The following is a 57,671-nucleotide window of genomic DNA, read 5'->3' on the forward strand; positions in this document are numbered from 1 at the left end:
AACAGGGCCGCACCAAGGCCGGCAAGGTCGTGGTCTCGATGGTGCCCGACAACGACTGAGAACCGTCCGGCCGCAGACCCTCCGTCCGGCACGGTCACCGGAGGAGAGACGACGCCGTCGGCGATCCAGTGGCGACTACGGTCACTGAGAGCCGCCGCTGTGGGCGTCTCGGTGCCTCCCAATGCCGTACGGCTTGCGACACAACGCGCCACACAGCTCCACGACGCCCGAGCCGTGGTCAAGCCCTCGCACCCGTAACGTGTCAGGAGTGTGATCACGGCGGACGGACCGCCCCGCATGCGTGGGCAGACATGCTCAGGACGGCAGCGTCCCTCCGCCGAGCCACGCACGTTGCCAGTTCGGTGTGCGGTCCTTGTCGACCAGAGCCGCACGGACGCCCTCCAGGAAGTCCGGCGTGCGGATGGTCGTGCGCGTGAGGGCGAGTTCGGCGCCGAGGCACTCGCGCAACGTCTGCTGCCTGCCCCGGGCCAGCAGGGCGTGAGTGATCTCCAGGCTCTGCGGCGAGGCGGACTCCAGGGCGGCCAGCGCGGCTGCCGCCCAGGGAGTGTCGAGGTGGCGCAGGCGTTTCTCGATCTCGCCGAGGGCCAGCGCGCCGAACGCCCAGTCCACGTCCCCGCGTACCTCCGCCAGCCCGCTGCCCGCCACCGGGGACCGGCCGGCGAGGCGGTTCAGGACCACGTCCACCGGGTCGCCGGGGTTGTCGGCCAGCGCCTCCCCGACCGCCTCGAGCCCGTCCGCGGGGACGAAGTGCGTGGCCAGCCCCGTGTACAGGGCGTCGGCCGCGTCGAGCCGGTGCCCGGTCAGTCCCAGGTACATGCCGATCGCGCCGGGCAGCCTCGGCAGGAAGTAGCTGGCCCCGACGTCCGGGAAGAACCCGATCCCGGTCTCCGGCATCGCCAGCACCGCGCGCTCGGTGACGACGCGGAAGCTGCCGTGGACGGACAGACCGAGGCCGCCGCCCATGCACAGGCCGTCGATGAGCGACACGACCGGCACGGGATACTCGGCGATCCGGGCGTTGAGCCGGTACTCGGAGGCGAAGAACCGCTCACTGGCCTCCGCATCCCCGGCGAGGCTGTGCTCGCGGATCGTGCGGATGTCTCCACCGGCACAGAACGCCTTCGTGCTGGTACTGGCGAGCACCACAGCGGACAGCGGTGTGTCCTCCCACGCGGCGAGCACACGGTCGATGGCGGCGACCATGCCTGTCGTCAGGGCGTTGAGCGCCTTGGGCCGGTTCAGCAGGATGCGGCCGACGCCCCGGTGGACGTCGGCGAGAATCTCGACCGCAGTGGTATCAGTCATCGGTCGTCGTCTCGTCTCCGCATCTCGTCTCCGCATCTCGTCTGCGCGCGGACCTGGCCTGTCGTGGCCATCACGTTCCTCACTCGCCGGTCAGGCGTAGATCTGCCCGTAGAGATCCTGGATCTCGTCCACGGTGGGTACGACGGGGTTGTTGGCGGGGGATCCGGACGCGAGCGCCTGCTCGGCCATGAGGGGCAACAGGCGGAACCACTCGTCCTTGTCGATGCCCTGGGCCTGGGGCGTGGGCACCTCAAGATCCTGGCACAGGGCTCGGAGCGCCCCCACGAGCTTATCGGCGGCCAAGGCGTCACTGTCGCCGTCGGTGGCGGCTCCGAGGGCACGGGCGCAGTCGGCGTACCGGCTCTCGGCGGCGGGCACGGAGAACGCTGTCACCGCGGGGAAGAGCATCGCGTTCGACAGACCATGGGCAACGTGGAAGTGAGCGCCGATCGGACGGCTCATGCCGTGCACGAGCGCCACGCTGGAGTTGGAGAAGGCGATACCGGCCTGGGTCGCGGCGAGCATCATCGCCTCGCGCGCCTCGATGTCTCCCCCGTCGGCGAAGACGCGGCGGAGGTGGTGGCCGATGGTCCGGATCGCGTTCAGCGCGAGGCCGTCGGAGAACGGATTGGCCCTGCGGCTCACGTACGCCTCGACGGCATGGGTGAGCGCGTCGACACCGGTGTCGGCGGTCAGCCGGGGCGGCATCGATAGGGTCAGTTCAAAGTCGACGACGGCGGCGACCGGCAGGAACGCCGGCCCCGAACAGAGCATCTTCTCGTCCGTGGCGCTGTCGGTGATGATGGTGAACTGGGTGGCCTCCGAGCCGCTGCCCGCGGTCGTCGGGACCGCGATCATCGGAAGCGCCGGGCCGAGGCTGGTGTGCGGGGCCTTGTAGTCCCGCATCCGGCCGCCCTGGACGCCCAGCAGGCCGAGGGCCTTGGCGGTGTCCATCGGGCTGCCGCCGCCGAATCCGATCACCGAGTCCGCCCCGTGTTCCCGCAGCACGGCCAGGCCCGCCTCGAGCGAGTCGGTCGTCGGATCCGGGACAGTACCGGCGAACAGGCACGGCTGCAGTCCCGCGTCCCTCAGCGCCGACATCAGGCGTTCCGCCGCACCGGTCCCGGCGAGGAACGCGTCCGTCACCAGCAAGGGGCGGTGCAGGCCCAACCCCGCGACGACGTCACCCAGCTCGCCGACGGCGCCGCCGCCGACGCGCAGGATCCGCGGGAGGGAAATGCTGGCAACCATGGCGGCCCTTTCAGCAAGAACAGCGGAGCATGTCGCGCCCACTGCCCCGACTGTGCGGCCCCGCAGCGTGTGCAAACAACCACCAATGGCGCACACCCACTGTGCGCAAATGCAGATACGGTCGAACCGTGAAGCCCCACTCCCCGGACGAGAACCCCGCCCTGCAGCCGGCCGGCTCCCACCGCTCCGTCGATCCGCGCAGACTCCGCGCGGACGATCTGCGCCACCTGCTCGCGCTGTCCCGTACCGGACGCCTGGTAACAGCCGCCGACGCACTCGGCGTGGACCACACCACCGTGTCACGCCGTATCGCCTCATTGGAGAAGAGCATCGGCCTGCGCCTCATCGAGCGCAGCCCTGAGGGATGGACGCTCACGGACATCGGACGAGCCGTCTCGGAGAACGCCCGCGCGATCGAGGAGGCCATCGACCGCGTCGCCAACACCGTGGCGGGCCAGGACTCGCCGTCCCTGCACGGCACGGTGCGCGTCAGCGCGCCCGACGGCTTCGGCACCCTCTTCGCCACACCCGCCCTCGTACGGGTACGCCGCCGGCACCCCCGCCTCCAGGTCGAACTCATCACCGCGACACGGCAGCTCGCCCTGCGCCCGTCCGGTTTCGATCTCGCTCTCGTCATCGGAGTTCCCTCCAGCAGCCACCTGGTGACCGAGCACCTCACCGACTACACACTGGGGCTCTACGCCTGCGACGACTACCTCACCAAGTACGGCCGGCCGGAGACACCGGCCGAGCTGCGCGAGCACCCGCTCATCTTCTACATCGAGTCGATGCTGCAGGTCGGCGACCTCGACATCGAACGCCACCTTCCCGGAATGACCCCCGCCTTCTCCTCGACGAACGTCTTCGCCCAACTCGAAGCCACCCAGCAGGGAGCCGGCATCGGCATCCTGCCGGCCTTCCTGACCCAGCGGACGCAACTGCGCCGACTGCTCCCCGACGAGATCGACATCCGGCTCCCCATCACCCTGGCCGTCCGCCGCGAGGCCGTGACACACCCCGCCGTACGCGCCGTATGGACCGCCCTACGGCAAGAGGTCGCCGAACGGGCCGCCGAACTACTTCCGGGGTGAACGCCACGACCGCGGCGACTCCCCCGACCGCTGGCCCGTGCTGTGACCAGGCTTGTTAGTTGGCACCGCTGTACGTTCCTGACCTGCGGCGATGCCAACAACAGTCAGCGGCATCCATGACGGCGCAAGCATTTTAGTTGGCACATTGGTACACCCCAGGTCAGGGGCTCTACGTCGGGAACTCACGGAGCGGTGGCCCTAGAACACGACCATGCCAGGGGCAGTGCCTGGCTCGGTAGTACGCGATGGGCGACCACGCAAGACGGCCAGGTCTTGGGCGGTACCTGACAGTCCAGGAGTGGTCACCAGGCGGCAAGTGGGCTTCTCGCCCAGAGTGTGCCATCGGTTGAAACAGATGGGCGATTCCACCATCGTCAGCGAGCTGATTGATGGTGGTGTAAGCGCCGTAACAGCAGCGGCCAGCCGGCGAAGTTCTGCCCGAAGTCGACTACCTACACGCCGGGTTGGGGCTGGGTGACGCCGACCGGGCGGAGCCTGTCGGCGACCTAGAGCGGTTCGGCCACCCGCCAGACCAGTTCGGTGGTCAGGTTGGGCGGTGGGGCGATTCCGGCGTCGACCCAGCCCATGGCCGTGCCGTCGCGCCGCTTCGCCGACGCGCCGAGGTCCGCGCCGGGAGCGGTCCACGCGGGCTGCCTGGGCGGCCTCGCGGAAGGCGCCGAGCATGGCGAAGGCGGCTCCGATCGCGGGCAGACCCTTGCCGAGCGGATGTTGGGACCGAGGTCGACCCGCCACAGCCGCTCACCTTCCATGGTGTAGCCGTCGAGGATCGTCGGTCCGGTCACACCGGAGACTGCGCGTTGTCCTTGGCGTTCGTCGGGTACCACTCGACGACGAAGTCCAGGTCGCCGTCCCCGTCGAGGTCGCCGACCGAGGTGTCGTTGGCCGTGTACGAATAGTCGCCGCCGGGCGGGGCCTCCCTCGATCGGCACGTCCGTGCAGCCGTCTGCCATCGGGCGGGCGTCCTGAGGCTCCTGCTCTTCGCCGTCCACCACGGCGTCCACGGAATACTCGGCGCCGGCCGCGGCACCCTCGTCGAGGAAGTTCGTGGTGTCGGTGACGTCGGCGTCCTCGGCCAGCCAGCGCCAGCTCACCAGGTTGCCGTCGCCGGACCGGACGCTGACCGCCCCGCGGTCCAGGTTCTCCAGCAGCGGTGCGGCGGCCGTGCTGCCGGAGGACTCCGGCTCCGCGGCGCCGGAGAGGGCGACCAGCACTTGCGGTCAGTGCACCTGCGGCGAACGTACTGGGCACCACCTTGCCCCGCGTTAAGCGGCGGCGTCTGCGATGCCGCAGCGGTAGGGGGTGTGCGGGTGACATGCGTCCTCCGGGTTGTCGACGGTGGTAGTTGGCCGGTAGTGGCCACCGCGCTCCGCACAGGTTGCCGTCCGGAAAAAATCTCCGCGAATGTCACCGGACCGTGCGGCAGACCCGGCGCGGCCGCGTCACGCCGTGCGGTCGAGGTGAGCGACCTCGACACGCCGGGCGAGGGGTGCACCCATGCGCAGCCGTTCGGCTTCGGCCACGACGGCGGCTCCCAGGCGCCGCAGTTCATTGCCCTGGGATCCGGCGATGTGCGGGGTCAGGATGACGTTGGGCAGATCGAAGAGCGGGGAGTACACCGGCTGCGGCTCGGGGTCGGTCACGTCGAGCACGGCCCTGATACGACCGGTGGCGAGCTCGCGTACCAGTGCCTCGGTGTCCACGAGGCTGCCGCGGGCGGTATTGATCAGCGCCGACCCGTCCGGCAGCAGCGCCAGCCGGCCCGCGTCGATCATGTGCCGCGTCTCGGGCGTGGCCGGGGCGTGTACCGAAACGATCGAGCTGTCCGCGAGCAGGTCTTCCAGCCCCGACTTCCGTACCCCGAGGCTCCGCGCGGCTGCCGCGTCGACATACGGGTCGTAGAGAACGACGTCGAAGTCGAACGGCCGCAGCAGTTCGATCACGCGTCGCCCGACGGCGGAAGCGCCGATGAGCCCGACGCGGCGCCCCATGTTGCCGATGTCCGAGCGGGCCAGGTCCGGGAGCCGGTGCCAGGCCGCACGGCGGTCCTCCTGCGCCGCGAAGACGCCCTTGCCCAGCAGCAGGATCATGCCGAGGGTGTACTCGGCCACCGGCAGCGCGTTCTGCGCGGCGGCCGACGATACGGTGAGCCCGCGCGCTCTGCCCTCGGGCGGAAGCAGCCGCTTCACCGTCCCGCCGGTGCGCAGGACGGTGTGCAGCCGCGGCAGGGCGTCGAGCGCGTGGCAGTCAAGGGGCGGGCATCCCCAGCCCGTCACCAGCACCTCCACTCGGGCCAGTCGGGAGCGCAGCGCGGGATCGCCGAAATCGGTGACTACGCCCGCGGGGTCGATGTCGAGCAGCTCCCGCAGCCGGGCCAGCAGGTCCGGCGGGAAGAGCTGGGGCAGATTCGGTGCATCCATGGCGAACATGGCCGTGGGACGCCGGCTCATCGGGTGAACCCTTCTAGTCCGGGCCTGAGGCTTCACCCACGTTGGGGCAGACCGAGTCGCGGACGACGATGTGCGTGCCCAGCAGGACGTGCTCGGAGGCCCCGGGTGTCTCGCTCTTCAGCGCGAGCCGCACGGCGGTGCGCCCCAGCTCCTCGTGCGGGATGTAAACGGTGGTGAGGTCGATGTCGGCGGCCGGGGGGAGGTCGTCGAATCCGACCATCGACACATCCTCCGGAATGCGCAGCCCGCGCTCTCGCAGCGCCTCGCGCGCGCCCGCGGCGATCAGGTCGTTGCTGGCGAAGACGGCGGTGAAGTCCCGCGGCCCTGCGTCGAGTCGCTCGCGCATCATGCGGTAGCCCTCGCGCCGCACCATTCTCACGCCGTCGACCTCCAGCCCGGGATCATGCGGTACGCCGTGCGCGGCCAGGGCGGCACGGTAACCGGCGACCCGGCTCTCCGGCGTCGTGTACCCGGACCGCCGGCCGAGGAACAGGATGCGCTTGTGGCCCGCCGAGAGCAGGTGGCTGGTAGCGGCGAACGCGCCCCCGGTGTTGTCGTACTCGACCACGATGGCCGGTACGTCGGGGCCCAGCGGCGGGCGGCCGCACAGCACCAGCTGCGAGCCGGCCGCGGCCAGTGCGCGGGCATAGCCGGCCATGCGCTCGCGGTAGGCCTCGTCGGGGTTGATGTTCCCCACGAGAATGACCGCTTCGGCGTGCTCTTCGCGCATCAACTGGATCGCGGCCAGCTCGCGTTCGAGATCTCCGCCGGTGGTGCCGACAATGCAGAGCCGGCCCGCACGCGCGGCCTCCTCGTGTACCCCCTGCGCCACATGTGCGTAGTGCGGGGAGATGACGGAATTGACCACGATGGCCACGCTCTTGGGCCGCACACCCGCGAGTTTCCGGGCGTGGGCGTTGGCCACGTAGTCGAGTTCGCGTACGGCCCGCATGACCTTGCTGCGCGTGGCAGGGGCGTTGGGGTACGTACCGGAGAGGATGCGCGAGACGGTGGCGACAGAGACGCCGGCATGTCTGGCCACGTCCTTGATCGTCGCAGGGCGGGGCTTTCCGTCGCCGGAAGCGATCCGACGCGGCATCCGACCTCCCTGCATCCCGTTTTATTGTCCTCGGCATGTTAACCGTTTGAACTCGATGATGAGCCGATCGATGTGACACGTCAAGCACGAAGGAGGCGGGAACACACCGCTCTTGACATGCCCTCCTCACAGTGCTTCCATCGCGCCCTGTGTAAACGGTTCAACATGCGCTCATGCTCCGCACGTATACGAGCATGAGGAGCTCCCATGGAGCACAGGCACAGACGTCGGAGCGGGTTACGCCGGGCAGGTTCCACCGCGGTGGCAGCGGCCGGGGCGATGATCCTCGTCGTCGGCCTCTCGCAGCTGGGCACCGCCTCCCCCGGCACCGGTACGGCTCAGGGCACGACCGCGGCGGCCGCGCGTCCGATGGAGAACCTGGGGCGCGGCGTCGTGGCCGTGCACTCCGGCGGACACGACGGTGCGGGTACGGGAGGCGGCCGACGGCACGCTGGTGCCCGACCCCGGCACCAGCGCGCTGCTGACGGTCCACGGACCGCACGGCCCGGTCCGCGTGCTGGTGCTCTCCGCCGAGCAGGGGCGGCAAGTCAGCCGCGTCCATATCTGGGGATGCGACCGGCTGGTGCTCTGCGACGACCTGGTGCTCGCCGACGGCGAGGAACTGCGCGTGCACACGGCCGCCGCCCCGGACATCGCCCTCCTCCCTGCGCCGCCCGGGCTGACCGGCACCACCGCAGGACCCGGCGTCCGGGACGGCGCGTTCACCCGCTGGCTCCTGAGCCCGCCCGCGTCTGTGCCCCCGCCCGCGCCCGCCGTCACGTGCGTGCGGTCCGAGGCCGTCGCCGCCCCGGCCCGTACCGGCGGCTCCCACGGCCGGGCCTCCGCACCGCTGGACGCCGACTTCGAACGGGCCAGTGTCCATCACATCGCCGTCCTGCCCGAGGTCTTCGACGAGAGCGAGGAGGCGGGTGAGGTCCTGCTGCGCATCCAGTACACCGGCGACGTGGCCCGGGCCTACATCGGCGGCAAGCTCATCGCCGACCACTTCTGGTACGGCCCGGTCTGGGAGATCGGGCTGCGGCGCTTCGCCGCCGAGGCCGTCCGGCACGGGATCGAGCTCCGGATCCTCCCGGCGGCCCGCGAGAGCCGCATCTATGTGGACCCCACAGCGCGCGACGGCCTGGACGCCGCCCGCGCCCGGACGTCCGTGGACGCCGTGTCGCTCCTGCCGCTGCGGCGGCTCACACTGCGCGCACCGCGGGGATCCGGCCATGACTGACCGCACCCCGGTCAGCCGCAGCGCCCTGCTGTGCGGCGGCACCGGACTCGGCCTCGGCCTTGCTCGCCGCACCCGCCCTCGCCGCGTGCGGCACCCCGCACTCCCAGCCTTTGGACGTACGACCCGCGGCCACCGACATCGTGACCCGCATGATGGCCCAGGCGTTGGCCGACGGCGACACTCCGGACCTGGCGGGCATCGTCATCGACCAGTTCCCCCGCGACGGTCCCAGGCGTTCGCCGAGCACCTGTTCACCGACCCGACCGAGACCGTGCGGCCTTTCCCCACAGCCACTACGCCGCCGCGGCCGAGCCGTGGTCAATCCGGTGGTTGCACACCATCGGTGATGAGCTCCCCGACCTCCTTGCCGCCATAGGCCTCAGGTTGCCGCGCCGAGGGCCCTGATCGCCGACCCGGTGCGTGCTTCGCGTTCGTAGAGGGCATCTGTGATGACCTGGCGCACGACAAGACGGCCGCGAGTCTCACCGCAGCCGCCGACACAGCGTGGCACCTGCTCACGCTTCTCCGCCCGGTTCCGCGCGATGAGCTGCTCTGCCGCTCCTCCCGTCACTTCACCGCCGGCAACGGGATCACATCGGTCGCCGCCACGGCGCTGCTGTACGGGGCCGGCCAACAGGCGCAAGCAATCGAAGGTTTAACCGTTTGTATTGACACTATTCGGGCGTGGGGCTAGCTTCCGAGTCCCAAATGTTAAATCGTTTCAACACGCCCTTCGAGTGGAGTGCTCGTGCCCCAGCTTCCCCGCCGCACCCAGCTGATCGGCGCCGCTCCGGCCGGCGCCGTGAGCCAGTTCCCCAGGCCGCCGGCAGGCCAACACATCAGCCGGCGCCGCTTCCTCACCAGTTCGGCGCTTGCGGCCGGTGGCGCGTTATCAGTGCCGCTGCTCGGAGCCTGCAACGCCAACACGGAGTCCGGCGACGGCAAGACCGTCCTGACCGTCATGTACAAGAACAACGAGCTGACGAAGGAGCAGATCGCCGACTTCGAGGCCAAGAACCCCGACATAAAGATCAGCTTCATTGAGCACGACGAGACGCGGCTCAACGCGATGCTCGCCTCGAACAAACCGCCGGACTTCGTGCGCGGGCCGGCCGTCGGCAGTGCGCGGGCCAACGCGCAGGGGTTGGCCACCGAGCTGGACCCGTACCTGGACAAGAGCAGCGTGTTGAACAAGGAAGACCTGCTGCCTGTCAACGACAGCTTCCGGTGGGACGGCAAGCGGATCGGTCGTGGCCCGTACTACGGCCTCGTCAAGGACTGGAGCCAGGACGCGACGCTCTGGTACAACCGGGCGCTGTTCGAAGAGGCCAAGATCAAGCCGCTGAGCACGACCGAGCCGATCTCCTACGAGGAGCTGCTGGAGATCGGGAAGAAGCTGACCAAGAGAAGCGGCGGCAAGACCCGGGTCTACGGCCTCGGCGTGGAATGGGCATGGAACCTGTACGCGCCGATCTCGATGATGATTCTCCAGCAGGGCGGCGAGGTCTACAGCGCGGACCTGGCCGAGACCGACATGACCACGCCGGAGGCCCTGCGAGCGCTGCGGTGGTACGTCGACTTCGCCAAGGCCGGCGTCGGTCCCACCTCCCTCGACCCGGCGCCGGACGGCGCCGATCTGTCGCTGTTCCTCGCCAAGCGGATGGCGATCACCCAAGACGGTTACTGGTTCGGCGGCAATTTCATCGAAGAGTCCGACGAGATCAAGAACAACATCGCGATGGCGCCTGCACCGGTGATGGGCGACAACCGGATCAGCCCGACGTACGTGGGATGGGGCGCCTACATCCCCGCGAAAGCCAAGCACAAGGCCGAGGCCTGGAAACTCATGGAGTACTTCATGGCCGGGAAGCCGTCGAAGGAGCGGGCCAAGAGCGGCTGGGGCATTCCGGCCTTGGAGTCGCAGCTGGAGCTGATGCCGGAGGAACTGCCGTACCAGAAGCAGGCTTATCAGACGCAGCAGGCTGAGTTGAAGCACGCCGGGCAACTGCCCGACTCCCCCTACATCGGCGGCGCCACCGCATGGGACCCGGTACTCGGCAAGCACCTTGAGCGGGCCATCAAGAACGAGGTCACCGTCGAGACCGCAGCCAAGGCGATCACCGATGAGATCAACAAGTTGTTGAAGCAGGGCAAGGAGCAGATCGGCTAGTGGCGGCCATGGCAACGAAAAGCGCGCGGCGCAGCAGGAAACGCTGGCAGCGGTACTCCAGCCGGACCTTCTACCTGTTCGTCTCGCCGTGGCTGCTGGGCTTCGCGCTGCTCACGGCGCTACCGCTCGGCTACGCGTTAGCGATCAGCTTTACCAACTTCGACGGTCGCAGTCCGCGTTGGCGCTGGGTGGGCTGGCGCAACTACGCCGAGATATTTGGCGACGCGGATGCCCTCGCCAGCCTGTTCCGCACCCTCGCGTTCACTGCGATCGCGGTGCCGCTCATGGTGGTCGGCGGGCTCGGCCTGGCGGTGCTGCTCAACCAGCGGCTGAAGGCGGTCGGCCTGTTCCGGGCGATCTTCTTCCTGCCATCGGTCGTCCCGGTGGTCGCCACAGCCATCATGTGGAAGCTGATCTTCAACCGGGACGTCGGCATCCTCAACGAGATTCTCGATCTGATCAGCATCCCTCCGATCGCCTGGCTGGTCGACCCGAACGCGTTCTACGCGCTGGTCATCCTTATCCTGTGGGGACTCGGCGGCGGGATGGTGATCATGCTTGCCGCCCTGCAGGGCGTACCGGCTGAACTGGAAGAGGCGGCGGTCACCGACGGCGCCAACCGCTGGCAGGTGTTCCGGCACGTCACCGTTCCGATGATCTCGCCGGTCATCTTCTTCCAGGTGGTGACCGGCATCATCTTCACCTTTCAGATCGTCATTCAGCCGCTGCTGCTCGCGCAGACGGGCCAGGTCGGCCAGGTGACTCACGTGCCGAAGAGCACCCACCTGTTCATGGTGCAGGTCTACGAGGAGTTCTTCGCCAACAATCGCTACGGCTACGGCTCCGCGATGCTGTGGGTGTTCTTCCTGGTCATCCTGGTCGTCACGCTCATCGTGCTGCGCTCCAGCCGGCTGTGGGTGCATTACGAGGTCGACAGTGAGGCTGAACGATGACGCAGACCACCGCTGCCACGCCGCCCGCCGTCAGCACACCGCCGGCTACCCGGCGCCGGCGCCCACGCCGCCGGGGCAACGCGGCGCGCACCTACCTGATCCTGATGGCGCTCGCGGTACTTTTCGTTGGTCCGTTCGTCTGGCTTCTGCTTGCCGCGTTGAAGACCAAGGCGGAATGGGTGACGATCCCGGCGAAGATCCTGCCGGAGGAACCGCAGTGGGGGAATTTCACGCAGGCCCTCACCGAGATCAACTTCCCGGCGTACCTGGGGAACTCGGCGTTCCTGTCGTTCATGTTCGCGACTCTTGTGACGTTGTCCAGCGCGGCGGTCGGGTTTGGCTTCGCCCGCCTGCGTGGGCGCGGCAAACGCCCGCTGTTCGTGGTGGTGCTGTCCACCATGATGCTGCCGCAGATCCTCACCCTGATCCCGACGTACGTGCTGTTCGCCAGGGTGGGACTGGTCAACACGTACTGGCCATGGGTGATGTGGGGCCTCGCGGCGTCGCCATTCCTGGTGTTCTTGTTCCGCCAGTTCTTCGCCGCCATCCCCGCCGAACTGGAGGAGGCGGCGATCATCGACGGGTGCGGGTACGGCCGGATCTTCGTGCAGATCTTCCTGCCGCTGTCCCGGCCCGTGCTGTTGACTTCGTTTCTGCTCTCGTTCACCTGGACCTGGGGCGATTGGATCGCTCCGGCCCTGTTCCTCGATCCCGACCAGACCACACTGTCGGTCGCTATCGCCTCGTTCTACCTCGACCCTCATGGCAACCCCGACGCCACGGTGCAGGCGGCCGCCGCCACCCTGTACGTCGTACCCGTCCTGGTGATCTTCCTGTTCGCTCAGCGCTACTTCATCCGCGGCGTCGTCAGTTCGGGCTTGAAGGGATAAACCTCGATACGCCTGGTTCTGGCGGTCGCGGATGGCGCGACCGTCTGATCCACCGCATCCGCCGTGAACGCGACCGCGGCCCATGCCACGGCCGCCGCAAAGGCTTCACCGAGTCCGAAGACGCCCGCCTGCTGGACACTGCCCACCCGACCTCACGCCGCCATACCCCCGCTAATGAAGATCCCTATATCGGGTCGACGCCGTCAATGGTCGGCACGACCGGTCGGATGCTGCCATCGGCATTGAAGTACAGGCGGTCGATCATGGTTTCGCGGTGGGTGCCGTCGCCGTTCGGGATGGCGAAGCGGTGGTAGGCGATGTACCACTGGTCGGTGCCGGGGACCTGGACGACCGAGTGGTGACCGGTGGCCTTGATGCCTTGGCTCAGGTCCTTCTGGAGGATCGTCCCGACGCGGTTGCTCCAGGGCCCGGTCGGTGAGGAGCCGGTGGCGTAGGCGACCCGGTAGTCCTCTGAGCGGGTGTCGTTCTCCGACCACATGAAGTAGTACGTGTTGCCGCGCCTGGCGACGAAGCTGCCCTCGTTGTAGTTCGCTGGCCGGTAGGTGCGCACCTGCGAGGAGTTGAACGAGACCATGTCGCTGTTCAGCGGCACCTGGTGCGAGGAGCCCTGGCCCCAGTACAGGTACGACCTGCCGTCGGCGTCGGTGAATACGGCCGGGTCGATCATCTGGCCCGCATAGGAGCCGGCCGGCACGAGCGGCTTGCCGAGGGCGTCGCGGAACGGGCCGGTGGGTGAGTCGGCCACCGCCACACCCAGGTGCTTGCGGGTGTCGCCGCTGGCGCGACCGGCCGAGAAGTAGAAGTAGTACTTGCCGTTCTTCTCGGCGATGCCCGGGGCCCAGGCCGAGTTGTCCGCCCATGCGATGTCGCTGTCGACGTCCAGGATCACGCCGTGGTCGGTCCAGTTGACCAGGTCCTTGGAGGAGAAGGCCCGGAACTGGGTGCCCGACCAGCCGGCGAAGCCGTCGGTGGTCGCGTAGAGGTAGTACGTGTCGCCGAACCGCACGATGTTGGGGTCGGCGAACAGCCCCGGGATCGCGGGGTTCGACACCGTGTTCAGCTCCCACTGCTGGTTGGTCCCGGTGCCGCAGGTCTGCTGCCGGAGGCGGGTGCCGTTGGCGGTCGAGGCGCCCGGGACCTCGAGGCATTTGCCGGAATGCCGCGCCATCAGCCGGGTGTGGTCGGCGCCGGTGTTCTCGACCTTCCACTGCTGGTTGGTCCTGGAGGAGCACGACCACTGGATGACCGCCGCGTTGTCGGCGGCAGAGGCACCCGAGACGTCCAGGCACTTGCCGGAGTGGCGGGCGGCGAGCTGCACATACCCGTTACCGAGGTCGCGGATGCGCCACAGCTGATTCAGCCCGTCATTGCACGTGTACTGGCCGACCTCGGCGCCGTCGTCCGTCGAGGCGCTGACGACGTCGGCGCACTTGCCCGAATGCCGGGCGATCAGCTCGACCGAGGTCCCGTCGGTCAGATGGTGGGCGGCCGCCGCCGGGGAGACGGTGGTGAGGGCCAACCCGAGGCCGAGTATGCCGGTGAGCGCCGTTCTGCCTGCCGTTCGCATGACAACTCCTGAAGGTGTGATCGGAGGAATGCGGGTGCTGTCAGCCCGGGGCGAGTTCGACGTAGTCGAGGTTGGGCAGACCGCCGGCGCCGGTGGGGTTGAAGCGGATGATGTTGCTGCCCTCGCCGACGTTGACGGTCAGCGTCTTCGAAATCCACCTGGACCATGCGCCCGTGCCCTCGAACGACACCTGCTGGACTCGCGTGCCGTTGACGATGAGATCCGCGGGCCGGGCCGTCGTGGTGCCATTGGCGAACCTGACCGCGATGGTGGCGGTGCCCGCGCTGGCCGCGTTCACGGTGAACTGTGCATAGGCGCCGGCGGCGTTGTCACCGTTGCAGAATCCGGTGCCCGAATAGCCGGGCCAGTCGGCGTCGATGGTGCCGCTGCACACCGCCGGCGCCGACTCCGCCTCGTACCGCGAGGCGGAGTCGCTGCCCCGCACGACGTAGGTGACGGCCGACCGCGCCGGCACGGTTGCGGTGAAAGCACCGTCCGTCACGGCAAGCGCGGGCTGAGCCGTCATGCTGTTGCCGCCGTTCGTGAGGTACGGCGTCGCCATGCCGCCGCCGATACCGGTGTTCCGCAAGGAGAACGTGACCTCGTTGGCGCTCGTTGCCGCGTTGAGGGCGACCATGACCACGGTGCCGTCCGTGTTGCGGAAGGAGGATATGCGCAGATTCCTGTCCGATGTCGATGCTGAGATTCGGGTCGCGCCCGGACGAATGAACCGGCTGTAGTTGGCCATCGCCCATAGCCGCTTGGACACGCGGTAGGCATCGCCATCGAGCTGGATGAAGCCGCGGGTGGCCCCGGTGGATGCGCCATACCAGTACACGTAGGCGTTGACGTTGCCACCGGTCAGCGCCGTGTGAATCTCATTGGCCACCCGGTATCCGTCGTAGCCGCTGCCGTCGTCCCAGGCTTCGTTCCACGTGGTGCCGTCCGGTGACCACTCGGACATCCACGTTGGTTTCGATGTGGGCAGGGGTGTGCTCGGGTAGCTGCCGTACGAGTGACCCGTGTGCAGGTCGACCAGCCCGCGTGCTGTGCTGTCGGCCTCGATCGCATGGGTATAGGTTTTCTGCCCGTCCCAGCCGACCACATCGCAGCACGCCATCTTCAGCCCATTGGCGTCCGCGATCGGCCCGATGACCCTGCTGAACTCCACCGCTTGCGCCGGCGTCAGCCGCATCGACGAATAATCGGTGGTCCAGTTCGGCTCGTTGGTGAAACCCAGATCGGTGATGGCGATCCCTTCCTGGGCGTAGAACTTGGCGAACTGCACCAGATAATTCGCGTAGGCGCGCCGCCAGTCGCCGCCGGCGCACGAAGCGCCCGACAGCCCGCACAGCGTGCCGCCGTTGGTGTCGCTGCCGTTGGTCTTCATGTAACCCGGCGCACTCCACGCGTCGGCGTAGAACCGGTTGACCCCGTAAGCCTTCGCCTGTTGCGCCAGCCAGACCTGGCCATCGTCGTTGCCGTTCCACACATAACGCGGTGTCGCGTTCGGACCACCGGGATTCACCGGCTGGATGGAGCCGGGGCCGGAGGCGATCCCCAGCCGCAGGATCGACAGCCCCGCACCGGTGGAACGCGACAACAGCAGGTCCAGGACCTCCTGTTGCTTCTGGGCCGACAGTCCCTGCGATCCGCGCATGATTGCCGAACGGCCGAAGAATTCGGAGAAGCCAAAGCCATCGATCTTCTGGTATTCGGTCGAGCCGTTCACGGTCACCGTTGCGGCCGCCGGAGCCGGGGGTTCGATCGCGGCAGTGCCGGCGACAGCCGTTATCATCGCGGCCATCACGGCGAGCAGTCGACTTCTCATGGCAACCTCAGCAGGTCGAGTTCGTTTGGGTGAGCAGGCCGAGCCGCCACGGCAGCAGGCTGTACGGGTCGCCGGCATTCGGGTCTTTGCCCTGATACAGGTACCGCATCCCGCACGGGCTGATGGGCAGTGTCTGGTCGATGCCGTTGCGGATCATCTCGCCATGGCTGATGTCACGCGTCCACGTCGTGCCGCTGAATGTCACGTTCGCCGCGCCGGCGAACGGACTGGCCTCTGTCACGGCCAGCGCCGTCCACGGTCCGGTGATGGCCGGTGACGTCCACGAGCGGAAGTAGCGCTTGCCGCCGGAGCCGATCGCCTCGACTATGAGCAGATATTGCGAGCTCGCTGAGCGGTATACGTTGGCCGCTTCCCACAGCGGATATCGAGCGCTGTCCTGCATGGCGATGACGGTGTTACCCAAGCCGTTGGGGAAGTTTGACAGTGAGGTCTCCGACCGGTACAGGTGGCCGTTGGCGTCGGAGGAGAACAGGTAACATTTCGCGCTGTCGCAGATCACCCAGAAGTCGACCCAGTAACCGTTGCCGATGTTGTCCCTGATGATCTGCGGCATTCCGTCGGCGTAGAAAGGCTTCGGCGCGCTCCACGACCGCGGGTTGCTGATGTCGGACGTCGTCGAGTACGCCGCGTTCGATCCGGTCTGGAAGACGAGATACCACTTTTGCTGCGGCGCGAAGTAGAATACCTGGGGCGCCGCTTTGTAGCCGCCGCCGATCGCGGTCTGATCGAGGTAGTGCTGCGTGGCAGAATTCGCCTGCGACCAGTCGGTGAAGTTCAGATACACCATGCTGTATGCGCCACTTTGGTTGGTGGTCGTGGCGAAGACGTGATAGCGGCCGTTGTGGTACACGACCGACGGATCCTTGAGTGCGCGGATGTTGTGCGTCGCATCGGATTTCGGCGAGATGAGTATCCCGCTGGAGCTCCACTGGAAACTGCCCGGAAGCCCGCCCCCGAGATTGAAGTCCAGATAGTCGATGTTGGGCAGCCCGGTGGCGGCAGCCGACCTGATCCGGATGATGTGGTCTCCGGCGCTCACCGGCACCGTGAGCGTTTTCGTCGTCCAGGACGACCAAGAACCGGTGGGTTCGAACGAGACACTTTGGACGGTCGCGCCGTCGACCAGAACGTCTGCCGGGCGCGCGGTTGTTCCACCGTTGGCGAAGCGTATGCCGAGCGTGGCTGTGCCCGCCGTCGCCACGCTCACGGCAAATTGTGCGTGCGCCCCGACGGCATTGTCCGTGTTGCAGAAGCCGCTGCCGGAGAACCCGGACCAGTTCGCATCGATGGTGCCGACGCAACTGGCGGCGGCGCTCTCCGCCTCGTACCGCGCCGCCGCCGCGTGCGCCGAATTCCCTTGTGCCACAACGAACGTACTGATGAGCAGGCATAAGCCCGCGATGGCAGACTTCAGTCGCATGACGGCTACTCCAGGTGGAAAGTGGCGTCCGCGCGGTCGGTGGCGGTGCTCAGCGGCTGGGCGTAGAGCGCGTAGCTGTAGTGGCGCAGGTAGCGGCCCGGGGTACTGACGGACTCGAAGCTCACCGCGGCCGGGTCGGCCTGGCCTGCCCGCCGGGTGAAGCTCGCACTGTTCTTGAACCCGGTCGTGCCGTCGCTCTTGTCCAGCCAGATCTCGTAGTTCCGGTTCCGCAGGTAATAGCCGGGATTGCTGGTTGACTCCAGCGACACCGTGCCGCTTCCGGCCAGCCCGGTGACCATACGGAACTGCGACTCGGCCAGGTTCGTCATATCCGCGTCGATCCGTCCGCGGAACGAGACCTGCCGGATGTAGCGGTGCGGGAAGTTGTACGACCTGAACCGGTACGGCGTCACCCCGTCCGGCACCGGGATGCCGAAGTTCGGTGTGCCGTCGGCGTTCCAGTACAGCTTCTGGATGCGGGTCCGCCGGTTCGGGTCGTTGAGCGGATCGCCGCTGATGTCGCGGTAGCTGCGGTCGTGGTAGACGAGGATGTCGCTCTGGCCGTCCTCGGAGACCGTGAACGAGTTGTGCCCCGGGCCGTACTGGCTCGTCGCGGCGTTGCTCCTGAACACCGGCTGCTGCCTCTTGCTCCACGACGTCGGGTTCATCAGGTTGGCGGTCACCGGAGCGGTCAGCATTCCCATGCAGTAGTTGCTGTCCGTGGCGCTGGCCGAGTAGGTCAGGAACACCCTGCCGTTGCGGATGAGCACCGACGGGGCTTCGTTGACCTTGTACCCTTTGGTCTCCCACGACAGCGTCGGCACGCTCAGCCGCGCCGGGGCGCCGGAGATCGTCCACGGGTTGCTCATCGGCGCCAGATAAAGGCTGCTGTTGTTGCCGATCGCCGGGTCCTGCTGGGCCCAGCACAGGTAGCGGGTGCCGTTGTGCGCGAACGTGGTCGCGTCCAGGGAGAACGTGTCCGCGTGGGTGATGATGCGCCCCTTCTCGACCCACGTGCCGGTGAACGGGTCGGCGCTGCTGTTCTCCAGGACCCACATCCGGATCCGCCAGACGTCGTTGCTGCGGCCCGCGGCGAAGTAGATGTACCACTTGCCGTTGATGAAGTGGATCTCCGGCGCCCAGATGTGGGCACCCATGTCCCCGCTGGCGTGCTTGCGCCAGATCACCGACTCGTCCGCGCCGCCCAGCCCTTGCAGCGTCGATGCCCGGCGCAGGATGATCCGGTCGTACTCGGGCACCGTCGCGGTGCAGTAGTAGTAGCCGTCGGTGTGCCGGAAGATGTGCGGGTCGGCCCGCCGTGCGATCAGCGAGTTCGTGTACGTCACCGGCGGTGACGCCCATGCCGCTGATCCGGTCAGCAGGGTTGCCGTGGCCGCCGCGCCCAGTGCGGGGACGGCGAGGAAAGTACGTCTGCGCATCGGTCACTCCTTCCTCAGACGGGTTGCAGCTGCCACTGCTGGCAGTTGTTGTTGAGCCAGCGCCACTGGCGTACTGCGGATCCGTCGGCAGTGCCGCAGCCGGGCACGTCGGCGACCTTGCCGCTGTTGACGTTGGTCAGCCGCACCCAGCCGCCCTGATCGGTGACGGGCATGCGATATTTCTGGCAGTTGTTGTTCAGCCACGACCACTGCTGGATATTGGTGCCGTCGGCGGTACCGCAGGCGTCGACGTCGAGTGCCTTGCCGCTGCGAACGTTGACCAGCCGGCTGGTGTCGTTGCCCAGGTCCTCGATGCGCCACTGCTGGTTGGTGCCGCCGTTGCAGGTCCACTGGATGACGTCCGCGCCGTCGGCGCCTGAGGCGCCGGACACGTCAAGGCATTTGCCGCTGTGACGGTTGACGATCCGGTACGCCGACGGCGTGGCCGCCGTCTCTCCGGCCGGACCGGCGAGTGTCACACCTGTTGCCACCGGAGTCCCGAGGTTCGGCGTCCCGTTCGCGTTCCAGGTGAACTTCTGCGCCCGGGTGGTCCGCCCGTTGCCGCAGCCGCCGTTGGAGGCCGAGTTCGCGTGGTAGACGATCCAGTTCTCGGTGCCGTCCGGGGAGGTGAAGAAGCCGTTGTGACCGGGCCCGTAGACCCTGTTGGCGTCGTTGCGCTGGAAGATCGGGCCGGCTGCCTTGGCCCAGGACGAGGCGGACAGCGGGTCGCCACCGGTGTAGGTGAGCATGCCCAGCTTGTAGTCGGCGGTCTGGCACGAGCTCGCCGAGAAGGTGACGAAGGTCTGGCCGTTGCGCTGCAGCGCCACAGGGGCTTCGTTGACCGGCGCGCCGGACCGCTCCCACGAGTTGGTCGGCTGCGAGATGACGCTGAACGTGCTGCTGGCGAGGGTGTACGGGTTGCTCATCGGCGCGATCACCAGGCTCTGCGCACTGCCGCCCACGAACCCGCTGCCGAGCAGGTAGAGCGAGCCGCCCAGACGCAGCACGCTGGCGTCGATGAGCCAGCCACCCGGGGTGAGATTGGAGCCGGCGAGCTTGTTCTTGTACGTGTACGGGCCCATCGGGTCGGCGCCGGCGCTCTCCAGCACGTGGGTGCGCTGGCTGTCGCAGCAGGCGGCGCCGACCTGGCCGGCGGAGTAGTACAGGTACCACCGGCCGTCGATGAAGTGGATCTCGGGGGCCCAGAAGTTTGTCCCGCGCGAGGACGTGCTGTCCTCCCAGACCTGCACGCTGGGCGCGGTGGCGAGCCCGGCCAGCGTCGGCGCCTTGCGCATCAGCAACTTGTTGGTGAACGTCGTCGTGATCAGGTAGTAGTTGCCGTTGTAGTACTCGAGCCAGGGATCGGCCCCCTTCTGAGCCTTGATCGGATTGGTGTACGGGCGGCCCGGTGCGGCGGAGGCCGGCTGCGCGATGCCGGCAGACAGCGCCGTGCACAGCGCCATCAGCACGGCCAGGAGGACGCGGTAGCGAGTACCGGACATGTCGGAGCCCTTTCGACAGTGATCGTTTCGGTCGCTCCACGACGGGGCGGCTCAGCCCCAGCGCTGCAGCAGCCGGTCGTACTCGGCCTGGGTGACGGGGAGGACGGTGCCGTGGCGCGGCCGGCCGGGCAGGGAGTAGCCGGAGACGGGCGTCCATTGCCGGGCGTTCAGGTCGGTGGTCGTGAACGGGACGTAGCCCCGCCCGCCGTACTCGTCGATGAACATGTACCAGCGCTCGTCGGTATTCGATTTGAAGACCAGCGGGCCCTCGCCCTGGCTGATCGCGTTGTTCCCGAGGCATTCGGCGACGAACGAGTAGGTGCGGTTGAGGATGGTCGCCGACTTCTCCGCGAGGATGAACTTGCCGCACGCGGTCTGCGACGCGCTCCGCTCGTCCTTCGTGAAGCGGTAGTACGTGCTGTCGTGCTTGATCAGCGTCGAGTCGATCGTCGAGTAGCCCTTGTCGACCCAGACCTGTGGGGCGCTGAAGGTCCGGAAGTCGGATGTGGTGGCGTACATCATTCGGTTGTAGCTGCTGCCGGTGTGGTTCGGATCGCCGGCCGAGTACAGCTTCGACGCCCAGAAGACGACGTACTTGCCGAGTTCTTCGTCGTAGTACGCCTCCGGGGCCCACGTATTGCCGGCCGTGTCCGGTGAGACGCGTGCCAGGCGTGGCGCGCTCCAGTTCACCAGGTCGGTCGACTCCCAGACCACGATGGACTTGCTGCCCGTCCGCTGGACCTGGTCCCAGTTGCCGTTGCCGTACATCCGCAGGTCGGTGGCGATCTGGTAGAACTTGTCGCCCTCCGGTGAGCGGATGATGAACGGATCGCGCACGCCGCGGGTGCCCACGGTCGAGGTCAGCACGGGCCGTCCGTCGTTCAGCTGGCGCCACCGGGTCGGGTCATTGCCCTGGCTGAGCGCGAAGTAGACCTGCTCGCCGGCGGAGGTGTTCTCACCGGTGAAGTAGGTGAACAGATAGCCGGCGTACTTCGGGACCGGTGCCGCGTCGACACGGACCAGTTGCCACTGCTGGTTGGTGGCGCCCGTGTCGGTGTACTGGGAGATCCGCGCGCCGTCGGCGGTGGAGCGCTCCCAGACGTCCAGCGCCTTGCCGCTGTTGCGGTTGATGAGCTTGACGTATCCGCTGTCGGTGTCCACGACGCGGAATTGCTGGTTGGTGCCGCCGGTGTCGGTCCATTGGATGACGTTCGCGCCGTTCGCCGTGGACGCCGAGGAGACGTCCACCACCTTGCCGCTGTGCCGGGCCCGGAGCTTGTAGTAGCCGCTGCCGGAGTCGACGAACTGGAACTGCTGGGCGGCCTGGTCGGCGCGGGTCTGCTGCTGGACGGCGGCGCCGCCGGCGGTCGACTGGTCGGCGATGCCGATTGCTTTGCCGCTGTGCCGCGCCACGAGCTGGTAGTACGCGCCCGGATCGATCACGGCCGCATTCGCCGACGGTCCCACGATCGCCGCGAGGCAGCTGGCGATCAGTGCGCCGACGAGGACGAATATCGTGCGGCGGCGTAACGGACGTCTCGGTGCGGCCGGTGCGTGGAAAGGCTGTCTCATGGAACCCTCTTGGGTTGCAGATAGCTGACCAGGGACAGGTTGTGTTCGCGGACCCCCTCGACGACCAGGTCCGCCATCTTCCCGGCGCCGTACTCGGAGAAGTGGGTGTTGTCCGTGACCCCGTCCTCCGACTGGCGCAGGTAGAGCGCGGCGGAGCTGGTCGGCCCCAGCGACTCCACCAGCGCTTTGCTCTTGGCGGTCAGGTCGATGACCGGCACGTTGAGCGCGGAGCCGAGCCTGCGCATCTCGGCCGGCAGGTCGACGCCCACGCCGTTGACATGGAGTGCGGTCGGAGTGAGCCGGTTGCCGTTGAACTGCCGCCGCACCGGTGGTGTGACGAGAACGGGGTCGCCGCCCTTTTCCCGCACCTGATTGATCATGGAGGTGAGGTTGCTGCGGAACGCCGATGCCGACGTGGACTTGTCGTTGTGTCCGAACTGGATGAGTACCAGGTCGTTGCTCTTGATCAGTGGCTTCATGGTGGGGAACAGCGCCGAGTTGCGCAGGAAGCTCCCCGAGCTCTCGCCGGAGTCCCCGTAGTTGGCGATGGCCGCGCCCGCCGTCACATGCGTGGGCAGGATCTGGCCCCAGCCGGTCCACGGAGCGAGCGTCTGGTCACATGTCGTGGAGTCCCCCGCCAGGTACACCACCAGGGGGTTGGTCGCCGCCTGCACCGTCAGGCCGGACAGCTGCGGCGCCTTTCCGGCGAAGGTGATGTCCAGTCCGGGAGTGCCCGTCCCGCCTTGGCCCGTCGGCTGGCCCTCCGGCTGCCGCACGTTGATGGTGAAGGTGTGCTGGGTGATCGTGCCGGCCGCGGTGTCGACCGCGGGCAGGACGCGGCGGCGGGCCTCCACCGACATCGAGGTGTTGCCCGCCGCGGCGCTGTCGCCGATCCATGCGGTGACGGTGAAGTTGCCGGGAGCGACGTCGAAGTGGCAGACGATGGGCGCGCCGCCGGAGCACTGCGGCGGCCGGCCGGGCGGCTCGGGCGATGTGCCGGCCTCGACGTCGAGGTAGTCCACATTGGGCAGACCGCCGGCGCTGGTCGGACTGAGCCGGATCGTGTTGCTGCCTGGATTCAGCCGCACGGCCGAGGTTTTCGTGGTCCAGCTGTTCCATCCGCCGGTGGGCTCGAATGACGTCGACAGCACGGTGACGCCGTTCACCATCACGGCGGCGGGGCGTGCCGTGGTGGAGCCGTTGGCGTATCGGATCGCCAGCGTCGCCGTACCTTCCTCAGTCGCGCTCACCGTGAACTGCGCGGCCGCGCCGACCTCGTTGTCGCCGTTGCAGAATCCGGTGCCGGAGTAGCCGTCGTGGTTCGACTCGATGAGCCCATCGCATGTGGCCGGCGCGGCTTCCGCCTCGTACCGGGGGGCCGCGGTGGATGCCACCGCGGGGCTGACCATGTGGCCGACGCCGGCCAGTATTGCGGCAAGTACGGCAGTGAGCAGCGCTCCGCGCCGTCTGGCTAAAAGCATGATCGACCTCCAGAAGCGTGGAGTGGGGCGGTGCCGGATCATCGGCCCCGCCCCACCACACGTCAGACGCGGCGACGGGCGAAGCGCTGGTTGGCGTTGCCGGAGTAGGTGTACTGGGTGATGCGAGCGCTGTTGGCGGTGGAGTACTGCCAGACGTCCATGGCCAGGCCGGACTCCCGGTTGACGAGACTGATCACGTCACCGCCGTGGTCGACGACGCGCCACTGCTGGCCGGTGGCGCCGGAGTCGGTCTGCTGAACGATGTCCGCGCCGGTCGTGGTGCCCGCGGGCTGGAGGAACAGGCCACTGTGCCGGGCCTTGACGCGGACGTGGCCGTCGCCGGCGTCCACGAACTCGAACTGCTGGTTGGGGCGGCTGTTGGCGGTGTACTGGACGAGCCGGGCGCCGGCGGCGGTGGAGGCCTCGTAGATGTCGGCGGCCTTGCCGCTGTGCTGGGCCACCAGGCTGTAGACGGCCGGGCCGCCGGGGGTGTCGCCGCCCAGCTGGGCTTCCCACCTGGTGTTGGATCCGGCCGCGTCGGCCGGGAGGCGGTCCCGTGCGGCGGTGTCGTCGTACATCGTCCAGCGGGCCCAGTCGACGACGGTCCTGGGGAAGCGCTGGTCGCTCCAGAAGCTGGTGTGGCTGCCGCCGACGAAGGTGAGGAACGCCTTGGGCCAGGTGATCTCCGAGTACGCCTGCCGGGCCGAGGAGTACTGCGTGGTGGAGTCCCGGTCGCCGTGCACGAACAGGACCTTGGCCGTGACCGAGCTGGACGGGTTGCCCATGTCCACGCAGGACTGGGGGTTGGCGGAGATGATCCTGCTGTCCGGCCAGGAGGTCAGCAGGCCGTGGGTGACCATGCCGCCCAGGGAGTGGCCCGAGACGCCGACGCCTATGCCGGTATTGATGTGCCCGGCCAGCGGTCCGCTCGCGTTGAGCGCGAGGGTGTTGGTGAGGACCTGCGAGACGTCCTTGGAGGTGTTGCCGTTGTTGACGTCGCTGAAGTTGTGGTTGAAGTGCGGGGCGGGGACGATGAAGCCCGCGGAGGCGAGGGCTCGGATGATGAACAGGGAGTTCTGCGGGCTGCTTCCGTAGCCGTGGGTGAAGTTGTAGACGGGGAAGACACCGCCCGCAACCGGGGCGTTCGTCACCGGGTTGCCGCCCGGGGTGCCGGTGGCAGGGTAGTAGACGTAGGTGGTGCACGGACGGCTGCCGCGGGTCCAGTTGTACCGGCGTACGCCGACCGCGAACGGCGTGGTCGGCGCCGTGCCCAGCGGGCTGACGGCGGCCGGTGCCGGTCCCGTGCCGAGCAGTGACAGACCCACGCCCGTCGCCCCGACGGCGCTGATGCGCAGGAATGTGCGTCTTTGCATGGTCATGGATGGCTCCTTGGGTACGGGGATAGGGGGCGCTCAAGACCTGTTCGCCGCTTTGGGGACGACGTCGACGACCGCCGTGACCGGTCCCTTGCCGGTCATCCCGGTGACCGTCACCTCACCCGGCTTGTCGGTCGCGCCGGGCGGCAGCGGCTTCCAGCGGACGGGGACGCCGGTGATCGTGTCGTTGGCGGTGGTGAGCATGCGGATGGAGGAGGGCAGCTTCGGGGCGGCACCCACCGTGGTGGCGGTGTAGACGGTGTCCTGGAGGATGTGCTTGGCACGGCTGGCGTTGAAGACGTTGATGGACGCGTGCGGCTCCCATGTATTCGGCAGTTCCGGCACGGCCCGGAACATCGGCTGGAAGCCGGCCGGCTCCCACACCAGCACTCCTGAACCGCGGTTGTTGACCACGTCGTTGGCGGCCTGGAAGACCCGCTGGACGGCATCCGCCTGTCCCTGAATCGTGCGCGGGTACGGTGAGCCGGGCACCGGCGAGCCGTCGCCGCCCGAGGCGGGGTAGGCGGTTTCGGCGACGTCGACTTCGTAGTCGGGGTAGGTGGTGGCGATGGTGTTGAGGTTGTGATCCAGCGCCTCGGGCGTGCCATGCCACTCCGGGTAGTACGAGATGGCCAGCACGTCAGGGTTCTGGCCTTTTGCCTTCACCCGGGTGAGGAACTGGTCCCAGAACTCCATGGTTTTGGCGAGCCCGTCGTTGTCCTTGCCGACGATCACGTGGATCTCGACCTTGGACTTCGGTGACGCGTCACGGACGGCCTTGATCCCGGACGCGGCCAGGGTGGTGAAGCGGTCCCACGACTCGTCGTAGAGCTTCCGCTCCGCCGGGTCGGTTGACTTCCAGTACTTCCAGAGCAGGCCACCGCCGGGTTTCGACTGGTAGATATCGGCCTGTTCGACGAAATACGGCGGATTCGTGGTTCCGATGTGGGCCGCCTCGCTGCCGTACATGAATCCGTTGATGATCTCGTTGCCGACGGCCACTTTCTCCGGTGTGGTGCCCTGCTGGATCAGCCGGTCCAGGTAGTCGGCGGTGTAGTCGTACACGGCCTTGGACAGGTCCGCGAACTCCAGCTCGGCCCAGCGGCGTGGTTTCGGCTGCTTGCTCGGGTCGGCCCATGAGTCCGCGTAGTGGAAGTCGATGCCCAGGCCCATGTCCCGCTGCTTGATCCACTTGGCTGAGGTCAGTGAGCGCTCCGGACCCTGTCGCGGTATCGGCGTCGGTTTACCGGTGCTCTCGCTGCGCGGCTCGTTGAAGATCCGCAGCCGGGCGTACTGCATGCCACGGTCCTTGGCCACGTCGAGCAGGTGTGGGCCGGCGCCGCGGTCCTCGGCCAGGGGATTGACCCAGTACTGCCGGTCCTGGACGTCGTCCACCCAGGACAGATCGGCACCGAGGGTGAGGTTGTCGCGCAGGTAGTTGAAGACCTGGAGCTCGCTGACCCCGGCCCGAGCACTCCCCTGCCCACCGGTGAACATCAGCCGGACGAAGCGCGTTCCCGGCCGGGTGAACAGGTGCACTTCCCCGCGCGCCACGGCTCGGTTACGGGACCGGTCGGCGATGGTCTTCCACCGGCGGCCGTCGGATGAAGCCTCGACCACGTACGGGTAGGCCACGCCACGGTCCGGGAAGATGACCTTGACCTTGCGCAGGTTGTCGTACCCGCCCCCGAGGTCGACAGTGAGCCATTGCCGGGCGCCGGCGCGATCGGGGTGCCAGGACGTCGTCGGGTCGCCGTCGATGGCCAGCCCGGCCTGTGACGAGCCGCTGCCGGCCGTCGCCGAGGCCCAGGCCTTGGCGGCGATATTGCTTTCGATCGGCTTGATGTCCGCGCTTCCGTAGATCGCATTCGCCGGCGTGGGCGCCATGAGTAACGTCGCGGACGCCACGGTGACCAACGTCGTCGTGCCTGCGATGACGCGGGCCGGACGCTTGTTGCTCATTCCTTCTCCTGGCCATGTGACGGTGTCGTGGTCCGAGGCAGGCGGTGCCGCACGCTCTGCCGGTCGGAGAGGAGACCGGCAGAGCGTGCAGCGGGTCAGGCAGCCGGGGCAGCGACATCGAGGCAGTCGATGTTGGGTAGTCCGGCTGCCGTGGTCGGATCCAGCCGGATGGTGTTGCTGCCGGCTTTCAGCGAGACGGTTGCGGTCTTGGTCGACCAGTTCGACCACGCGCCGGTGGTCTCGAAGGAAACAGGTCCCACCGTGGTGCCGTTGACGACGAGGTTCGCCGGCCTCGCCCCGGCACTGGCGGCGTTGGCGAACCGGATCCCCACCGTCGCCGTGCGGGCGGTCTCCGAGTTCACGGTGAACTGCGCGTACGAGCCCGCGGCATTGCCGCCGTTGCAGAACCCGCTGCCGGAGAAGCCGGAGTGATCCGAGTCGATCGTGCCCTGGCACTCCGCCGGGGCGGTCTCCACCTCGTAGCGGACCCCCGCTGGCGGTGCTGTGTCGCCGGAGGTCTTGACGAGTGAGAGCTGGTCGACGATGACGCCGCCGGAACCGGACGCCCGCACGGTGACGGTGGCGGCCCCGCTGGGCAGCGCGATGCCGGTGAGCTCGCGCTTGGCCCAGCCGCTCGACGACGGGATGCCAAGGGTGCGTTGGCTGCCGTTGGCGCCGGTGATCACGACCTGTCCGGCGCTGCCCCGGGCGTGCAGGGACAGGGTGTAGGTGCCTGCGGGCACCGCCGCGACCCGCTGCTCGACGCCGCCGCTGTTGCTCACCTGGAGGGCGAAGCGAGACCCGTTCACACCACCGTTGACGTTGGTCACCGAACCGCCGAGGTTCCGCCATCCGCGCACACTGGAGACGATGATGCGGTCGGCCTGGATGTCGGGGTTGAGGATGTAGTTGTTCGCCGGCCCGACACGCCACTCTCCGGTCGTGACGTTGAACTGCCACTGGCTCACCGAGTGGAACTGCGGCCTCGCGCCGGTCTTGGTGATCGGCACCCACTGGTTGTACCCGATGCCGTTCCAGGCGAAGTCGGCCCAGCGGTCGCCGGCGTAGATCACCGTGTTCTGCTTGGTGCCCTTGACCGTCACGAAGAACCCGGTCTGGGTCACGTGGCTGTAGTCCATCTCGGTGCCGGCGAGGACGTACTCGCTGCTGTAGGAGCCCTGGACGTTGCTGCTGGTCGACTCATTGACGTAGTTGACAGAGGTGTTCCAGCCGTGCAGGTCCGACGCCGCGTGGTAGTACTTGCCGTCGAGCTTGAACATGGCGTTGCCCTCGCGACCGGCGCCGCGGCGGATCTCCACGCCGGGCTCGATCCGCAGTGAGTCGGACTCCCGGAACTTGGCCACGAAACCGCGCGACCGTCCTTCGCGGTTGGAGAAGATCAGGTAGTCCTTGCCGTTGTCGTCGGTGAAGACGGTCTGATCCCCGGTGCCGGTCGTGGGCGAGTTGGTGATCTGGGTCTGGAAGTAGCCGTAGTCGAAGGTGTCGGTGGGCGAGTCGCCCTGCAGCAGCAGGACGCCGTGCCCGCCTCTGCCGGTGTGCCACATCTGCGTGGCGAGCACGTATTTGCCGGTGTTCTCGTTGTACGAGACACCGAGCCGCCCGACCCAGCCCGCACCACCCATGGTGGCGCCGCTGCCCACGCCGGTGGAGCGCGTCGCGACGCGGTTCTCGAACTTCCAGTTCACCAGGTCCTTGGACGAGTACACGGGGATCGACACGAAGCTGACGTCGCCGTCGTACTTCCTCGTCGGATTGGCCCGGTAGAGTTCGGCGCCCCGGTAGTGGACGCCGTACCAGTAGTAGGTGTCGCCGAACTTGAAGACGCCGCCGCCCTGCGAATAGATCGGGTTGCCGTCGGTGTCGTTCCAGAAGGTGTTGTTCGTGATGGTCTGGAACGTGCCTTCGTCAGCGGCCTTCAGATCGCCGGCGGCGGTCATCAGGGCTGTCTTCGCGTCGGCGACTTCCGACGTGCCGGCAGATGTGTCGTCGGCTACCGCGGCCGCGGTCCGCAACGCCTTGGCGAAGGGTTTCCAGGAGCGGGCCGTGTACTTCGACGGAGTCCGGGTCTGGTACTCGGACACGATGTGTTTCAGGCCGCGCTCCTTCGCCAGTGGGGCAGCGGCACGCCGGTCCTGGACCTCCTTTTCCGGCGCCTGCGCCGTCAGTTTTTCCTTTACCGGTGCCTCCGCCGCAGCGGTACTCGCCGACACCGGGGCCGCCAGCGCCATGGATAACACCGCGGCGGCGGCCCACTTCCAGTACTTCGAGACAGTACGCGATCTGTGCCTCAAGATGTCACCTTCCATCACTCTCAAAGGCGCCGAGATCCGGCGCACTTCCGCTGAAGGGCAGTCCCACATTGGTGCCCCTGTCGATCAGGCCACTGTTCGCTGCGAGCCGGAGGTGGGGCAGCAGCGGCAGGCTCCCGTCGGTCTGGCGGGGCGCGTCCCAGCCGGACGTCGACACGCTCTGGAACTGGGAGTCCGACAAGGGGATGCCGAGATTCCAGGTGTTGTACGCGGCGTTCGTGCCGGTCATGTACGACGTCGGCGTTCCGGTGTAGGCGATGTTGTTGCGCAGGTTGCCCCGGCCGACGGCGGCGCCGCTCGAGTTGACTCCCCTCATGTTGAAGTTGGGGTGGTTTCCGTAGCCGGTGTTGTTGAAGAAGTCGTTGGCCACCGGGTGGTGGTTGGCGTAGAAGCCGGCCGCCCTGTTGAGGAACGCCACCGAGAAGCGGACGGTGTGCTTCGGCGCGTTCGCCTGGTAGTCACCCCCGTAGCCGCCGGACTTGAAGCCGGCTCCGTTGCCGGAGGGCGTCGTCGTCCCCGGCACGTATCCATTGCGCCAGGCCCACGAGTTCTCGATAGTCACGGGCGAGTAGGTGGAGATGAGGTCGAACCCGTCATCGGCGTTCCACCACGCCCGGCATCCCCGGAACACATTTGCGGCCCGGCCGGCCGGCGTGTAATGCGCACCGAATCCGTCGGCGTTCTCGCCGGGCCCGTCATTGCTGCGCAGATCGTAGTTGTCGTGCGAGTCCGAATTGAGGACGAGATTGCCTGCCCCGCCGTTGATGAACAGGCCGGTTCCCATGTGGTGGTGGGTATTGATCTGTTCGAAGACGCCGTTGCTGCCGGAGACCCAGATTCCCCAGGACTCGGCATTCCGGGTGTTGTTCTGCGGTACGCCGGTGACATCCAGTCCTTTGAGATGGATCCAGTTTCCGGTGACGGAGAAGCCCTTGATACGGCAGTTGTCCGTCATGCGCGAGAAGTCGAAGACCGGTTTCTCGCCCGGATAGGCCCAGTACCGGATCGGGTTGCCGGAGCTGCCGCTCTTGTTCAGGGTGATCGCGTCGACTCTGGCGGTCTGGCTCGAACAGGCGCTGTTGGCGCGGGTATAGGCGTAGGTGCCGCCCCGGAAGTAGACCGTGTCACCCGCCGTGGCGACAGCCTGCGCACGGGCGATCGACCGCCACGGAGCGGCCTGCGTACCCGCTGCGCTGTCACTCCCGTTCGGAGCGACGTAGTAGGTGTTCCCGGCCGCCGCATCACTCGCGGACGTCGAGCTGGGAACCATCGTGATGGAGCCGGCCGTGACCGCCGAGACCAGGAGGGCACGGGTGACGAACTTCGTGGTTCCCACAGCGTGTTGCCTGACCGCCATCGAGATCTTGATGGAACGTTTCATAGATCCTCCCGTGCAGGGACAGGCCAGGTGATCACCGTCGGTCATGATTTCGTCGGCGGCCCAGCCCGCCGGTGTGGTGAGGGGCGATCTTCGCCGCGGAGTGCGGCGCCGACCGGGAGAGTGATGGGAGTGCTCGGGCATGGGCGCCGTTGTCTAAGACGTGTTGAAACGTTTACTACTGCCGGTGACGTGATCGTGTCAAGCGCTACGGTCGTCTTCGTTGTCGACCCAGGTGATGATCGCGCGGCGATCCGGTCCCAAGTTCCAACGACCACGCAAACGCTTTAACCCGCGCTCTTCGGTGGCGATCGGGGACGCGCTGAGCCCTTGCCCGCTTCCGTGCGACTGCGACCGCGAGGCCGCGGACTCCAACGCACTCAGCAGCCACCGCTATAAACGATTCAGCGGCGCAGCCCGGGGGCAACCCGCCCGTACAGGAGCCGGCAAGGCCGTCCCGACGGCCGCCGTCGGCCGTCGGGACGAACCAACTCACCTGCGGAGGTCCATCAGGAGGATGCCGTCGCCCTCGCCCTCCGCGCGGCCCTCGATTTTCAGACCGAAGGCCATGCGCGTGCCGTCGGGCGATACGACCGGATTGTTGGCCCCGAAGCCCTTGTAGTGGTTGAACGTGGTCATCCGCTCGAACGTCCCGGAGCCGTCCAGCGAGAGGCGCCAGATGTCGACCATGCCGGGGAACAGGACGAAGGCGAGGTCTCGCTCGACCATCGTGTAGCGGCCGGCCGGGTCCGTGCCTTCGGCTTCCTCGTAGAACAGCGAGGTCGGCGCGTAATCCTTGACGCTGCCGGTGCTGAGGTTGACGCCCATGGCCTGTCCGCCCTTGTGGAAGTAGGCGGAGAAGATCAGTTCGTCGTCCGGGTCGGCGTCGCCATCGGGCAGGGACCGGAAGTCCTGAGCCTCGACGGCCGGCGTGGCCAGGGAGACATCACGCTTGTCGAGGGCAACCCGCCGGCCGGCGATCTCTGGCATGCCGTTGCGGTAGACGATCCGGCCCGTCAGAATCTTCGACTTGCCGAACAGGGCGTCGACGATCACGTCCGGGCTGGTGAAGTCAATGGTCGACTGGTTCCATGCGATGCGGGTGGAACCAGGTTGCTTGGACACCGCGACGCCCTCCCAGCAACTCTCGCCGAGACGGACCGGGCCGCGTGTACCCAAGGGCCGCTGGAGCACCCATAGTTCGCCGCGGAAGCGGTCACCCTCGGGGTCCTCGGCGCTGCGCTCATCCACCGCGCACATGACGATGTCGCCGTTGGTCAGGTGGTGCGCCCGTAGCACTCCCCCGTGGAGCGCGGTCGACCTGGTCAGATTGCGGCTCACGCCGGTCGCCAGGTCGTGCTCCCAGAGGTCACCGATCGGAGCGTCGAGGAAGGCGAGGCGCTTGCCATCGGGAGACCAGTCGGCCCGTTGCGGTGCGCCGTCGTTCGGCAGCTGGATGTCCAGCAGCCGGATGTGGTCGGGCAGGTGGTCGACCGGTGAGCCGTCGAGGGTGCCCTTGTTCGGATCGAAGCCCAGCAGCGGCTGCCGGCCTGCGGCAGCGGCCGAGGACGTGTTCTTGTCCGTGGCCCCGACCGGCTGTGCGTGCACCTGAATCAGCAGGCACGCAAGGGTGATTGATCCCGCGAGTATGCGTAAGTGACGGGTAGTCATATTCGGCAGCTTGGCAGTCCGACGGTGCCGGTGCAAGAATCTTCTTGCATCGCACGAAGAGCCCAGGCCCCGGCCCGAGGGCGGCCCTCCTCTTGTCCTTACAATCGCACCTATGCCAGTGCCTACGCGGACGAGGATCCTTGACGCGGCGTGGGATCTGTTCCTGCGGGAGGGATTCGCCGGGACGACGGTGACGCAGATCGAGGCGTCGGCGGGCCTGTCGGCCGGGAGCGGCAGCTTCTATCGGCACTTCCGGTCCAAGGGGGAGGTGCTCCAGGCGGTCGTCGACCGCGAGGTCGACCGCGCCAACGCCGAGCGGCAGACCGGCCCCGAGCCCGAGGAGACCGGAGGCGACGTGCGGGCCGCGCTCGCGGTCGAGTTCGAGCGCCGGCTCGGCAATCTGCGGCGGCTCCACCCGCTCATGGAGCTCGTCGCACGCGAGCGCGACCATCTCGGAGCCTCGGTCGACCATCTCGACGAGCTCTTGGTCGCCCGTAACGTCAGCATCCGTTCGCAGCGGCTGGCCGGCTTGATGGCAGCCGGGGCGATCCCGGCGCGTGACGCGGAGGCCCTCGCGGCGGTCATTACCTTCGCGCTCACCGGCTACCACCTGTCGGTCCGATTCTTCGGACACCAGCCCGCCGGGGTCGGCGAGGAAGCCCTGATCACCACGCTGGTCGACCTTGTCGCAGGCGCTTAGCACGCGCCTTGCCTTCGTCGGTCGTTTCCGTTCGAGTTTGATTGTTTGAGTTCGTCTCCTGGACCGGGGCTACGCCATGCATTGAAGTGTCCTCATCACTTCACGAGGAGAGCGCCATGGACATACCGGCAAGAATCAACCGCCGGACCCTGCTCACCGCCGCCGGCGGAACGCTCGTGGCCGGAGCCCTCGGCACGGGCGTGGCGCGGGCCGACGCTACCGTGGGCATCAATCCCGCCGCCGACCAGGGCGCCTGGGAAGGCTGGGGCACCTCCCTGGCATGGTGGGCCAATGTGTTCGGCGACCGGGATGACTTCGCCGACCTGTTCTTCTCCACCAAGACGGTGAGCTACAACGGCGCCTCGCTGCCCGGCCTCGGCATGAACATCGTCCGCTACAACCTCGGCGCGTGCAGCTGGAACGACGTCGGCGGCGAGCGCATGGTCGTGTCGCCCAACATCCCGCGGTTCAAGCAGATCGAGGGTTTCTGGCAGGACTGGCGCAACGAGGATCCGGCATCCTCGGCGTGGAACTGGAGCGCCGACGCCAAGCAGCGCGCGATGCTGGTCAAGGCGACCCAGCGAGGCGCGATGAGCGAGCTGTTCGCCAACTCGCCGATGTGGTGGATGTGCAACAACCACAACCCGTCCGGCGCGGCCGACGGCGGCAACAACCTCCAGTCGTGGAATCACCGCCAGCACGCACTGCACCTGGCCGCCACCGCCCGCCGCGCCCGTGACCAGTGGGGCGTGAACTTCCGGACGGTGGAGCCGTTCAACGAGCCGTCGTCGAACTGGTGGAAGGCCGACGGCAAGCAGGAGGGCTGCCACATCGACGCGACGACGCAGCGCAGCGTCATCGCCCACCTGCGCACCGAGCTGGACCGGCTGGGCCTGGACGGGGTGGCGGTCGCGGCATCCGACGAGACGAGCTACGACCTCGCCCGCACCACCTGGAACAGCTTCGACTCGGCCACCAGGGGCCGGGTGCGCCAGGTCAACGTGCACGGCTACCAAGGCCTCAGCGGCCGCCGTGACCTGCTGGGCAACGACGTACGCGCGTCGGGCAAGATCCTGTGGAACTCCGAGCACGGTGACAACAACGGCACCGGCATGATGACGGCCCGCTGCCTGCTGATGGACTTCCGCTGGCTCAAGCCGACGGCCTGGTGCTACTGGCAGGTGATGGACCCGACGGCCGGCTGGGGCGCGATCCGCTACGACGGCAGCTCGGGGCAGGCCGGGGCCGTGGAGACGAAGCTGTACGTCCTGGCGCAGTTCACCCGGCACATCCGGCCCGGTATGCGGATCATCAACACGGGCGTGAATTACGCGGTGGCGGCGCACGACCCGGCCGCGCAGCGCCTGGTGATCGTTGCCGCGAACAACGGTGCCGCGCAGACCCTGACCTTCAATCTCTCGGCGTTCGGTACGGTGCCGAACGGCACGGCCACCCGCTGGTCGACGCTGACCTCGGGATCCGGTGACCGGTACACCCGGCGCCAGGACCTCACGGTGAGCGGCAAGCTCGTACGCGTGCCGTTCGCGGCCGGCGCCGTACAGACGATCCAAGTGGACGGGGTGGTCCGGTGAAGAGCGTAGTGGCGGCGATGGTGCTCGCCGCCTCCGTGCTCCAGCCTCAACTGCAGCCCCAGCCGACCGTCGCACAGGCGGGGCCGAGTGTGACCTTTCTGGCGGATACCGTGCTGGACCAGTCCGCGCTGTACTTCGTGTCGTACGACGGGCTGGTCAACAACAACGCGTTCCAGGACGCGCTGGTCACCTACAACGGGTACCAGTACGCGGCCTGGTACGCCTCCAGCCGCAACGCCGTGATCGCGCGGCGTGCGCTGAGCGGGGGCGGCTGGGAGAAGGCCGTGCTGCCGCACCGGCTGAGCGTCAACGATTCGCACAACGTGATCTCGATCGGCATCTCGCCACAGGACGGCACCCTGCACGTCGCGATGGACACCCACAACACCCGGCTGTACTACACGAAGTCGGTGGCGGGGCTCGCCACCCAGCCCGGCTCACACCAGTGGTCGCCGTCGGTGTTCGGCACGGTGCAGCGGACTCTTGGGGGCGTCGAGCTGGGGAACATGACGTACCCGCAGTTCGTCGTGACGCCCGAGGGCGCGCTGCAGTTCAGCTACCGGACCGGCGGGTCGGGCAACGGCGTGAACGAGCTGGCCGAGTACACGGGCGGCAGCTGGCGGAAGCTGGGCGGGTGGTCGTCCGCGACCGGGAACTACACCGGGCCCAACGGTGTCGTCTCCACGACGCGAAACATGTACCTGCACGGTCTCACCTACGACCGGCGCGGGCGGCTGCACGCGGCGTTCACCTGGCGCGAGGGCAACACCAGGGTGCTGTGCAGCCCCGGCGGTCTGAGCAACCACGACACCGGTTACGTCTACAGCGACGACCGGGGCCGGACCTGGCGCAATGGCGCGGGCACGGTCGTCGGGACCACCGGCGGCACCCGGGTCTCGGTCAACTCGCCGGGCCTGATCGCCGACCCCCTGGACCCGAACCATGGCCTGATGAACCAGGAGGGCCAAGGCGCGGACTCCGCCGGCACACCCCACGTCGTGATCAGCTACGTGCCGGGCAGGTTCACCCAGTGCGTCTCGAACTACGCACAGCAGCGCACCCAGTACGGCCGCACCTTCCACGTCGTGCGCAACGCGAACGGCACCTGGACCAAACGCGAGGTCCCGGTCCCACCGGGCAGCACGCAGCGCACGAAACTGGTCTTCGACCGCAACGACAACGCCTACCTGGTGATGCCGCGCGGCCGGATCGTCTCGGCGAGCAAGGCCGAAGGCTGGAAGGACTGGACCCTGGTCTTCGACCGGCCGTCGATGAACGCGTTCGGCGAGGTCAACGTCGACACGTCCAGAGTGGCGGTGGACGGCGTCCTGTCGTTCCAGTACCAGCAGCGCTCGACCGGCACCACACCGTCGCCGATCCGGGTGGTCGACGTTCGCCTCGGCTGATCGTCAGCCGCGAGTCGACGAGCTCCGTCCCGCCGGAATCAACGCTGTCCTGGCAGCGAGCGGCGCGGCGCCGACCGCTTCGCGTTGCCGGGCAGCGGGTTCGGCGAGCCCGGCAGCGACGAGGCCCGGATCATCAGCTCCGGGAGGATAAGGGCCCGTTCGACGGGCCGACGGCTGCCCTCGAGGAGGCGTGCCACCAGCATCTCCACGGCCATACGGCCCACCAGCGCCTTCGGCGGCCGCACCGCCGTGATGGCCGGATCGGCGAGGTGGGCGACCTCGTCGTCGTAGCTGACGAGCGCCATGTCGTCGGGAACGCGGATCCCTCGCTCCGTCAGGTACTGGAGCAGCGAGATGGCATCGGGATCGCTGTGGACGATGAGTGCGGTGGTGCGTGAGCGGCGGCAGCCATCGAGGATGTCGCTGATGATCGCGCGGTGCCCGGGCATGCTGAGCGCGATACTCTCACGTATCAGGAAGTCGTCGGGGAGGCCGAGCTCGCCGCAGACGCGGTGCCAGCCGACGGCGAGGTGAGCCGACGTGGGGCTGCCCTTGGACAGGACGAGCCCGAGGTTGCGGTGGCCGAGCGCATGCAGGTGCCGGACCGCCATCTCCAGGCCGAGCGCGTGGTCGCTGCGCACCCATTCCAGCTGGTGCGGCGTCGGGGTCCACTCGGGTGTCTTGCGCTCCACGAAGACGACGGGGATGGGCAACTTGCTGATCCAGTCGATCATTTCGTTCGTCTCGCGCGGGTCGTAGCCGTCCAGGTTCGGCGCCAGCAGCAACCCCTGCACCTGGCCCGATTCAGTCAGCCGGACGATTTGCCTGCGGTCCTCCGCCCGGTCGTAACTGGAGCCGCGCAACTGCATGTTCACACCGTGCGCGGCCGCGGCGTTACGGGCGCCGCTGACGATCTGCGGCCAGTAGAAATCCAGCGAGGGGACCACCATCCCGAGCGTGAACGCGGGCGTCTTGAGCCGTCGTCGGCGCACCGGCTCCCGCTCCAGCGCCGACGGCAGCGTGGCCCCGCCGTGCACCCGGGTCAGCAGACCGCGATCGGCGAGGGCGGCGATGTCCCGCCGGATGGTCAGCTCGCTGACCGACAGCTCCCGGGCGAGATCGCGTACGCGAACGGCCCCGTGCAACCGAAGCTGGTCCATCAGCCTCTCCCGGCGCTGCAGGGCGAACATTTGCTGCGTTCCGATGGACCTCATGGGTCGTCCCCTCCCGTTCGGTACGGAGCTGGGTGCCATGTTCGAGTCTGGTCGATTATGTCGTATGTGTTCGAGCTCTGGTGGCTGCGTATGGGCGACCACTATCTCTGGCTCAGCGTCATCTGGCTGGAACTCTCAGGAAACACAACTGGCACCCGCCCTGGTGGCGTGTGCCCCGAGGCGGAGGAGCACGCACTTGATGCAGTCCAAGCCTCGCGCGCTGATCGTGATGAGCAAGTCCAGCTTCGAGGCGCACTTCGACCGGGACCGGCTGCGGCGGCTGGCCGACTCGGTGACCCTGGAGGAGCCGTGCTGGACCGACGACCTCGACGGCGAGTCATCCCGCGAGCGGCTGGCCCGCGCCGAGGTGCTGCTCACGTCATGGGGCGAGCCCGCGCTGACCTAGCAGCGGCTCGCCGCGGCCCCCAGGTTGCGCGCGGTACTGCACGGCGCGGGCAGCGTGCGCGACCTGGTCGGCCAAGAGGTGTGGCAGCGAGGGATCCGGGTGACCAGCGCCGCGGACGCCAACGCCGTCCCGGTGGCTACCGTGTGCGACCGTCGCTCCCACAGGAGAGGACGACAGCGCGGGATCGATTGGGAGGAGCGCGCGTTCCATGAGACTCCGTACAACACACCCAGCGACGCAGCGTGCCTGGACAGTGGAACTGCGACCCGGTTCCGGCGGGCCGCAGCTTGTTTGTCAGCAGTGCGGCCGCGGGGGCATGGTGCTCGTGGCCGCTTCCGCGCGCTCAGCGGCGCTTGAGCATCTGGTGGGTCATGCCCGGCGTGACGCTTTGCCGTCATACATGCGGATCTGCCAGTGCCATGAGCGAGGCTGCCGCTGGCACCCACGCCACCGTGGCTGTGCAGGACCTGTCCGTCTACTTCTCGCCCGCGAGCGGGGCGGCCGCCTCTGGCGGCTTGCCGATGCATGTACGGCATGCGCGTCGGTGACGGAGCAAGCCTCCGTGGTACCTGAAACGGTCCCGCGGATGACCATGACGTCTTCCTGCAGCAGCGTCGCGCGGCGTCGCAACCGGCGGCCCAGGGGGCCGGGCGACCAGACTCGGGTGCGTGAGATGCTCAGCTACCTGGCCGCTGCCCTGCCCAGCCACACCGGCGCTGCGGCCCGGCTGCTCGCCGTGCAGTGTGCCCTACGCATGGACTCAGAAGGGAAAGTCCGGCTGCCGGCCGGCGTGATGCGCAGTCTTCGTCTGGGCCGTGACCCACTTCCGTGGAGTGAGCTGGAGCAGTCACGTTGGCTCCGCAGAACGCCCACTGCTACCGGGGCAGCCGACGGCGTGGTGACCGCCCAGCTCCTCGACGGCGTCTTGTTTGCTCAGAGTCCCGCACGTCCGGACCGCAGGAGCGCTGCCGACTGGGCTCTGCGTATGGCGAGCGGTGTCTGTACGGCCGCCGGTGACGCTTCTGTGCGGCTTACCGTTCTCTGCCTTGCGGCGCACAGAGGTGCCTCCGCTGGTCGAGGATGTGCCGAGTTGGAGTGGATCGCGCGTGAGTGCGGACTCGCTCCCGCGGAGCTCATCGCTGTGCTCGATCGGTTGACCAGATGCCTCATCGGCTGGCACGTCGCCTCCAGCTCGGGAGATCTGCACTGGGAACTGCTGCCGGAGGCATCGGTAGCAGCCGACACGCGGTCGATGTGGCGCCAGGGTGAACTCCAAGAGCAAAGGGAAAACGGCCTCCTCACGCTCGACGGCATCGGCCTACCGCTGAAGTAGCAGTCGCCCCGGTCCAAACAGGCGTTGTCGAACACTCAGTCGTGCGGCACCAGCGCGACCGGGCAGTGCACGTGGTGGATCAGAGCGTGCGCGACCGGCCCGGTGTGCGGGCCGACCACCGCACGGCGCCTGCGGCTGCCCACGACGAGCAGCCCCGCACCGGCGGCGGCCGCCGGCCATCCCTCGTGGAGCTCTTCCTTCACAACGGCGGTGGGGTACTTCTCGCGCCATGGTGCGAGCAGCTCCGCCAGCTCGCGCTCCGCCTCCGCCCCGCGCCGGGCACGCGCCTTCGGCAAAGCCGTGGGAGAACGCACCCGCCAGGCGTGTACCGCGCGCAGCTGTGCACGGCGCAGCTCAGCGGCGTGGAAGGCGAAGAAGGTCTCGCACGGATTCTGCTCCGCTGCGATGACGGCCGATGAACCCAACGCGGCCAGTGGGGGAAGCGGATGGTTGGCGGCGGTGAGAGTGACCTGCCAGCGGTGCCTGTCCGGATCGAGACCGCGCGGAACCTCCGCAGCCAATGACAGCGATGCCTGAAGTGACCCATCCGGTTCCACCGTGACGGGCAGAGAACGCGGCTGGTCCCAGGCGTCCTTCAACACCACCAGGAATGGGTGCGCAAGATCGATCTCCTCAGGCGCTACCACATCGAAGCGGCGTTCCTCCTCTTCCGGCTCGATCTGCCGGACCGGGCGCTTCTCCCACCTCGCGTCGATACGTTGCTGGACCTCCTCGGTGCTCAGCGACGCACTGGTCACCAGCAGCCGGTCCGAGACGCGACCAGAAACAACCACATGTCGCTGAGTCCGGGCTCATCCCATGGCAGCCATGTCACCGAGCCGCGGATCTGCCGCAGGGCTTCGGCGAGCGCGAAGTCCTCGGGCTGATCTCCCAGGACTGCGACGCGCTGCCGGGACCGGAGTGCTCTTGAGATCGGGACACACAGGCCGGCCTCGTGTGAACGCACCGCATTGCAACCTTCGAGAGCTCCCGGGTGCAACTGCGACAGCAGCGGCGACTCCCTGCCGCGGGTGGCCGCGTCCCGCCACTCCTTTACCGTGATCTGCCCCCCGATCGCGGATTCCTCAATGCCGACATGGATCCCCCGATGAGGGGGGCGTGGCACCGTAGCCAGCGGCGTCAGTTCACGAGCGTTGTCGTCGTCGAACAGACGGTTGCACTGGATCAGGTCCTCTCGCTTGTTGGTGGCGAGCCGCAGACGGAGACCGTCAGAGGCCTACTCTGCTTCGTGCACGGCGGAGCCGTTCCAGGGCTCCTTGCGAAGCATCTCCCTGAACTGCTCAGCCGCAGCAGCGTCGGTGATCTTCCTCTCGGCCAGCAGCCGATCGACTGTGCCTGGGTTCAGGGCGTCGAATGTGGCCCACGAGGGGCTGTAATTAACCGGTTCGGGTCGTCCCTGTTCTTGGCCACCTGGATGCACAGCAGGTTGTCGTGGGCGTCCGCGTGCCCTTGAAGGACGTAGTGGGCATCGTTCGTCGTTCCCGACTCGGGCAAGCACCGACCGCTACTCATGCTCGGACAAGCGGATCTCGCTACTCCGAGGCGTCTGCCAGGTCGACGGAGGGCTCTTGTCCACGCTGGAAGGCACGGCCGAAGTGTTGGCCGGAGCTGCCGACGGACAGGAGGTCCGGGCGTTTGGCCACGCGACCGTCTCCGGTGGAACGCCCACGCGCGCGCCTGCCGATCCACGGACCTAGGAATCCGGCGACCCAGCGCACCTCGGCTGACGCGGCACGCAAGAATCGTGCCCGACCAACAGGCAGGACGGGCAACGGGTGCGTCCAGGAGTCGTCAGTGTCTGGCACGTTGAGCGAGTGAGCGAGCGCCGCCGCGATCCGCTGGTGGCCGAGTGGGCTCGAGTGGAGGCGGTCCTGACTCCACAGGCGTGGATCCGTGGCCACCGGATACAGGGTGACGTCGGCGACGACGACACCATGCCGGTGCGCCGCCGCGCGAACACGGTGGTTCAGCGCCTCAAGACGCGGCCGGAGCGGACGGGCCAGCGGAGTGACGCGCGCGATGTCGGGAAAGGTGAGCGTCGCCACGCGCGCCCCCTGGCCGGTGAGCGCGGCGAACATCGCCTCCAGATGCGCGGCCACCTCATCCGGATCGAAGCGGGGGCGCAGCATGTCGTTGACTCCGGCCACGACCGTCGCGAAGTCCGGCCGCAGCGCAAGCGCCGCGGGCAACTGCTCCGCGTGGACCTGCCCGGCCAGACGGCCCCGTACTGCGAGATTGGCGTACCGAAGCTGCGGGCTGTGCCGAGCCAGGTGCTCGGCGAGCCGGTCGGCCCACCCGCGCAGGCCTGTCACATCGTCGCCGTCGCCGACCCCTTCGGTGTGACTGTCACCCAGGGCCACGAAGCGCAGATAGCGGGTCTCAGTGCCTGACATGAGCGGCTGGCTCCTTAATGCGATCACCGGAAGAGCCCCCACTCTAGTCAAGTTTTTGAGTAATAGTCTTGGCGCGCTGGTCGAGCCTGCGCAACGCCATGTCGCCCCACTGGAGGTTCTCCCGCTCGAACGACATCCCGCGCAGCAGAGTGAGGTACGGGCCGATACGCTCGGCCTCGGCGAAGTACGCCTCCTCTGAACGGCCGCCCAGCAGTCGTTGCCGGATTCTCTCGTAGCGGGCCAGCTTGGCCGTGGCCCATTCCATGCGTTCGAGGACGGCGGCGCGCACCGCCTCGACGTCGCCGGCGTCCGCGCACTGCACCTTGACCAGCAGCTCGTCTCTGATGACCGCGGGCCGACCCGGCGGCTCGGCCGTGTATGCGCGCACCGCCTCCCGCCCAGCCTCCGTCAGGGAGAACAGCCGTTTGTTGGGACGACGCCGCTGCTCGACGAGGCGAGCCGTGACCAGCCCCTCGACCTCCATACGCTCCAGCTCCCGATAGAGCTGCTGAGGCGTCGCCGTCCAGAAGTTCGCGACCGTCGCGTCGAAGCCTTTTGCGAGGTCGTAACCGGACGCCTCGCCCTCCAGCAGCGCGGCCATCACCGCGTTCCGCAATGCCATGGGAGCAAGGTACGGCCCAGCGAGTGTTCAATGATGAGCACTCCCGAAGCGCCGCACCCTCGACAAGCACCGGAGTCGCCTCTACCCTCCTCTACACATATGCAACTTGTTGAGTATCGAGGTCGATCATGCACCCCTTCCGCAAGGCCGTCGAGAACGGTGACCTGGACGCCGTGGCCGCCCTTCTGGCCGACGACGTCGTCTTCACCAGCCCGGTCGCCTTCAAGCCGTACCCGGGCAAGGCGATCACCACCGCGATCCTGCGTGCTGTGACACAGGTCTTCGAGAACTTCACCTACGTCCGGGAGATCGCGAACCCCGACGGCCGCGACCACGCGTTCGTCTTCACCGCGAGCGTCGCCGGAAAGAAGCTCCAGGGCTGCGACTTCCTGCACTTCGACGAGGACGGCAAGATCGACGACTTCACGGTGATGGTGCGCCCGCTGTCGGCCGCCCACGCGCTGTCCGAGGCCATGGGCGCCCAGTTCGAGAAGATCGCCCGAGAGGCCGCCGAGCAGTGAGCCCGACGACCGACGCCGTGGTCATCGGCGCGGGAACGCCTGACTGACCGCCGCCACCCCGCTGTGCCGCGTCCTTCGGCACGGGCGCTTCGAGTTCGAGACGGCGCTGCACCAGTTGTCCGTAATCGAGCCGTCCTGCACACGCTCACGGCATCGGGGTAGGCCGAAGACCGAGAACGCGGCGCGGCTCCCGTCGCGGGCGCCGTGCGGCAAGGATGACGGGTCATGACGATCGTGTTCCGGGTCCCTGCCGACGGTGCGGAGCGGGTGGGGTTCGCCTACTCGCCGACGATGGAAGCCGTGCTGAGTCTCCATGTGCGGGTGGAGCCCAAGCACCACCCCGTCCAGCACGGCTGGGCGCGTTCGTGACTGAAGGAACTCCGCGCAGCAGACAAAGACGAGCTCGCCGAACTCCGCGCCGACCGCGAAGCCCTCATCCGCGTCGTCCACCAGCTGACCCTGGAAACCGGCAACCCCGCCAGCAGCGCACGGCCCCTGCCCCTGCAGCAGCACGGGCTGCACAGCGCAACTGGTGTGGTGCTGTCGCTGGTTCGGGTGGTGGGCTGAGTCAGCATGCACAGGGATTGGCGGGTCCTCGGTGCACCTTTCGGCGACGAACATGGCTTACGGGTGGAAGCCTGCAGGGACTATGCGCTTGCTGGATCCGTGAGCGGTCCAGGCCGGGTGGGGCGTGGAGGCGTCCCACCCGGCCGGGTGTTATCGGATGTGCTTCGCCGGCTTGGTGGCCGCGTTGAGCAGGTATTCCAGGGGGCCGCGGCGGAAGAAGCGGGACCAGATGGCGGCGAACAGGGTGGCTCCGAGGATGAACATGAGCAGCGGCACCCATGATTGCTGGGTGCTGGTCCCGGCGGGCATGGACAGGGCGGACTGTGCGAGGAAGTGGCCGACGTAGGCGGTCAGGGACATGGTGCCCACGGCGATGACCGGCTTCGCCAGGCGGCGCAGTCGCGGCAGGCGGTCCATCAGCACCGTCGCGCCCACGATCACGAGGATTGCGACTCCGATGCTGCCGATGATGTCGAACGTGGTGCCGCTGTGCGGCCCGGCCGACAGGAGCGACGACGCCGGAATATTGGGGAACGACCCGCCGTCGGGGGGCATCGACCCGCTGCCGGGGGGCATCGACCCGGAGCCGCCGGACGACGACCCGTCTTCCGCCGTGCTCCTCAGCGCGTTCTTGCCGGCGAGCAGCAAGGACATGCCGTACGCGGCCACGGTGAGGGCGGCACCGACTGCGGCCAGGCGCCGCTTGACAGTGCTGGAGGACAGGTCGAGGCGGCCCAGCGCCATACCTGCGATCACGAACGACATCCAGGTGAGCGCCGGGTAGAAGCCGGTGAGCAGCAGATCGAGCACTCCCACCTCGCTGAGGCGGCGGAGCGGGTCGTAGGTGTTGATGCTCTCCTGGACCGACGGAGTCAGCAGCGAGGTCAGGACGAACGCCAGCTGCGGTGTGACGAGGGCGAACGCGGCCGCGATGATCGCGAGCGTCTTGGCGCTCAGTCGCACCAGGGGCAGGGCGAGGAGGAAGTAGACCCCGTAGAAGCCGAGGATGATCACTCCCCCGTACTCCATCGCCATTGCGGTGCCCAGCGCCAGCAGGACCACGGCGCGGATCGCGATCCTGGCCTTCGCCTGCCGGCAGGCCAGGCCGGTCTTGGGCTCGCGGCGGCCGGCGAGCAGCATCAGTGAGAACCCGGCGAGGGTGGCGAACAGGACCGAGGAGTGACCGTCCGCCAGGTACCGGATCCAGCTGCCGACACCGGTCGTGGCGGACAGCGGGGGGCCGATGTGCACGATGTACATGCCGAACACCGCCAGCGCGCGGGCCAGGTCCACCCCGACGAGGCGTCCCATCGAGGGACCGGGTGAGGCCGGCACGGCGGACTCGGGGGAGGTTCGGGGCGGCGGAGGCGAGTTCTCCTGCGGAGCTGACGTGCCCTGCGGTGTCGTTGGTGTCTGTGGCATGTGCAGACTCTCGCGTCGCCGCCGGGCGGGGAGCCATCCGGCAGGCTTCGGTAACGGCCCCGCCGGTCGGCGGGTACCGCCCCGCCGACCGGCGGAGTCTTGTTCCGACCCGTCCGGTGCGAACCAGTGCGACTCGACGACGATCTTCTTCAGCCACTCGGCGGGGGTGGACCCGACGGTTGCCGGATGGGCGCACGGAGGCCGGGATTCCAGGCTGGAGGCATGACACACCGTGCGCGACACAAGGTGCCCGACGCCCTTCTCGCGTCATGGGCCGACGTGCCGGGCCGTGACGCCGTCCAGAGGGGCGGGTTTGCGAAGTTCCTCGGCCTGATGCCGGCGGCGGGCGCCCTCGTCCTGCTCGTCGTGCGTCCTGAGGTCCCCGAAGCGTGGGTGCGCGCCTTCGCCACGAGCACAGCCGGACTCGTCCGCTGAGCCGGCACACGATCACGCCCGGTCGGCCCGGCAGCCGCCGACGCGGTGCCGGGCGGACCGCAGAAGAAAGGAATTTCGTGAACACCGCATCCGCCCCGACGACGGATGAGACCCATGAGACCTCCCTGTCCGCCCGGGAGACGGTCAGGGCGCTGTACGCGTATGTGCGGCCGCACCGGTGGGCCGTCGTCCTCGGCCTGGTGTGTGCCCTGGTCGGGGCCGGCGGGGGACTGCTGCAGCCGTTGGCCACGAAGGTGCTGGTGGACCGGCTCGCGACGGGTGAGACCATCGCCGGGATCCTGATTGCGCTCACCGTGCTGGTGGTGCTGGGCACGGCGGTCGAGGCGTTCGGCGCGTATGTGCTGGAGCGGACGGCGGAGTCGGTGGTCCTGGCCGCGCGGCGCACCCTTGTGGGGCGGTTGCTGCGGCTGCGGATCGCGGAGTGGGAGCGGATCCCGCCGGGCGATCTGATGTCCCGGGTCACTTCCGACACGACGCTGCTGCGGGCGGTCAGTACCCAGGCGGTCGTCTCCGCGGCCTCTGGCGCGGTGGCCTTCGTGGCGGCGATCGTGATGATGGCGTTCCTGGACGTCGTGCTGCTGGGTGTGACGCTCGGGGTGGTCGTGCTGGTCGGCGGGGCCGTCGCGCTGGTGATGCCGAAGATCGCGCGGGCCACGGAGCGGGCGCAGGAGGCGGTCGGGGAGGTCTCCGTCGCGCTGGAGCGGGCTCTCGGGGCGTTTCGCACGGTCAAGGCGTCCGGCGCCGAGGAGCGGGAGACCGACCGGGTGGAGGCGGCGGCGCGGCGGGCGTGGCGGCACGGTGTGAAGAGCGCGAAGTGGGAGGCCGTGGCGGGCTCGGCCGACGAACTCGCCGTCCAGCTGGCCTTCCTCGCGGTGCTCGCGGTCGGCGGGGCGCGGGTGGCGTCCGGGGAGATCCCCGTTTCCACCCTCATCGCCTTCCTGCTGTACCTCTTCTACCTGATCGAGCCGGTGTCCACGCTGATCGAAGCCGGGTCCTCGTATCAGGAGGGGGCGGCCGCGCTGTCCCGGATCGCGCAGGTGGAACGCCTGGCGACGGAGTCAGCCGACCGTCGGACGGGCGCCCTGCCCAGGCAGGGGGCACCGGTCCCGGGTCCGGCGTCGGTCCGCTTCGAGGACGTGTCCTTCCGCTACCGACCTGGCCAGCCGTACGTCCACCAGCAGGTGAGCTTCGAGGTACCGGGCACCGGGATGACGGCCTTCGTGGGCCCCTCCGGTGCGGGCAAGTCGACGGTGTTCGCACTCCTCGAGCGGTTCCACGAGACCACCGGCGGCCGGGTCCTGGTCGACGGCAAGGACGTACGGGACTGGTCCCTGTCCGAGCTACGGTCCGCCATGGGGTACATGGAGCAGGACGCCCCGGTGCTGGCCGGCACGCTCCGCGAGAACCTCGTCTTCGCGGCGCCCGGCGCGACGGACGACGACATCCGCGACGTCCTGGCCCGCACGAAGCTCGACACCCTCGTCGAGCGCCTGCCCCACGGCCTGGACACCCCGGTCGGACACCGCGGCTCGAAGCTGTCAGGCGGTGAGCGGCAGCGCGTCGCCATCGCCCGCGCCCTGTTGCGCAGGCCACGCCTGCTGTTGTTGGACGAGGCGACCTCGCAGCTCGATGCCGTCAACGAGCTGGCGCTGCGGGACGTCGTCGCGGAGGTGGCTCGCGAGACCACCGTGCTGGTGGTGGCCCACCGTCTGTCGACGGTGACGGGTGCCGACCGGATCGTCGTCATGGACGGCGGACATGTCCGGGCCGTGGGCACCCATGAGGAACTGGTGGCCCAGGACCGGCTGTACGCGCAACTGGCGGCCACCCAGTTCCTGGCCCCCGCGCGATGACGCACCACACGCAGGGTGTCCGGTCGTCCACTGCCGCGTTCCCGGCCGGACAACCCCAAGCACCGACACCCACGCAAACCAAGACTGTGAAAGGCCCAGTATGCGCACCGAGTCCGCCATCCGTTGCAGAGGTGCGGTGTGGGACTGGCTGGCCCAGCCGACCGCGCTGTTCGGCGGCGTGTACGGGCTCCTGGTGTCGAGTTCGGCCGTCGCCGCGCTCACGCAGTTCGGCGAGACGACTCGAGCGGCACGCATGGACGACGCCCTATGGGTCCTGTTCACCGCCCTCGCCTCGGCCCTGGCCCATGGCTACGCCCACCAGATCGCCCACCGCGACGCGCAGGGCCATCCCGGCGTACGGGGTGTGGTGCGTGCCGTGCTCGCCGAATGGCCGCTGGTAGTGGCAGCGTTGCCCACCACGCTGGTGCTGTGGGGGGGCGGGCCTTGGCTGGTGGCGCTCAACAGGCATCGAGTACGTCGCCTTCGGAATCAACACCGTCCTGCTGCTGGGCTGGGGCCTGCTCGCCGCACGGGCCGCGGGCCGGACGTGGGGACGAGCCGTCAGGATCGGCTGTATCGACGCGCTTCTGGGAATGGCCGTCGCCTTGGTCAGCACCCTGCTGGAGTGACGAGGCGATGTCGCGGATGCCGCTGAGGGGGGCCGATGTCGTCGGCCGCGTATCGGCCCCTGTCCGGTCTCCGTCAGGCGCTGACGCCGGCCACGGCGTCGGCGAGCGTACGAGCTCCACGCAGATCAGCCGACGGACCGAGGACTCAACACCGTTCTGAAGGGGCCCGCGACAGGACACATCCCGCCGCCGGGCGGCGGACGAGCGGAACTGCGGTTCGCGGCATGAGGTCTGGACGTGACCGATGGGCTCATCCAGTCACCACCACGCACAGCATGAGGTGGCGTGCCGTGGCAGGCGGCCGGGCGGCGGCTGTGCCGCCCGGCCGCCTGGTCGGTCAGTCCGCGCTGAGGGGAATGCGCAGCCGCACCCGGTAGCCGCCCTCCGCGGTCGGGCCCGCCTCCAGGGTGCCGTGCAGAATGTCGGCCCGTTCCCGCAGACCGACCAAGCCCTGCTGCGAACCGGGCAGGGACAGCGAAGGCCGGGTGGGCGGGGTGTTGGTGATGGTCACTCCGATGCCGTCGCCGGCCTGCCACAGCTCGACGCGCGCTCTGGCGCCGGGGGCGTGCTTGCGGACGTTGGTCAGCGCTTCCTGGACCGTACGGTAGAGGGCCCGTTGCGCGGGTGTGCCCACGGTGGGCGGCAGCTCACCCGACAACTCCACGTGAGGGCCGCCTGATTCCACCAGTTTGCGCAGGTCGGCCAGGGTGGGCTGAGGCGTCAGCTCGGTGGCGTTGCCGCCGGAGGCGCGCAGCAGCGTGACCATGGTGCGCAGTTCGTCGAGCGTGGTGACGCTCAGCGAACGGATCGTGCGGGCGGCTTCCTTGGCGTCCGCGTCCTTGGTGGCGACCTGCAACGCACCGGCCCGTACGGCGATCAGGCTGACCTGGTGGGAGACCACGTCGTGCATCTCGCGGGCCAGCTGGGCGCGTTCGCGGGCGAGCACTGCCTGGGCATGCAGGGCCCGCTCGTGCTCCCTGGCCTCCTCGATCTCGGCCAGCCGCCGCGCCAGGTCCCGTTGCGCCTGGAGAAGCTGGCCGAAGAGGACCGGGGCCGCGGCGGTCGCCAGGCCGTACACGAAGAAGACCAATGTCATGGTCCGGTCGACCTCGGCCAGAGGCCACGGAGTACTGCTCGCGACGGCGGCCAGGGCGACGCACACGGCGAGGAGACGGCGATTTCGGGAGCGTTCGGACAGGGTGAACAGCGCCGCGAGCACAGCGACGGCGACATCCTGCATCAGCGCGACGGGCAGGGTCAGCAGGAACACACCGAGCGGGAAGCGGCGCCTGAAGGCCAGCGCGGTGCAGCCGATAGCGGCCAGCGCGAGCTCGAGGGGCATGTGCTCCCCCATGTTGAGCCATATATCCACGGCCGCCACCGCCACCAGGGCGAGGTCGGTAACCGGCGTGGGAAGCCGCTGCCACATGGCGCGTGCGCGGCTCATGGGCCTGCCTCCTGCGCGTGCTCGTCGAGCAGTCCGGCCCGCTGTGCCAGCAGCGCGGCCTGCACCCGGCTCGACACCCGGAGCTTGGTGAGGATGGCGCTGACGTGGTCCTTGACCGTGCCGGCACCCAGGTGGATGCGCGCGCCGATGTCGGCGTTCGACAGTCCCTCCGCCACCAGGACGAGGACGTCGCGTTCACGTGCGGTGAGCAGCCGGACCCGTGCCGCGTCCTCGTCGACGGCCGCCTCGGTGCCGGGGTGGCTGTGCAACAGGCTCCGTGACGCCTTGGGGGAGAGCACGACGCCGCCCGCGGCCAGGGTGCGCACCAGGTGGGCGAGCTGCTCGGGCTCGGTGTCCTTGAGGAGGAAACCGGCCGCGCCGGAGTGCAGGGCGGTGAGGATGTACTCGTCGGCGTCGAACGTGGTCAGCATCGCCACCACCGGCGAGTCCGGCATCGTGCGCAGCTCCCGGAGCACGGTGAGCCCGTCGACGTCCGGCATCCGGATGTCCAGCAGCACCACGTCGGGCCGCTCCCGGCGGACCGTCTCGACCGCCTCGCCGCCACTCGCGGTCGCGACGACCGCGATGTCCTCGGACGCGCCCAAAATCAGCTGGAAGCCCGAGCGGACCAGAGCCTCGTCGTCAACCACCACTACCCGGATCACGCGCTCCCCCTACCCTTCGTTCATACCGTCCGGCCCACGCCGACTCGACCCTAAAGCACCGATCGGTCCCGGCGGCCCGCTGAGCTGCAGCTCCAGCCACACGGCGGGGTAGCACCCACCACTCGGCAGGGCCGCGGCAGCCTTCTGTCGGATGGGCCGTGATCGGCCCGGCCTCCAGTCTGAGGGCCATGACCCATCACCTGGACTCCGCGCTGCTCCCGGCCGATACCCCGTCTTCTGGAGGTGAGCGTGGTGAGCCCTCGACCGGTGCGCCCGGAGTGGGCCGACTGATCGGGCTGGACCTGGCCCGCGGCCTGGCCGTCTTCGGCATGTACGCGGTCCACGTGGGCCCCGCCCCGGCTCAGGGCGGTGTCATCGGCTTCCTGATGGAGCTGGCGCAAGGCCGCTCCTCCGCCCTGTTCGCCGTCCTGGCCGGCTTCGCGGTCGCTCTCATCACCGGGCGCCGCACGCCGAAGACCGGCCTGGCCGGCCGTCAGGCCGTCGCCAAGGTGATCATCAGGGCCGTGATCCTGCTGGCCCTCGGCACCGCCCTGACCATGACCGGCACCCCGGTCGTGCCGATCCTCGCCTTCTACGGACTGTTCTTCCTGCTCGTGCTGCCGCTGTACCGGCTGGGCGCCAAGCCACTGGCGCTTGTCGCCGCGGGATGGGCCCTGGTGGGCCCGCAACTGCTGTACGCGCTGAAGCCGGTGGTCGGCGGCCGCGTGTTCCTCTCCTACGGCCAGGCCGACGGCCCCGTCTCGTTGTTCTTCACCGGCGGTTATCCGGCCCTGACCTGGGTCCCGTTCGTGATCGCCGGTATGGCTGTCGCCCGCTGCGACCTGACTGCCACGGCCGTCCGGATAAGCCTCGCCTGCACCGGCGTGGCCCTCGCCGTCACCGGCTACGGCGGCTCCTGGCTGGCGGTGCGTCTCGTACCCGGTGCCGCCGAAGCCGTCCGGAAAGCCGAAGAGGAGTCGGGCATGTCGTCCGTGTCATCCGTATCGCCCGACAGCATCGGCATCTTCGGCGACACACCAGCCGGGATGCTGGCCTCAGCCCCGCACAGCGAGGCGACCCTGTCCATCATGGCCGCCACGGGTGTGGCGATCCTGGTGATCACCGCATGCCTGGCCGTCATGGACGCCTTCCCCAGGTCGCGCCGCCTGGCCAAGCCCGTCATCGCGGTCGGCTCGATGTCACTGACCGCGTACGTCTACCACATCGTGGCCATCTGGCTCCTGGACACCGAGCAATCGGCCGTCCCGCCGCTGTACGTGCTGCTCGGCTTCATCGCGTCCATCACCCTCCTCGCCACCCTCTGGTCCCGCTTCTTCCAGCGCGGGCCACTCGAATGGCTGATGGGCAAGGCGACCGGGATCGCCCGACGCATTCGATAAAACGCAGCCGGAGAAGCGTGCCCGGAGCCCGTCGCCCAGGTGGGGCGGTCGCGCTGGGGGCCTCACGAACAGTCTGTGGTTCTTCGGCGGCCCTCAAGGCGCTTTAACGGGCGCCGCATCGGCGCCCTGTCTTCAGGGGCTCCCGTTCTCTCTGGTCCGGATCGGCGGCAATGACCTTGGGAGTCCCTGGATGTCCCTGGAGCAGGCGGTCGGGCCGGTCAACCGGTTGGGCGTGAACCACCCCAAGCCCCGTAGCCTCAAGCGGCTTTGGTCGCCCAAGCCGTGGCTGACCCGGGGCGGCGACGCCGTCTGCTACTTGCAGTGGCTCACGAGCGTGAGCCGGTGACCGTCGAGGTGCCCGGCACCCACCACAACGGACATCGACCCCGACGGGGCGTCCTTCGGCCGGTACGGCGTGGCAGTGCTCCGGCCATGACCACGATCAGCGGGCCCGACCACTGCACGCCGGAGCCATCCCGCCCGCCTGCTGGGAGGGCGGATCCCTGAGGGGCAAACCCGGCAGCGACACCTATCACGAGCTTCGCGCGTCCGGACACCTCGTCCGAGACGCGGAGGGCGGTCTGCTCACCTTCGCGTGGCCAACCCGGGAGGCCGACGAGGCGCCAACGCTCCCGATGGCGTACTGCAACGCCCCCCGGGGCACGCGCCGCGCTGTGGCGGCGGCTGAACGCCAATTACGTTCGCTGAGCGTGGAGTGCTTCTGACTCGACTACCCTGTGCTGCACACCCACACGTGGCCGGCCGCTGCGCGTGGCTGGCGAGGACCGGCTACTTGTCGCTGGTCCGCTCCGCGTGGGCGGGCAGCCAGAGGTACGGGGCCCTGCTGCGGCCCGGTGACATCCCCCACCACCTTCGGCTCCCTCGCACGCCCGCGCAGTCCCCGCTGATATGGATTCCTGTGTTCATCCGGGAAGGGGGACGACGTCGCAGCCTGGCTCAGCTGACATCCGTCGAGTATGGGCGCTCTGCGTTTCACCGCGAGTTACGACCTGGGCGGAAATCACCAGCCTCGACACGCGTGGGCAACCGCCGCTGCTCTTTCGACCAGATGAGGCGGCGAGCGGCATTTGGCCGCCAACTCCGTGGATCACCAACCTGGGGTATCCGTCGTGGCCTCAGCCGCACCGGCGGCAGTCGCGTCTTGGCCCGCGCACAATCCTGCCCCGGGGACCATGTCCCGGCCCCTGGCCCAGGCATGGCCGGCCACTGCCCAGGCCGCGCCGCGGACGGCAGGTCGGCGTCAGGCGGAGCTGAGATCAGTCGGCCAGGTCCACTGCCGAGGCCCGCAAGGGCTGTCCCCTTGCGGGCCGAGCGGGCCGTGCAGGCCGGGGTGGGGCAGGAAGCCGAGCCACCCCGACCGGACATCAGCGGATGTACTTGGCGGGTTTGGCGGCGGCGTTGAGCAGATACTCCAGAGGGCCGCGGCGGAAGAAGCGGGACCAGATCGTGGCGAACACGATCGCTGTCAAGATGTACGTGAGCACGGGTACCCAGGACGTCGTGGTGCCAGCGCCGGAAGCGGGCCACGCGGACTGTGCGAGGAAGTGGCCTACGTAGGCGGTCAGGGACATGGTGCCCACGGCGATGACCGGCTTCGCCAGGCGGCGCAGTAGCGGCAGGCGGTCCATCGCCGCCGTCGCGGCCACGATCACGAGGATCGCGATGCCCGCGCAGCCGATGGTGTCGAAGGTGGTGCCGGTGTGGGACACGGCGCCCAGCAGGTCCGAGGCCGACAGCTCGGGCCCGCCGGGTGCGCTGCCCATGGAGCCGGAGACCGCGGAGCCGCTGCCCATGGAGCCCGGACCGGAGCCGCTGGAGGGTCCCCCACCTCCGCCGACGTTCCATACCGCGCTCGCGCCGGTCAGCAGTGTGGCCAGGCCGTAGGCGGCTGTGACGAGGCCGGCACCGAGGACGGCCAGGCGCCGCCGGACGACGGGGGCGGACAGGTCGAGGCGGGCCAGAGCCATGCCGGTGGTCACGAACGCCATCCACGTGATGGTCGGGTAGAGGCCCGTCAGCAGCAGATCGAGTACTCCCACGGTGCTGAGGCGTTCCAGCGGGTCGTAGGCGTTGATGGTCTGCTGGACGGAGTCGCTCAGCCACATCTTCAAAACGAACGCCAGCTGCGGCATGACCAGCGCGATCCCGGCCGCGATGAGCGCCAGTGTCCTGGCGCTCAGTCGTACCAGGAGCAGTGCAAGGAGGAAGTAGACGCCGTAGTAGGCGAGGATGATGATGTCCCCGTACTCCATCGCCAGCACGGTGCCCAGGGCCAGCAGGATCACGACGCGGATCGCGATGCGGGCCTTCGCCTGCCGGCCCGCCAGGCCGGTCTTCGGCTCACGGCGGCCGGCGGCCGGCGATCAGCATCAGCGAGAACCCGGCGAGGGTGGCGAACAGGGCCGAGGAGCGTCCCTCGGCCAGGAAGTACACCCAGCTGCCGACGCTGCCCTGGGGGGAGTCCATCGGGGCGATGTGCACGATGGTCGCGCATCCCCTTCGAGGTGGATCACGCCTGGTCGGGAGTCCTGGGCGTCACGCGTGACTGGAACGGCGGCGTGCACTGGGACCCGGCATCCGGGATCGGATCGTCCACCGGCTACGCGGGACACGGTGTCACGGCGGCCTATGTCGGCGGCAGGACTCTCATGGAGCTCGCCTTCGAGAAGGAAACCGAACGGACCACGCTTCCCTGGGTGGGCTACCGGGCGCCGAAGTGGGAACCGGAGCCCATCCGCTGGCTGGGTGTTCATGCCATGTACCGGCTCTTCGGCATCGCCGACCAGTGGGAAGAGCGCAGGGGCTCCAGCAAGACCTCACTCCTGGCCCGATTCGGCAGCCGCCTCGCCGGACTTCACGAGTAGACGAAAAGGAAACTGCTCTCATGGACGCAACACTCGCCGTCATCGGCCTGGGCAGCATCGGGAGCATGGCCCTGTGGCAGGCCTCCCGGCTGTCCGGCTCGGTGGTGGGCTTCGAGGCAGCCACCCCTGCCCACGGCCGCAGTGCCGTGGGCGGGGACACCCGCCTGTTCCGCATGATCTACCTCGGGAGGCCCGAGTACTACCCCATCATCGAACGCTCCCGCAGCCTCTGGGCCGAGCTCGAAGCCGAAACCGGGCGGCAGGACATCCTCACGCCTACCGGGGGCCTGTCCATCGGGACAGCGAACGGCAGCTACATCAACAGCCTCCTCGAGGCAACGCGCATCACCGGAGCCGAGCACTACCTCCTCAGCCGGGAGGAGTTGGCCGAACGCTACCCGCAGCACAATCTCCGCCCCGACGACTGCGCCGTCTATGACCCCCACGGCGGCGTTCTGCGCACCGACCGCGCCGTCAGCGCCGCCGTCGCGGCGGCCCAGGCAAGCGGCGCCACCGTCCTTCAGAACACACCCGTGGACAGCATCACCGAAACCGACCACGGCGTCGTCGTCACCTCGGGCGACAGAACCTGGACGTTCGAGAAGGTCATCATCGCCTCGGGCGGCTGGTCCCGAAGGCTCATGCCCGACCACCTCAAGGCCGTCACGCAAACCCATCGGATCGTCCTGACCTGGTTCATCGCCCAGGACGGCACACAGTTCTCGCCGGAGAACTTCCCCGCCTTCAGCCGGTGGTACGAGGATCGCTCCATGTACGGGGCACCCGCCGTCGACGGCGTGACGGTCAAGGCATCGGTGGACGGACCGCTGGCCGGGCGCGCAAGGGCAACCCCCGACCCGGACGCCGTTCCCAGGGAACTCACCCGGGAAGAAACCGAAAAGGTCACCGAGATCGTCACCGAGTTCTTCCCCGGCCTGATCCCCACCATCGCGCGCTCCGACGCCTTCCCCGACCTCTTTACCGAGGACAGGCATCCCCTCGTAGGCTGGCTGAACGAGAACAGCAGGATCTACTGCGCCACCGGATTCTCCGGAAAGGGCTTCAAAATGGCCACCGGCTACGGCCACATCGCCGCACACGAGGCGCTCGGCAAACAGACCATCGAAGGCCTGGACTTCGTGCGTCCGGACCGGTTCAGGACCAGGTAGCCGCCCACTCCGGCCGCCTCGGCGCAGTGGCCTCGGTATCGCCATTCGGCTGACGGTCATTGCGGGACTCATCTCTTGATGTCCCGCAACGATGCCGAGAACCAGCCGTATGCCGAACGCGCCCCCTGGGCCGTCCTCGCCCCGGCCGCCGTCCTGGGCCCTGCTCGCGGCGCTCGAAGACATATACGAAGCGTCTACTCAACGACGGCGGCATCTCCCCGAATCTCGCAGTGGCCACGTCCACTCGTGCACCTGGTTTCCGCGTGCACGGCAGACTCCGCGACTCCCCGTGCTCCTACCGGTTCACCGTCGATGAAGTCCCGCCGTACCTTCCTCTCGACTGGTTCTCGCACCACTTCACCGACCTCAGAACGCAACTCCCCGATGCCACGTACCGCGACGACCGTCTTCTCCGCCGCGGAGCGTCGCTCCGCCTCGCCGAACTGGTCACAGGGCTCACGTGGCCGGAGTGCGCGGAAGCGTTGGACGTCGGCAACGGCGTGGGGAGATACACGCTCAACGCACTGGGCCGCCGACTCACCGAGAACCGACTGGGGCCAGCCTTCACCCGAGCCGTCGATCAAGTCGCCGAGCGACTCGTCGTCTCGGCCCATCGGACCAACTATGCCAACCGACGCCGCAGAATGGCACGTTGGAGCATGGGCGACACCCACTGGTCCCGCCTCTTCGAAGAGCTGCCTGGACTCGCGCGCATGCGTGCCACGGCAGATCCCCGCATCGCCTCGATCATCGCCTGGAGCGACGTCACACGGGCCGAAGCCCCGCAATGCCCCATCGTCAGGAAGGAGCGCGGCAGAGGAGACGCCCGACTGCTCACCTCCCGCACCAGCGCGCTCCACGAAGCCGACGTCGGCCGCGGCGAACGATTCCGCCTGCGCCAACGCCTCAGCCTCTACGCCACGCAACTCGCGGCAGCCTGCGACCAGAATCAGCTTCTGTGCGTCTCCGTACGCGCGATCGTCGCGGAAGAGACCCGTACTCGCCGCACGACCCAGTTGCGCTGGCCCTGAGGAATTAGCAGGTCAGCGGGTCTAGGACGCCAACAAGCCAAGCCCATCGCGCGTCAGGCCAAGCGCTCCGTTCAGTGCCAACTATCCCGCTTTTATGCCAACTAAAAATCCTCGTCACAGTGCCTTAACGCCGTACCCGCGGCATCCCCAGCCCGATCCACGAGATGATCTCCCGCTGGATCTCGTTGTTGCCGCCGCCGAAGGTGAAGATCACCGCCGAGCGGTAGCCCCGTTCCAGCTCGCCGTGGAGCACCGCGCCCGCCGAGCCCTCCTTCAGCGGGGCCGCGGCTCCGACGATCTCCATCAGCCAGGCGTAGGCGTCCCGCCGGGCTTCGGAGCCGTACACCTTGACCGCGGAGGCGTCCTGCGGGGTGAGGGTGCCGTCCTGGACGGCGCCCACCATCCGCCAGTTGAGGAGCTTCAACGCGTCCAGGCGGGCGTGGGTGCGGGCGAGCAGGCGGCGCACCCAGGGGAGGTCGACGACTCGGCGGCCGTCGGCGAGTTTTGTCTCCATGGCCCAGCGCTGCACGTCGTGCAGGGCGCGGATCGCCGTGGTGCCGTGGGCGGCGAGGGTGACGCGTTCGTGGTTGAGCTGGTTGGTGATCAGCCGCCAGCCCTGGTTCTCCTCGCCGACCCGCCGGGAGACCGGGACGCGCACGTTCTCGTAGTAGCTGGCCGTGGTGTCGTGCGAGGCGAGGGTGTTGATGAGGGTGCAGGAGTAGCCGGGGTCGGTGGTCGGCATCAGCAGCATGGTGATGCCCTTGTGCGGCGGGGCGTCCGGGTTCGTGCGGACGGCCAGCCAGACCCAGTCGGCCGTGTCGCCGTTGGTGGTCCAGATCTTCTGGCCGTTGACGACGTACTCGTCGCCGTCCCGCACCGCGCGCGTCTTCAGGGAGGCCAGATCGGTGCCGGCGTCGGGCTCGCTGTAGCCGATGGCGAAATCGATCTCGCCGGAGAGGATCCTCGGCAGGAAGTAGGCCTTCTGCTCCTCCGTGCCGTACTGCATGATCGTCGGGCCCACGGTGTTCAGGGCCATCAGCGGCAGGGGGACGCCGGCCTGGGCGGCCTCGTCGAAGAAGATGAACTGCTCCATGGCCGTCAGGCCCCGGCCGCCGTACTCCTTCGGCCAGCCGACGCCGAGCCAGCCGTCCGTGCCGAGCCTGCGGATGGTGTCGCGGTAGAAGCGTTTCTGGGCGGCCCGGTCGGTGATGGGGGCACCTCCCATGCCTTTAGGGCTATGGGGGAGTGCGTGGGCGTTGTCCGGCACCAGGTCGGCGAAGTAGGCGCGCAGTTCGGTACGCAGCCGCTGCTGCTCGGGCGTGTGGTCGAGATGCACGGCGCCTCCAGGCTCCCCAAGGCCGGTCCTGACGGCGCACACCGTAGAACGTGTTTCAGAAATTGGGAATGGGCATGCGTAAGCGCCCCCGCGACGCGCAAGGGACTCAGGCGAGCGTCGCCATGAAGTCCGTGCAGGCCTGGGCGCACGCACGGCACGCCTTCGCGCTCTCCTCGGCATCCGGTTGCCGGTCGAAGACGTGGGCGCACTCCAGGCACACCGACCGGCACCACTCCAGTTGCACGCGGATGGCCGCCTCGTCGAGGTGGTTCTGCTCGGACAACACGCGGCAGGTCGCGTCGCAGACCTCCGCGCACATGATCCCCTTGCGTCGTACGAGTTCCTGCTCCTCGGTCCCGTCCGGATCCACCAGACTGGCGCGCAGGGCACACGCCCGCGCGCACTCGGTGCACGCCTGCGCGCAAGCGAAACGGTCCTCCAGGAACCGGAAGAGCTCCTGCTGGGATGTCGTCGATGTCACACCGCTCGGGTAGCCGTAGGCGAACGTGCCAAACCAGGTGCTCCCCAGGCTTTCCGCCCGTTT

46 protein-coding genes and 2 pseudogenes are annotated in these 57,671 nt (G+C 68.4%); 19 read left to right on the forward strand and 29 right to left on the reverse strand.

The window, feature by feature from the left end; all coding sequences use genetic code 11:
- Nucleotides 1-315: 315 nt before the first annotated feature.
- Both CLM62_RS45980 and CLM62_RS45985 read right to left on the reverse strand, forming a co-directional pair.
- Entirely contained in the window at nucleotides 316-1,326 is a 1,011-nt protein-coding gene (locus tag CLM62_RS45980; protein WP_095755870.1) for an enoyl-CoA hydratase/isomerase family protein, read from the reverse strand.
- 90 nt (nucleotides 1,327-1,416) lie between these two features.
- A complete protein-coding gene (locus CLM62_RS45985; protein WP_095755871.1) occupies nucleotides 1,417-2,577 on the reverse strand; it encodes an iron-containing alcohol dehydrogenase in 1,161 nt (386 codons plus the stop codon).
- A 128-nt stretch (nucleotides 2,578-2,705) separates the two neighbouring features.
- On the opposite strand from CLM62_RS45985, the gene CLM62_RS45990 reads away from it, so the two are divergent.
- Nucleotides 2,706-3,668 carry a LysR family transcriptional regulator gene (locus tag CLM62_RS45990; protein WP_218835680.1) on the forward strand — a complete coding sequence of 321 codons (963 nt, stop codon included), beginning with the start codon at nucleotides 2,706-2,708 and terminating at the stop codon, nucleotides 3,666-3,668.
- Between the two features lie 506 nt (nucleotides 3,669-4,174).
- On the opposite strand, the gene CLM62_RS53365 is transcribed toward CLM62_RS45990, so the two are convergent.
- From CLM62_RS53365 to CLM62_RS46005, 4 genes are all read right to left on the reverse strand, one after another.
- On the reverse strand, nucleotides 4,175-4,438 hold the full coding sequence (locus tag CLM62_RS53365) for a hypothetical protein (protein ID WP_373559255.1): 264 nt from the start codon (nucleotides 4,436-4,438) through the stop codon (nucleotides 4,175-4,177).
- A 29-nt stretch (nucleotides 4,439-4,467) separates the two neighbouring features.
- Nucleotides 4,468-4,716, reverse strand: a complete 249-nt coding sequence (locus CLM62_RS53370) for a hypothetical protein (protein ID WP_373559251.1) — start codon at nucleotides 4,714-4,716, stop codon at nucleotides 4,468-4,470.
- A 412-nt stretch (nucleotides 4,717-5,128) separates the two neighbouring features.
- Nucleotides 5,129-6,136 (reverse strand): hydroxyacid dehydrogenase, encoded by a 1,008-nt coding sequence (locus CLM62_RS46000; protein ID WP_095755873.1) that lies wholly within the window; start codon nucleotides 6,134-6,136, stop codon nucleotides 5,129-5,131.
- A 13-nt stretch (nucleotides 6,137-6,149) separates the two neighbouring features.
- Nucleotides 6,150-7,178 carry a LacI family DNA-binding transcriptional regulator gene (locus CLM62_RS46005; RefSeq protein WP_306457978.1) on the reverse strand — a complete coding sequence of 343 codons (1,029 nt, stop codon included), beginning with the start codon at nucleotides 7,176-7,178 and terminating at the stop codon, nucleotides 6,150-6,152.
- A 478-nt stretch (nucleotides 7,179-7,656) separates the two neighbouring features.
- On the opposite strand from CLM62_RS46005, the gene CLM62_RS46010 reads away from it, so the two are divergent.
- Entirely contained in the window at nucleotides 7,657-8,475 is an 819-nt protein-coding gene (locus tag CLM62_RS46010; RefSeq protein WP_095755875.1) for a hypothetical protein, read from the forward strand.
- Here the strand turns inward: CLM62_RS46010 and CLM62_RS49605 are convergent.
- A complete protein-coding gene (locus tag CLM62_RS49605) occupies nucleotides 8,438-8,680 on the reverse strand; it encodes a hypothetical protein (protein ID WP_143659282.1) in 243 nt (80 codons plus the stop codon). The two genes, CLM62_RS46010 and CLM62_RS49605, sit on opposite strands and share 38 nt — an antisense overlap.
- Nucleotides 8,681-9,223: 543 nt before the next feature.
- Between CLM62_RS49605 and CLM62_RS46015 the strand changes: the two genes are divergently transcribed.
- The 3 genes from CLM62_RS46015 to CLM62_RS46025 are packed head-to-tail and all read left to right on the forward strand — an operon-like array spanning nucleotide 9,224 to nucleotide 12,488.
- Nucleotides 9,224-10,645, forward strand: a complete 1,422-nt coding sequence (locus CLM62_RS46015; RefSeq protein ID WP_095755876.1) for a sugar ABC transporter substrate-binding protein — start codon at nucleotides 9,224-9,226, stop codon at nucleotides 10,643-10,645.
- An 8-nt stretch (nucleotides 10,646-10,653) separates the two neighbouring features.
- Complete coding sequence (locus tag CLM62_RS46020; protein WP_095755942.1) at nucleotides 10,654-11,598, forward strand: carbohydrate ABC transporter permease; 945 nt, start codon at nucleotides 10,654-10,656, stop codon at nucleotides 11,596-11,598.
- Nucleotides 11,595-12,488 carry a carbohydrate ABC transporter permease gene (locus CLM62_RS46025; RefSeq protein ID WP_095755877.1) on the forward strand — a complete coding sequence of 298 codons (894 nt, stop codon included), beginning with the start codon at nucleotides 11,595-11,597 and terminating at the stop codon, nucleotides 12,486-12,488. The genes CLM62_RS46020 and CLM62_RS46025 overlap by 4 nt, the downstream gene beginning before the upstream one ends.
- Before the next feature lie 184 nt (nucleotides 12,489-12,672).
- On the opposite strand, the gene CLM62_RS46030 is transcribed toward CLM62_RS46025, so the two are convergent.
- The 12 genes from CLM62_RS46030 to CLM62_RS46085 form a co-directional block, all read right to left on the reverse strand.
- A complete protein-coding gene (locus tag CLM62_RS46030) occupies nucleotides 12,673-14,076 on the reverse strand; it encodes a family 43 glycosylhydrolase (protein ID WP_095755878.1) in 1,404 nt (467 codons plus the stop codon).
- A gap of 40 nt (nucleotides 14,077-14,116) precedes the next feature.
- Complete coding sequence (locus CLM62_RS46035; RefSeq protein WP_257004484.1) at nucleotides 14,117-15,907, reverse strand: glycoside hydrolase family 30 beta sandwich domain-containing protein; 1,791 nt, start codon at nucleotides 15,905-15,907, stop codon at nucleotides 14,117-14,119.
- A gap of 7 nt (nucleotides 15,908-15,914) precedes the next feature.
- The gene (locus CLM62_RS46040; RefSeq protein ID WP_095755879.1) at nucleotides 15,915-17,348 is read right to left on the reverse strand and encodes a non-reducing end alpha-L-arabinofuranosidase family hydrolase; all 1,434 of its coding nucleotides are present in this window, start codon (nucleotides 17,346-17,348) and stop codon (nucleotides 15,915-15,917) included.
- Nucleotides 17,349-17,353: 5 nt separating this feature from the next.
- A complete protein-coding gene (locus CLM62_RS46045) occupies nucleotides 17,354-18,787 on the reverse strand; it encodes a family 43 glycosylhydrolase (RefSeq protein WP_095755880.1) in 1,434 nt (477 codons plus the stop codon).
- A 14-nt stretch (nucleotides 18,788-18,801) separates the two neighbouring features.
- Nucleotides 18,802-20,289, reverse strand: a complete 1,488-nt coding sequence (locus CLM62_RS46050) for a family 43 glycosylhydrolase (RefSeq protein ID WP_095755881.1) — start codon at nucleotides 20,287-20,289, stop codon at nucleotides 18,802-18,804.
- 51 nt (nucleotides 20,290-20,340) lie between these two features.
- Nucleotides 20,341-21,861, reverse strand: a complete 1,521-nt coding sequence (locus CLM62_RS53375; RefSeq protein WP_095755882.1) for an RICIN domain-containing protein — start codon at nucleotides 21,859-21,861, stop codon at nucleotides 20,341-20,343.
- Nucleotides 21,858-23,342, reverse strand: coding sequence for a GDSL-type esterase/lipase family protein (locus CLM62_RS46060; protein ID WP_373559252.1), 1,485 nt, complete (start codon nucleotides 23,340-23,342; stop codon nucleotides 21,858-21,860). Before CLM62_RS46060 ends, CLM62_RS53375 begins: the two co-directional genes overlap by 4 nt.
- 62 nt (nucleotides 23,343-23,404) lie before the next feature.
- Nucleotides 23,405-24,721 carry an RICIN domain-containing protein gene (locus tag CLM62_RS46065; RefSeq protein ID WP_095755883.1) on the reverse strand — a complete coding sequence of 439 codons (1,317 nt, stop codon included), beginning with the start codon at nucleotides 24,719-24,721 and terminating at the stop codon, nucleotides 23,405-23,407.
- Nucleotides 24,722-24,754: 33 nt separating this feature from the next.
- Complete coding sequence (locus CLM62_RS46070; RefSeq protein WP_095755884.1) at nucleotides 24,755-26,680, reverse strand: glycosyl hydrolase 53 family protein; 1,926 nt, start codon at nucleotides 26,678-26,680, stop codon at nucleotides 24,755-24,757.
- 95 nt (nucleotides 26,681-26,775) lie between these two features.
- Complete coding sequence (locus CLM62_RS52850; protein WP_373559253.1) at nucleotides 26,776-28,992, reverse strand: family 43 glycosylhydrolase; 2,217 nt, start codon at nucleotides 28,990-28,992, stop codon at nucleotides 26,776-26,778.
- Nucleotides 28,993-28,996: 4 nt separating this feature from the next.
- Nucleotides 28,997-30,532: a right-handed parallel beta-helix repeat-containing protein gene (locus CLM62_RS46080; protein WP_257004485.1), complete on the reverse strand. Its 1,536-nt coding sequence runs from the start codon at nucleotides 30,530-30,532 to the stop codon at nucleotides 28,997-28,999.
- Nucleotides 30,533-30,880: 348 nt separating this feature from the next.
- Complete coding sequence (locus CLM62_RS46085; RefSeq protein ID WP_095755886.1) at nucleotides 30,881-31,996, reverse strand: PD40 domain-containing protein; 1,116 nt, start codon at nucleotides 31,994-31,996, stop codon at nucleotides 30,881-30,883.
- 175 nt (nucleotides 31,997-32,171) lie between these two features.
- On the opposite strand from CLM62_RS46085, the gene CLM62_RS46090 reads away from it, so the two are divergent.
- From CLM62_RS46090 to CLM62_RS46100, 3 genes are all read left to right on the forward strand, one after another.
- Nucleotides 32,172-32,759 carry a TetR/AcrR family transcriptional regulator gene (locus CLM62_RS46090; protein ID WP_095755887.1) on the forward strand — a complete coding sequence of 196 codons (588 nt, stop codon included), beginning with the start codon at nucleotides 32,172-32,174 and terminating at the stop codon, nucleotides 32,757-32,759.
- Nucleotides 32,760-32,875: 116 nt separating this feature from the next.
- Nucleotides 32,876-34,351: a glycoside hydrolase gene (locus tag CLM62_RS46095; protein ID WP_095755888.1), complete on the forward strand. Its 1,476-nt coding sequence runs from the start codon at nucleotides 32,876-32,878 to the stop codon at nucleotides 34,349-34,351.
- 17 nt (nucleotides 34,352-34,368) lie between these two features.
- Nucleotides 34,369-35,757, forward strand: coding sequence for a BNR repeat-containing protein (locus CLM62_RS46100; RefSeq protein ID WP_095755946.1), 1,389 nt, complete (start codon nucleotides 34,369-34,371; stop codon nucleotides 35,755-35,757).
- Between the two features lie 38 nt (nucleotides 35,758-35,795).
- On the opposite strand, the gene CLM62_RS46105 is transcribed toward CLM62_RS46100, so the two are convergent.
- Nucleotides 35,796-36,971 carry a substrate-binding domain-containing protein gene (locus tag CLM62_RS46105; protein ID WP_095755889.1) on the reverse strand — a complete coding sequence of 392 codons (1,176 nt, stop codon included), beginning with the start codon at nucleotides 36,969-36,971 and terminating at the stop codon, nucleotides 35,796-35,798.
- A gap of 199 nt (nucleotides 36,972-37,170) precedes the next feature.
- Here CLM62_RS46105 and CLM62_RS53380 point away from each other — a divergent pair, with 199 nt between their 5' ends.
- Both CLM62_RS53380 and CLM62_RS50555 read left to right on the forward strand, forming a co-directional pair.
- Complete coding sequence (locus tag CLM62_RS53380; protein ID WP_373559254.1) at nucleotides 37,171-37,377, forward strand: hypothetical protein; 207 nt, start codon at nucleotides 37,171-37,173, stop codon at nucleotides 37,375-37,377.
- A 1,090-nt stretch (nucleotides 37,378-38,467) separates the two neighbouring features.
- On the forward strand, nucleotides 38,468-38,710 hold the full coding sequence (locus tag CLM62_RS50555; protein WP_179382503.1) for a hypothetical protein: 243 nt from the start codon (nucleotides 38,468-38,470) through the stop codon (nucleotides 38,708-38,710).
- 35 nt (nucleotides 38,711-38,745) lie between these two features.
- On the opposite strand, the gene CLM62_RS52555 is transcribed toward CLM62_RS50555, so the two are convergent.
- From CLM62_RS52555 to CLM62_RS46140, 3 genes are all read right to left on the reverse strand, one after another.
- Nucleotides 38,746-39,504 (reverse strand): universal stress protein, encoded by a 759-nt coding sequence (locus tag CLM62_RS52555; protein ID WP_257004487.1) that lies wholly within the window; start codon nucleotides 39,502-39,504, stop codon nucleotides 38,746-38,748.
- Nucleotides 39,505-40,263: 759 nt separating this feature from the next.
- Entirely contained in the window at nucleotides 40,264-41,124 is an 861-nt protein-coding gene (locus CLM62_RS46135) for an SGNH/GDSL hydrolase family protein (protein WP_095755892.1), read from the reverse strand.
- 43 nt (nucleotides 41,125-41,167) lie between these two features.
- Nucleotides 41,168-41,746 (reverse strand): PadR family transcriptional regulator, encoded by a 579-nt coding sequence (locus CLM62_RS46140; RefSeq protein WP_095755893.1) that lies wholly within the window; start codon nucleotides 41,744-41,746, stop codon nucleotides 41,168-41,170.
- 128 nt (nucleotides 41,747-41,874) lie between these two features.
- Between CLM62_RS46140 and CLM62_RS46145 the strand changes: the two genes are divergently transcribed.
- Both CLM62_RS46145 and CLM62_RS46150 read left to right on the forward strand, forming a co-directional pair.
- The gene (locus CLM62_RS46145; protein ID WP_067271159.1) at nucleotides 41,875-42,267 is read left to right on the forward strand and encodes a nuclear transport factor 2 family protein; all 393 of its coding nucleotides are present in this window, start codon (nucleotides 41,875-41,877) and stop codon (nucleotides 42,265-42,267) included.
- A 225-nt stretch (nucleotides 42,268-42,492) separates the two neighbouring features.
- Nucleotides 42,493-42,633 (forward strand): annotated as a pseudogene (locus CLM62_RS46150) (DUF5937 family protein); the annotation flags it as partial.
- A 351-nt stretch (nucleotides 42,634-42,984) separates the two neighbouring features.
- Here CLM62_RS46150 and CLM62_RS46155 read toward each other — a convergent pair.
- Nucleotides 42,985-44,145, reverse strand: coding sequence for a DUF418 domain-containing protein (locus CLM62_RS46155; protein ID WP_095755894.1), 1,161 nt, complete (start codon nucleotides 44,143-44,145; stop codon nucleotides 42,985-42,987).
- Nucleotides 44,146-44,478: 333 nt separating this feature from the next.
- Between CLM62_RS46155 and CLM62_RS46160 the strand changes: the two genes are divergently transcribed.
- Both CLM62_RS46160 and CLM62_RS46165 read left to right on the forward strand, forming a co-directional pair.
- Nucleotides 44,479-44,691, forward strand: a complete 213-nt coding sequence (locus CLM62_RS46160) for a hypothetical protein (protein WP_095755895.1) — start codon at nucleotides 44,479-44,481, stop codon at nucleotides 44,689-44,691.
- Nucleotides 44,692-44,768: 77 nt separating this feature from the next.
- Entirely contained in the window at nucleotides 44,769-46,565 is a 1,797-nt protein-coding gene (locus CLM62_RS46165) for an ABC transporter ATP-binding protein (protein ID WP_095755896.1), read from the forward strand.
- A gap of 966 nt (nucleotides 46,566-47,531) precedes the next feature.
- Here CLM62_RS46165 and CLM62_RS46175 read toward each other — a convergent pair.
- On the reverse strand, nucleotides 47,532-48,641 hold the full coding sequence (locus tag CLM62_RS46175) for a sensor histidine kinase (RefSeq protein ID WP_095755897.1): 1,110 nt from the start codon (nucleotides 48,639-48,641) through the stop codon (nucleotides 47,532-47,534).
- A complete protein-coding gene (locus tag CLM62_RS46180; RefSeq protein WP_095755898.1) occupies nucleotides 48,638-49,294 on the reverse strand; it encodes a response regulator transcription factor in 657 nt (218 codons plus the stop codon). The genes CLM62_RS46175 and CLM62_RS46180 overlap by 4 nt, the downstream gene beginning before the upstream one ends.
- A 200-nt stretch (nucleotides 49,295-49,494) precedes the next feature.
- On the opposite strand from CLM62_RS46180, the gene CLM62_RS46185 reads away from it, so the two are divergent.
- Complete coding sequence (locus tag CLM62_RS46185; RefSeq protein ID WP_095755899.1) at nucleotides 49,495-50,706, forward strand: DUF418 domain-containing protein; 1,212 nt, start codon at nucleotides 49,495-49,497, stop codon at nucleotides 50,704-50,706.
- Nucleotides 50,707-50,896: 190 nt separating this feature from the next.
- The gene (locus CLM62_RS49150) at nucleotides 50,897-51,052 is read left to right on the forward strand and encodes a hypothetical protein (protein WP_107483871.1); all 156 of its coding nucleotides are present in this window, start codon (nucleotides 50,897-50,899) and stop codon (nucleotides 51,050-51,052) included.
- 1,039 nt (nucleotides 51,053-52,091) lie between these two features.
- Here CLM62_RS49150 and CLM62_RS46190 read toward each other — a convergent pair.
- Nucleotides 52,092-53,193: pseudogene (locus CLM62_RS46190) on the reverse strand (DUF418 domain-containing protein).
- A 38-nt stretch (nucleotides 53,194-53,231) separates the two neighbouring features.
- On the opposite strand from CLM62_RS46190, the gene CLM62_RS46195 reads away from it, so the two are divergent.
- The 3 genes from CLM62_RS46195 (at nucleotide 53,232) to CLM62_RS46205 (ending at nucleotide 55,791) form a co-directional block, all read left to right on the forward strand.
- On the forward strand, nucleotides 53,232-53,591 hold the full coding sequence (locus tag CLM62_RS46195; protein WP_257004489.1) for a hypothetical protein: 360 nt from the start codon (nucleotides 53,232-53,234) through the stop codon (nucleotides 53,589-53,591).
- A 20-nt stretch (nucleotides 53,592-53,611) separates the two neighbouring features.
- Complete coding sequence (gene solA, locus CLM62_RS46200; protein WP_095755900.1) at nucleotides 53,612-54,760, forward strand: N-methyl-L-tryptophan oxidase; 1,149 nt, start codon at nucleotides 53,612-53,614, stop codon at nucleotides 54,758-54,760.
- Between the two features lie 263 nt (nucleotides 54,761-55,023).
- Nucleotides 55,024-55,791 carry a hypothetical protein gene (locus CLM62_RS46205; protein WP_095755901.1) on the forward strand — a complete coding sequence of 256 codons (768 nt, stop codon included), beginning with the start codon at nucleotides 55,024-55,026 and terminating at the stop codon, nucleotides 55,789-55,791.
- Between the two features lie 124 nt (nucleotides 55,792-55,915).
- Here the strand turns inward: CLM62_RS46205 and CLM62_RS46210 are convergent, their stop codons facing one another.
- Both CLM62_RS46210 and CLM62_RS46215 read right to left on the reverse strand, forming a co-directional pair.
- A complete protein-coding gene (locus CLM62_RS46210; RefSeq protein ID WP_095755902.1) occupies nucleotides 55,916-57,127 on the reverse strand; it encodes an acyl-CoA dehydrogenase family protein in 1,212 nt (403 codons plus the stop codon).
- Nucleotides 57,128-57,233: 106 nt separating this feature from the next.
- Nucleotides 57,234-57,608, reverse strand: a complete 375-nt coding sequence (locus CLM62_RS46215; RefSeq protein WP_095755903.1) for a four-helix bundle copper-binding protein — start codon at nucleotides 57,606-57,608, stop codon at nucleotides 57,234-57,236.
- Nucleotides 57,609-57,671: the final 63 nt, after the last annotated feature.

Origin of the sequence: Streptomyces sp. SA15, from assembly GCF_002291145.1 — a bacterium.
In the GTDB taxonomy this organism is placed as follows: Bacteria; Actinomycetota; Actinomycetes; order Streptomycetales; family Streptomycetaceae; genus Streptomyces.

Bases quoted from the DNA above. Each gene is read 5' to 3' on its own strand.
- CLM62_RS45980 (WP_095755870.1), bottom strand. From the start codon at position 1,326: ATGACTGATACCACTGCGGTCGAGATTCTCGCCGACGTCCACCGGGGC.
- CLM62_RS45985 (WP_095755871.1), bottom strand. From the start codon at position 2,577: ATGGTTGCCAGCATTTCCCTCCCGCGGATCCTGCGCGTCGGCGGCGGC.
- CLM62_RS53365 (WP_373559255.1), bottom strand. From the start codon at position 4,438: ATGGAAGGTGAGCGGCTGTGGCGGGTCGACCTCGGTCCCAACATCCGC.
- CLM62_RS46000 (WP_095755873.1), bottom strand. From the start codon at position 6,136: ATGAGCCGGCGTCCCACGGCCATGTTCGCCATGGATGCACCGAATCTG.
- CLM62_RS49605 (WP_143659282.1), bottom strand. From the start codon at position 8,680: ATGACGATGCCCGCCAGGTCCGGAGTGTCGCCGTCGGCCAACGCCTGG.
- CLM62_RS46020 (WP_095755942.1), top strand. From the start codon at position 10,654: ATGGCAACGAAAAGCGCGCGGCGCAGCAGGAAACGCTGGCAGCGGTAC.
- CLM62_RS46025 (WP_095755877.1), top strand. From the start codon at position 11,595: ATGACGCAGACCACCGCTGCCACGCCGCCCGCCGTCAGCACACCGCCG.
- CLM62_RS46030 (WP_095755878.1), bottom strand. From the start codon at position 14,076: ATGCGAACGGCAGGCAGAACGGCGCTCACCGGCATACTCGGCCTCGGG.
- CLM62_RS46035 (WP_257004484.1), bottom strand. From the start codon at position 15,907: ATGAGAAGTCGACTGCTCGCCGTGATGGCCGCGATGATAACGGCTGTC.
- CLM62_RS46040 (WP_095755879.1), bottom strand. From the start codon at position 17,348: ATGCGACTGAAGTCTGCCATCGCGGGCTTATGCCTGCTCATCAGTACG.
- CLM62_RS46045 (WP_095755880.1), bottom strand. From the start codon at position 18,787: ATGCGCAGACGTACTTTCCTCGCCGTCCCCGCACTGGGCGCGGCGGCC.
- CLM62_RS46050 (WP_095755881.1), bottom strand. From the start codon at position 20,289: ATGTCCGGTACTCGCTACCGCGTCCTCCTGGCCGTGCTGATGGCGCTG.
- CLM62_RS53375 (WP_095755882.1), bottom strand. From the start codon at position 21,861: ATGAGACAGCCTTTCCACGCACCGGCCGCACCGAGACGTCCGTTACGC.
- CLM62_RS46060 (WP_373559252.1), bottom strand. From the start codon at position 23,342: ATGCTTTTAGCCAGACGGCGCGGAGCGCTGCTCACTGCCGTACTTGCC.
- CLM62_RS46065 (WP_095755883.1), bottom strand. From the start codon at position 24,721: ATGACCATGCAAAGACGCACATTCCTGCGCATCAGCGCCGTCGGGGCG.
- CLM62_RS46070 (WP_095755884.1), bottom strand. From the start codon at position 26,680: ATGAGCAACAAGCGTCCGGCCCGCGTCATCGCAGGCACGACGACGTTG.
- CLM62_RS46080 (WP_257004485.1), bottom strand. From the start codon at position 30,532: ATGCCCGAGCACTCCCATCACTCTCCCGGTCGGCGCCGCACTCCGCGG.
- CLM62_RS46090 (WP_095755887.1), top strand. From the start codon at position 32,172: ATGCCAGTGCCTACGCGGACGAGGATCCTTGACGCGGCGTGGGATCTG.
- CLM62_RS46095 (WP_095755888.1), top strand. From the start codon at position 32,876: ATGGACATACCGGCAAGAATCAACCGCCGGACCCTGCTCACCGCCGCC.
- CLM62_RS46100 (WP_095755946.1), top strand. From the start codon at position 34,369: ATGGTGCTCGCCGCCTCCGTGCTCCAGCCTCAACTGCAGCCCCAGCCG.
- CLM62_RS46105 (WP_095755889.1), bottom strand. From the start codon at position 36,971: ATGAGGTCCATCGGAACGCAGCAAATGTTCGCCCTGCAGCGCCGGGAG.
- CLM62_RS53380 (WP_373559254.1), top strand. From the start codon at position 37,171: ATGCAGTCCAAGCCTCGCGCGCTGATCGTGATGAGCAAGTCCAGCTTC.
- CLM62_RS46135 (WP_095755892.1), bottom strand. From the start codon at position 41,124: ATGTCAGGCACTGAGACCCGCTATCTGCGCTTCGTGGCCCTGGGTGAC.
- CLM62_RS46140 (WP_095755893.1), bottom strand. From the start codon at position 41,746: ATGGCATTGCGGAACGCGGTGATGGCCGCGCTGCTGGAGGGCGAGGCG.
- CLM62_RS46145 (WP_067271159.1), top strand. From the start codon at position 41,875: ATGCACCCCTTCCGCAAGGCCGTCGAGAACGGTGACCTGGACGCCGTG.
- CLM62_RS46155 (WP_095755894.1), bottom strand. From the start codon at position 44,145: ATGGGACGCCTCGTCGGGGTGGACCTGGCCCGCGCGCTGGCGGTGTTC.
- CLM62_RS46160 (WP_095755895.1), top strand. From the start codon at position 44,479: ATGACACACCGTGCGCGACACAAGGTGCCCGACGCCCTTCTCGCGTCA.
- CLM62_RS46175 (WP_095755897.1), bottom strand. From the start codon at position 48,641: ATGAGCCGCGCACGCGCCATGTGGCAGCGGCTTCCCACGCCGGTTACC.
- CLM62_RS46185 (WP_095755899.1), top strand. From the start codon at position 49,495: ATGACCCATCACCTGGACTCCGCGCTGCTCCCGGCCGATACCCCGTCT.
- CLM62_RS49150 (WP_107483871.1), top strand. From the start codon at position 50,897: ATGTCCCTGGAGCAGGCGGTCGGGCCGGTCAACCGGTTGGGCGTGAAC.
- solA (WP_095755900.1), top strand. From the start codon at position 53,612: ATGGACGCAACACTCGCCGTCATCGGCCTGGGCAGCATCGGGAGCATG.